The sequence below is a fragment of the Ancylobacter oerskovii genome (assembly GCF_018390555.1).
Taxonomy (GTDB): Bacteria; Pseudomonadota; Alphaproteobacteria; order Rhizobiales; family Xanthobacteraceae; genus Ancylobacter; species Ancylobacter oerskovii.
Window position 1 is genome coordinate 280,786 of sequence record NZ_JAHBGB010000037.1, and the last position, 55,227, is coordinate 336,012.

At 68.7% G+C, this 55,227-nt stretch carries 56 protein-coding genes and 1 tRNA gene (2 of these 57 cut by a window edge); 29 read left to right on the forward strand and 28 right to left on the reverse strand.

The window, feature by feature from the left end:
• The 7 genes from KHC19_RS17900 to KHC19_RS17930 all read right to left on the reverse strand — a co-directional run.
• On the reverse strand, positions 1–1,207 hold the 5' portion of the coding sequence (locus KHC19_RS17900; RefSeq protein ID WP_213353897.1) for a UxaA family hydrolase. It extends 317 nt beyond the left edge of the window; the window shows 1,207 of its 1,524 coding nt (coding positions 1–1,207); the start codon lies at positions 1,205–1,207; the stop codon falls past the left edge of the window.
• 45 nt (positions 1,208–1,252) lie between these two features.
• Positions 1,253–2,263, reverse strand: coding sequence for a zinc-binding alcohol dehydrogenase family protein (locus KHC19_RS17905; protein ID WP_213353899.1), 1,011 nt, complete (start codon positions 2,261–2,263; stop codon positions 1,253–1,255).
• Positions 2,264–2,355: 92 nt separating this feature from the next.
• Entirely contained in the window at positions 2,356–3,156 is an 801-nt protein-coding gene (locus KHC19_RS17910; RefSeq protein WP_213353901.1) for a transporter substrate-binding domain-containing protein, read from the reverse strand.
• A gap of 50 nt (positions 3,157–3,206) precedes the next feature.
• Positions 3,207–3,935, reverse strand: coding sequence for an amino acid ABC transporter ATP-binding protein (locus tag KHC19_RS17915; RefSeq protein WP_213353903.1), 729 nt, complete (start codon positions 3,933–3,935; stop codon positions 3,207–3,209).
• Positions 3,919–4,572 carry an amino acid ABC transporter permease gene (locus KHC19_RS17920; RefSeq protein WP_213353905.1) on the reverse strand — a complete coding sequence of 218 codons (654 nt, stop codon included), beginning with the start codon at positions 4,570–4,572 and terminating at the stop codon, positions 3,919–3,921. The genes KHC19_RS17915 and KHC19_RS17920 overlap by 17 nt, the downstream gene beginning before the upstream one ends.
• Positions 4,573–4,582: 10 nt before the next feature.
• Positions 4,583–5,266 carry an amino acid ABC transporter permease gene (locus tag KHC19_RS17925; RefSeq protein WP_213353907.1) on the reverse strand — a complete coding sequence of 228 codons (684 nt, stop codon included), beginning with the start codon at positions 5,264–5,266 and terminating at the stop codon, positions 4,583–4,585.
• Positions 5,263–6,399, reverse strand: a complete 1,137-nt coding sequence (locus KHC19_RS17930) for a mannitol dehydrogenase family protein (RefSeq protein WP_213353909.1) — start codon at positions 6,397–6,399, stop codon at positions 5,263–5,265. Before KHC19_RS17930 ends, KHC19_RS17925 begins: the two co-directional genes overlap by 4 nt.
• Before the next feature lie 267 nt (positions 6,400–6,666).
• Between KHC19_RS17930 and KHC19_RS17935 the strand changes: the two genes are divergently transcribed.
• The gene (locus KHC19_RS17935; protein ID WP_213353911.1) at positions 6,667–7,596 is read left to right on the forward strand and encodes a GntR family transcriptional regulator; all 930 of its coding nucleotides are present in this window, start codon (positions 6,667–6,669) and stop codon (positions 7,594–7,596) included.
• Positions 7,593–8,522: a sugar kinase gene (locus tag KHC19_RS17940; protein WP_213353913.1), complete on the forward strand. Its 930-nt coding sequence runs from the start codon at positions 7,593–7,595 to the stop codon at positions 8,520–8,522. Before KHC19_RS17935 ends, KHC19_RS17940 begins: the two co-directional genes overlap by 4 nt.
• A 21-nt stretch (positions 8,523–8,543) precedes the next feature.
• On the opposite strand, the gene KHC19_RS17945 is transcribed toward KHC19_RS17940, so the two are convergent.
• The 7 genes from KHC19_RS17945 to KHC19_RS17975 form a co-directional block, all read right to left on the reverse strand.
• Positions 8,544–12,287, reverse strand: coding sequence for an error-prone DNA polymerase (locus KHC19_RS17945; RefSeq protein WP_417281961.1), 3,744 nt, complete (start codon positions 12,285–12,287; stop codon positions 8,544–8,546).
• A 52-nt stretch (positions 12,288–12,339) separates the two neighbouring features.
• Positions 12,340–13,794, reverse strand: a complete 1,455-nt coding sequence (locus KHC19_RS17950) for a Y-family DNA polymerase (RefSeq protein WP_213353915.1) — start codon at positions 13,792–13,794, stop codon at positions 12,340–12,342.
• 40 nt (positions 13,795–13,834) lie between these two features.
• Complete coding sequence (locus KHC19_RS17955) at positions 13,835–14,632, reverse strand: ImuA family protein (protein WP_246549078.1); 798 nt, start codon at positions 14,630–14,632, stop codon at positions 13,835–13,837.
• Between the two features lie 188 nt (positions 14,633–14,820).
• Entirely contained in the window at positions 14,821–15,375 is a 555-nt protein-coding gene (locus tag KHC19_RS17960) for a DUF924 family protein (RefSeq protein ID WP_213353919.1), read from the reverse strand.
• Entirely contained in the window at positions 15,372–17,213 is a 1,842-nt protein-coding gene (locus tag KHC19_RS17965; RefSeq protein ID WP_213353920.1) for a monovalent cation:proton antiporter-2 (CPA2) family protein, read from the reverse strand. The genes KHC19_RS17960 and KHC19_RS17965 overlap by 4 nt, the downstream gene beginning before the upstream one ends.
• 224 nt (positions 17,214–17,437) lie before the next feature.
• The gene (locus tag KHC19_RS17970) at positions 17,438–17,719 is read right to left on the reverse strand and encodes a hypothetical protein (protein WP_213353922.1); all 282 of its coding nucleotides are present in this window, start codon (positions 17,717–17,719) and stop codon (positions 17,438–17,440) included.
• 468 nt (positions 17,720–18,187) lie between these two features.
• Positions 18,188–18,272, reverse strand: a tRNA-Leu gene (locus KHC19_RS17975).
• A 164-nt stretch (positions 18,273–18,436) separates the two neighbouring features.
• On the opposite strand from KHC19_RS17975, the gene lipB reads away from it, so the two are divergent.
• Positions 18,437–19,162, forward strand: coding sequence for a lipoyl(octanoyl) transferase LipB (gene lipB, locus KHC19_RS17980; protein ID WP_246549080.1), 726 nt, complete (start codon positions 18,437–18,439; stop codon positions 19,160–19,162).
• A gap of 6 nt (positions 19,163–19,168) precedes the next feature.
• Here the strand turns inward: lipB and KHC19_RS17985 are convergent, their stop codons facing one another.
• A complete protein-coding gene (locus tag KHC19_RS17985; protein ID WP_246549082.1) occupies positions 19,169–19,474 on the reverse strand; it encodes an acylphosphatase in 306 nt (101 codons plus the stop codon).
• A gap of 157 nt (positions 19,475–19,631) precedes the next feature.
• Between KHC19_RS17985 and mgtE the strand changes: the two genes are divergently transcribed.
• The 3 genes from mgtE (at position 19,632) to KHC19_RS18000 (ending at position 24,227) form a co-directional block, all read left to right on the forward strand.
• Complete coding sequence (gene mgtE, locus KHC19_RS17990) at positions 19,632–21,032, forward strand: magnesium transporter (protein ID WP_213353924.1); 1,401 nt, start codon at positions 19,632–19,634, stop codon at positions 21,030–21,032.
• A gap of 118 nt (positions 21,033–21,150) precedes the next feature.
• Positions 21,151–23,409 carry a putative bifunctional diguanylate cyclase/phosphodiesterase gene (locus KHC19_RS17995; RefSeq protein ID WP_213353926.1) on the forward strand — a complete coding sequence of 753 codons (2,259 nt, stop codon included), beginning with the start codon at positions 21,151–21,153 and terminating at the stop codon, positions 23,407–23,409.
• Positions 23,409–24,227, forward strand: coding sequence for a YdcF family protein (locus KHC19_RS18000; protein ID WP_213353928.1), 819 nt, complete (start codon positions 23,409–23,411; stop codon positions 24,225–24,227). Before KHC19_RS17995 ends, KHC19_RS18000 begins: the two co-directional genes overlap by 1 nt.
• Here the strand turns inward: KHC19_RS18000 and KHC19_RS18005 are convergent.
• Together KHC19_RS18005 and KHC19_RS18010 are read right to left on the reverse strand one after the other, a co-directional pair.
• Positions 24,224–24,517: a DUF3253 domain-containing protein gene (locus tag KHC19_RS18005; protein ID WP_213353930.1), complete on the reverse strand. Its 294-nt coding sequence runs from the start codon at positions 24,515–24,517 to the stop codon at positions 24,224–24,226. The genes KHC19_RS18000 and KHC19_RS18005 overlap by 4 nt on opposite strands.
• Positions 24,514–25,212, reverse strand: a complete 699-nt coding sequence (locus KHC19_RS18010; protein WP_213354249.1) for a DUF599 domain-containing protein — start codon at positions 25,210–25,212, stop codon at positions 24,514–24,516. Before KHC19_RS18010 ends, KHC19_RS18005 begins: the two co-directional genes overlap by 4 nt.
• Positions 25,213–25,496: 284 nt before the next feature.
• On the opposite strand from KHC19_RS18010, the gene KHC19_RS26240 reads away from it, so the two are divergent.
• From KHC19_RS26240 to KHC19_RS18025, 4 genes are all read left to right on the forward strand, one after another.
• Entirely contained in the window at positions 25,497–25,622 is a 126-nt protein-coding gene (locus KHC19_RS26240; RefSeq protein ID WP_281418577.1) for a hypothetical protein, read from the forward strand.
• 169 nt (positions 25,623–25,791) lie between these two features.
• A complete protein-coding gene (locus KHC19_RS18015; protein WP_213353932.1) occupies positions 25,792–26,466 on the forward strand; it encodes a glutathione S-transferase family protein in 675 nt (224 codons plus the stop codon).
• 54 nt (positions 26,467–26,520) lie between these two features.
• Complete coding sequence (locus KHC19_RS18020; protein ID WP_213353934.1) at positions 26,521–26,952, forward strand: DUF1489 family protein; 432 nt, start codon at positions 26,521–26,523, stop codon at positions 26,950–26,952.
• Positions 26,953–27,019: 67 nt separating this feature from the next.
• Positions 27,020–27,223 (forward strand): hypothetical protein, encoded by a 204-nt coding sequence (locus KHC19_RS18025; RefSeq protein ID WP_213353936.1) that lies wholly within the window; start codon positions 27,020–27,022, stop codon positions 27,221–27,223.
• On the opposite strand, the gene panC is transcribed toward KHC19_RS18025, so the two are convergent.
• Positions 27,220–28,068: a pantoate--beta-alanine ligase gene (gene panC / locus KHC19_RS18030; protein ID WP_213353938.1), complete on the reverse strand. Its 849-nt coding sequence runs from the start codon at positions 28,066–28,068 to the stop codon at positions 27,220–27,222. The genes KHC19_RS18025 and panC overlap by 4 nt on opposite strands.
• A gap of 150 nt (positions 28,069–28,218) precedes the next feature.
• Here panC and KHC19_RS18035 point away from each other — a divergent pair, with 150 nt between their 5' ends.
• On the forward strand, positions 28,219–28,977 hold the full coding sequence (locus KHC19_RS18035; RefSeq protein WP_213353939.1) for a VWA domain-containing protein: 759 nt from the start codon (positions 28,219–28,221) through the stop codon (positions 28,975–28,977).
• Positions 28,974–29,675 (forward strand): DnaJ domain-containing protein, encoded by a 702-nt coding sequence (locus tag KHC19_RS26020; protein ID WP_246549084.1) that lies wholly within the window; start codon positions 28,974–28,976, stop codon positions 29,673–29,675. Before KHC19_RS18035 ends, KHC19_RS26020 begins: the two co-directional genes overlap by 4 nt.
• A gap of 14 nt (positions 29,676–29,689) precedes the next feature.
• Here KHC19_RS26020 and KHC19_RS18045 read toward each other — a convergent pair whose 3' ends face one another.
• Positions 29,690–31,438, reverse strand: a complete 1,749-nt coding sequence (locus KHC19_RS18045; protein ID WP_213353941.1) for a D-alanyl-D-alanine carboxypeptidase family protein — start codon at positions 31,436–31,438, stop codon at positions 29,690–29,692.
• A 336-nt stretch (positions 31,439–31,774) separates the two neighbouring features.
• Between KHC19_RS18045 and KHC19_RS18050 the strand changes: the two genes are divergently transcribed.
• The 5 genes from KHC19_RS18050 (at position 31,775) to KHC19_RS18070 (ending at position 36,503) form a co-directional block, all read left to right on the forward strand.
• Positions 31,775–32,113: a phasin family protein gene (locus tag KHC19_RS18050; RefSeq protein ID WP_213353943.1), complete on the forward strand. Its 339-nt coding sequence runs from the start codon at positions 31,775–31,777 to the stop codon at positions 32,111–32,113.
• 283 nt (positions 32,114–32,396) lie between these two features.
• On the forward strand, positions 32,397–32,768 hold the full coding sequence (gene clpS / locus KHC19_RS18055; protein WP_378296725.1) for an ATP-dependent Clp protease adapter ClpS: 372 nt from the start codon (positions 32,397–32,399) through the stop codon (positions 32,766–32,768).
• Positions 32,769–32,799: 31 nt separating this feature from the next.
• The gene (gene clpA / locus KHC19_RS18060; protein ID WP_213353945.1) at positions 32,800–35,241 is read left to right on the forward strand and encodes an ATP-dependent Clp protease ATP-binding subunit ClpA; all 2,442 of its coding nucleotides are present in this window, start codon (positions 32,800–32,802) and stop codon (positions 35,239–35,241) included.
• A 168-nt stretch (positions 35,242–35,409) separates the two neighbouring features.
• Positions 35,410–36,153 carry an AzlC family ABC transporter permease gene (locus KHC19_RS18065; RefSeq protein WP_246549085.1) on the forward strand — a complete coding sequence of 248 codons (744 nt, stop codon included), beginning with the start codon at positions 35,410–35,412 and terminating at the stop codon, positions 36,151–36,153.
• Positions 36,150–36,503 carry an AzlD domain-containing protein gene (locus tag KHC19_RS18070; RefSeq protein WP_213353946.1) on the forward strand — a complete coding sequence of 118 codons (354 nt, stop codon included), beginning with the start codon at positions 36,150–36,152 and terminating at the stop codon, positions 36,501–36,503. Before KHC19_RS18065 ends, KHC19_RS18070 begins: the two co-directional genes overlap by 4 nt.
• A gap of 11 nt (positions 36,504–36,514) precedes the next feature.
• Here the strand turns inward: KHC19_RS18070 and KHC19_RS18075 are convergent, their stop codons facing one another.
• The 4 genes from KHC19_RS18075 to KHC19_RS18090 all read right to left on the reverse strand — a co-directional run bounded on the left by KHC19_RS18075 (position 36,515) and on the right by KHC19_RS18090 (position 39,523).
• Positions 36,515–36,937 (reverse strand): HIT family protein, encoded by a 423-nt coding sequence (locus tag KHC19_RS18075; RefSeq protein ID WP_213353948.1) that lies wholly within the window; start codon positions 36,935–36,937, stop codon positions 36,515–36,517.
• Between the two features lie 47 nt (positions 36,938–36,984).
• Positions 36,985–38,196 carry a GNAT family N-acetyltransferase gene (locus KHC19_RS18080; RefSeq protein WP_213353950.1) on the reverse strand — a complete coding sequence of 404 codons (1,212 nt, stop codon included), beginning with the start codon at positions 38,194–38,196 and terminating at the stop codon, positions 36,985–36,987.
• Between the two features lie 84 nt (positions 38,197–38,280).
• Complete coding sequence (locus KHC19_RS18085) at positions 38,281–39,042, reverse strand: glycerophosphodiester phosphodiesterase family protein (RefSeq protein WP_213353951.1); 762 nt, start codon at positions 39,040–39,042, stop codon at positions 38,281–38,283.
• Between the two features lie 19 nt (positions 39,043–39,061).
• A complete protein-coding gene (locus KHC19_RS18090) occupies positions 39,062–39,523 on the reverse strand; it encodes a RidA family protein (protein WP_213353953.1) in 462 nt (153 codons plus the stop codon).
• A gap of 142 nt (positions 39,524–39,665) precedes the next feature.
• Between KHC19_RS18090 and KHC19_RS18095 the strand changes: the two genes are divergently transcribed.
• Positions 39,666–40,490 (forward strand): cell envelope integrity EipB family protein, encoded by an 825-nt coding sequence (locus KHC19_RS18095; protein WP_213353955.1) that lies wholly within the window; start codon positions 39,666–39,668, stop codon positions 40,488–40,490.
• On the opposite strand, the gene KHC19_RS18100 is transcribed toward KHC19_RS18095, so the two are convergent.
• The gene (locus KHC19_RS18100; protein ID WP_213353957.1) at positions 40,447–41,784 is read right to left on the reverse strand and encodes a DNA polymerase IV; all 1,338 of its coding nucleotides are present in this window, start codon (positions 41,782–41,784) and stop codon (positions 40,447–40,449) included. The genes KHC19_RS18095 and KHC19_RS18100 overlap by 44 nt on opposite strands.
• A 30-nt stretch (positions 41,785–41,814) precedes the next feature.
• Entirely contained in the window at positions 41,815–42,114 is a 300-nt protein-coding gene (locus KHC19_RS18105) for a DUF3572 domain-containing protein (RefSeq protein WP_213353959.1), read from the reverse strand.
• A gap of 135 nt (positions 42,115–42,249) precedes the next feature.
• Here KHC19_RS18105 and KHC19_RS18110 point away from each other — a divergent pair, with 135 nt between their 5' ends.
• The 5 genes from KHC19_RS18110 (at position 42,250) to KHC19_RS18130 (ending at position 48,215) form a co-directional block, all read left to right on the forward strand.
• A complete protein-coding gene (locus KHC19_RS18110; protein ID WP_213353961.1) occupies positions 42,250–42,621 on the forward strand; it encodes a response regulator in 372 nt (123 codons plus the stop codon).
• 313 nt (positions 42,622–42,934) lie between these two features.
• Complete coding sequence (locus KHC19_RS18115) at positions 42,935–45,700, forward strand: xanthine dehydrogenase family protein molybdopterin-binding subunit (protein WP_213353963.1); 2,766 nt, start codon at positions 42,935–42,937, stop codon at positions 45,698–45,700.
• Entirely contained in the window at positions 45,697–46,209 is a 513-nt protein-coding gene (locus KHC19_RS18120) for a (2Fe-2S)-binding protein (RefSeq protein WP_213353964.1), read from the forward strand. Before KHC19_RS18115 ends, KHC19_RS18120 begins: the two co-directional genes overlap by 4 nt.
• A gap of 199 nt (positions 46,210–46,408) precedes the next feature.
• Complete coding sequence (locus KHC19_RS18125) at positions 46,409–47,044, forward strand: Isoquinoline 1-oxidoreductase subunit (RefSeq protein WP_213353966.1); 636 nt, start codon at positions 46,409–46,411, stop codon at positions 47,042–47,044.
• Between the two features lie 247 nt (positions 47,045–47,291).
• Positions 47,292–48,215, forward strand: a complete 924-nt coding sequence (locus tag KHC19_RS18130) for a ribokinase (RefSeq protein WP_213353968.1) — start codon at positions 47,292–47,294, stop codon at positions 48,213–48,215.
• A 48-nt stretch (positions 48,216–48,263) separates the two neighbouring features.
• On the opposite strand, the gene rocF is transcribed toward KHC19_RS18130, so the two are convergent.
• Entirely contained in the window at positions 48,264–49,187 is a 924-nt protein-coding gene (gene rocF / locus KHC19_RS18135) for an arginase (RefSeq protein ID WP_213353969.1), read from the reverse strand.
• A 190-nt stretch (positions 49,188–49,377) separates the two neighbouring features.
• Between rocF and KHC19_RS18140 the strand changes: the two genes are divergently transcribed.
• From KHC19_RS18140 to KHC19_RS18150, 3 genes are read left to right on the forward strand one after another with little or no spacing between them, the layout of a single operon-like run.
• The gene (locus KHC19_RS18140; RefSeq protein WP_213353971.1) at positions 49,378–49,608 is read left to right on the forward strand and encodes a hypothetical protein; all 231 of its coding nucleotides are present in this window, start codon (positions 49,378–49,380) and stop codon (positions 49,606–49,608) included.
• 13 nt (positions 49,609–49,621) lie between these two features.
• Positions 49,622–50,521 carry a dihydrodipicolinate synthase family protein gene (locus KHC19_RS18145; protein ID WP_213353973.1) on the forward strand — a complete coding sequence of 300 codons (900 nt, stop codon included), beginning with the start codon at positions 49,622–49,624 and terminating at the stop codon, positions 50,519–50,521.
• On the forward strand, positions 50,521–50,658 hold the full coding sequence (locus KHC19_RS18150) for a hypothetical protein (protein WP_213353975.1): 138 nt from the start codon (positions 50,521–50,523) through the stop codon (positions 50,656–50,658). The genes KHC19_RS18145 and KHC19_RS18150 overlap by 1 nt, the downstream gene beginning before the upstream one ends.
• Here KHC19_RS18150 and KHC19_RS18155 read toward each other — a convergent pair.
• Both KHC19_RS18155 and KHC19_RS18160 read right to left on the reverse strand, forming a co-directional pair.
• The gene (locus KHC19_RS18155; protein ID WP_213353977.1) at positions 50,649–51,587 is read right to left on the reverse strand and encodes a LysR family transcriptional regulator; all 939 of its coding nucleotides are present in this window, start codon (positions 51,585–51,587) and stop codon (positions 50,649–50,651) included. The two genes, KHC19_RS18150 and KHC19_RS18155, sit on opposite strands and share 10 nt — an antisense overlap.
• An 83-nt stretch (positions 51,588–51,670) precedes the next feature.
• Complete coding sequence (locus KHC19_RS18160; protein ID WP_213353979.1) at positions 51,671–52,591, reverse strand: LysR family transcriptional regulator; 921 nt, start codon at positions 52,589–52,591, stop codon at positions 51,671–51,673.
• A gap of 173 nt (positions 52,592–52,764) precedes the next feature.
• Here KHC19_RS18160 and KHC19_RS18165 point away from each other — a divergent pair, with 173 nt between their 5' ends.
• The 3 genes in view from KHC19_RS18165 to KHC19_RS18175 are tightly spaced (at most 55 nt apart) and all read left to right on the forward strand, a layout consistent with a single transcriptional unit that may run on beyond the window.
• Positions 52,765–53,586: an alpha/beta hydrolase gene (locus KHC19_RS18165; protein ID WP_213353981.1), complete on the forward strand. Its 822-nt coding sequence runs from the start codon at positions 52,765–52,767 to the stop codon at positions 53,584–53,586.
• Positions 53,587–53,604: 18 nt separating this feature from the next.
• The gene (locus tag KHC19_RS18170; protein ID WP_213353983.1) at positions 53,605–54,909 is read left to right on the forward strand and encodes an efflux RND transporter periplasmic adaptor subunit; all 1,305 of its coding nucleotides are present in this window, start codon (positions 53,605–53,607) and stop codon (positions 54,907–54,909) included.
• A gap of 55 nt (positions 54,910–54,964) precedes the next feature.
• Positions 54,965–55,227: the start of an efflux RND transporter permease subunit gene (locus KHC19_RS18175; RefSeq protein ID WP_213353985.1), read on the forward strand. 2,920 nt of this gene lie beyond the right edge of the window; only the first 263 of its 3,183 coding nucleotides appear in the window; the start codon lies at positions 54,965–54,967; the stop codon falls past the right edge of the window.

Genomic DNA, 55,227 nt, shown 5'->3' on the forward strand with positions numbered 1-55,227 from the left:
AGCCGGGGGTGTCCATGTAGACGAAACCCCGGCGGTCGATCTTCTCGGCATAGCGGTAGACCCCACGCAAGGTCGAGGTGCCGCCCTTGGCCACCGCGCCCAGCGACTTCTCCAGGATGGTGGTGAGCCCGCCCGCCTTGTTGCCGGGAGACGGGTTGTTGTTCAGCTCGCCGCCGGTGCGGGCGGCATATTCGGTCCACCAATCAATGAGATCGACGATCTTGCGCCCCACTTCCTCGCTCTCGGCGCGGCGGGTGAGCAGATGCTCGGCGCCGAAGATCTCCGGCGTCTCGGAGAGGATGGCGGTGCCGCCGTGGCGTACCAAAAGGTCGACCGCCGCGCCCAGCGCCGGGTTGGCGGTGAGGCCGGAATAGCCGTCCGAGCCGCCGCATTGCAGCGCCAGCACCAGCTCGGAGGCCGGCACGGTCTCGCGAACCGAATCATTAGCGTGCGCCAGCATCTCCTTGATTTTGCTGACGCCGGCCTCGATCGACTTGCGGGTGCCGCCGCTCTCCTGAATGGTCAGGGTCTGGAAATGCGGCCCCTCGACGATGCCGTATTCCTTCATCATCCGCGGGATCTGGAACACCTCGCAGCCGAGGCCCACCACCAGGATCGACGCGAAGTTCGGGTGGCTGGCATAGCCCCACTGGGTGCGGGCGAGGATGTCGAATTCCTCGCCCTTGGAGGCCATGCCGCAGCCGGTGCCGTGGGTGAAGGCGACGACGCCGTCGATGTTTGGGTAGTCGGCGAGCACGCCGGAGCGGGTGACGGCGTCGGCGATGAAGTCCGCCACCGTCGCCGAGCAGTTCACCGAGGACAGGATGCCGATATAGTTGCGGGTGCCCACCCGCCCGTCGGCGCGGCGGAAGCCCTGGAAGGTGGCGGGCTCTTCGCCCGGCCGCAGGCCGGTATCGGCCTTCGCCTCGGTGGCGAAGGCGTAGTCGCGCTCGAAATCGTGCAGCACCACATTGTGCTCGTGCACCCATTCGCCGGCGGGGATGTCGTCCTTGGCGAAGCCGATGACCTGGCCGAACTTGCGGATCGCCTCGCCCTTGGGAATGGAGCGCGAGGCGACCTTGTGGCCCTTGGGGATCATCCGGCCGGCCGCGATGCCGTCGGGCAGTTCCGCGCCCGCGGCGATCTTGTCGACCGCGATGATGACGTTGTCGGCGTCGTTGAGACGCAGGATGCGCGGGGCGCTCATGGCTTCAGACTTCCAAAGGCTTCAGGCGTTCAGGCTTCGCGAGGTTCAGACTTCGAGGATCGCCTTGATCACGCCGGCTTCCGGCTTCAGCCAGGCGTCGAACAGCTTCGGGCCTTCGCTCAGCGGACCGCGATGGGTGTTCAGCGCCTTGGTTGGCACCTTGCCGGCCTCCATCTGCCGGACCACTTCGGCGAAGTCGTCGGCCTGGGCGTTGCGGCTGGCGAACAGCGTCGCCTCGCGCTTGTGGAATTCCGGGTCGGAGAAGGTGATGTCGGTACGCACCACGCTCACCAGCACGTAGCGGCCGGCATGGGCGAGGAAGCCGAAGCCGCGCTGCATCGCCGCCGCATTGCCGGTGGCGTCGATGACGACGTCGTAGAAATCGCCGCTGGTCAGGCGCTTGGCCGTCTCTTCCGCCTGCGCGTCGGCGATCAGCATCTGGTCGGCGCCGAGCTCGTTGATGGTGAAGGCGATGCGGTCCTCGCGCAGGTCCATCACCGTGACGTGAGCGCCGCGCGCCTTGGCGAAGATGATGGCGGACATGCCGATCGGACCAGAGCCGACCACCAGCACCCGGTCTTCAGCCGTGATGCCGCCGCGCTTCACGCCATGGGCGCCGATGGCGAGGAACTCGATCATCGCCGCCTCGTCGATGGAGGCGGAGCCCGCCGGCACCACATTGCCGACCGGCACGCAGAGATATTCCGCCATGCCGCCGTCGCGATGCACGCCGAGCACGTTGATGTTCATGCAGGCATTGTTCACGCCCTTGCGGCAGGCGTGGCAGGTGCCGCAGGACAGGTACGGCACGATGTAGACGTTCTGGCCCTTGGCAAGGCCGCTCCCCTCGGGCGCGCTCTCCACCGTGCCGGAGAGCTCGTGGCCCATCACCCGCGGATATTCGAGGAAGGGATGCTTGCCCTGATAGATGTGGAAATCCGTGCCGCAGATGCCGACGCGGCGGATGCGGATGAGCGCCTCGCCCGGGCCCGGGACCGGATCGGGACGGCTGATGACCGACAGGCGGCCGGGTTCATCGCAGATCAGGGCTTTCATCGCAGCAGGCTTTCCACAGCAAGGGCTTCGAGAAGAAGGTGCGGCCCGGCCGGCATTTCGTCCGGGTGGCCGGGCCGCAGTCGGGAGGTTCGTCAGTTGGTCGCCGGCAGGGTCTGCGGCAGCGGCACGCCATTGTACTTGAGGTAGATCTCGCGGAGCTTGCCGCTGGCGAGGTCCTTGGCGATCCACTCGTTGAGGCGGGTGCGCAGCGCATTCTCGCCCTTGCGCAGGCCGATGGCGTAGGGATTGGTCTTCAGGACGATCCGGGTTTCCAGTGGGTCGTTCGGACGGCGCTGGTTCACGGCGGCCATCACCTGCGGCGAGGAACCCATGATGTCCACCTGGCCGGACACCAGAGCGGTGATCAGCGTGGCGTCGTCGTCATAGCGCACGATCTCGGCGTTCTTGATCTGGCTGGTGACTTCCTTGTCGTTGGTCGAGCCGCGCGTGGTGCCGATGCGCTTGCCGGCGAGATCCTCGATCGACTTGATCTCGGTGCCCTTGGGCGAGGCGACGACCACCTGGATCACGCCATAGGCGTCGGAAAAGTCGATGACCTTCTTGCGCTCCTCGTTGACCGAGAAGGAGGCCATGACGATGTCGGCCTTGCCGGTGAGCAGGAAGGGCACGCGGTTCGGGCTGGTGACCTGCACGATCTCCAGCGGCACACCGAGATCGGCGGCGAGCAGGCGGGCGCTTTCGACGTCGGAGCCGGTCGGCTGCATCTGGGCATCGGTCATGCCGAAGGGCGGCGAGCCGAGGTCGATGGCGACGAGCAGCTTGCCGCGCTTCTTGATCTCGTCGAGCGTGTCGGCGCTCGCCGGGGCGGCAAGGCCGAAGGCGCCGGCGAGGCCGGCCAGCGCCGAGGCGGCAAGGAATAGACGGCGGTTCATGGTTTCTCTCCCTGGGATCTAGGCGGCTATGGCGTTTGTCGCGATGTTTCTCACAGCCCGCTGCCGACGAAGCTGGCGAGCTCGGGGGTTCGGGGGCTGTCCAGCATGGCGCCGGGGCCGGTCTCCCAGACCTTGCCCTTGTGCATGTAGACGACCTGGCTGGCGACCTTGCGGGCGAAGGCCATCTCATGGGTGACGAGGATCATCGTCATGCCGCCGCGCGCGAGGTCTTCCATCACCTTCAGCACCTCGCCGGTGAGCTGCGGGTCGAGGGCGGACGTGACCTCGTCGAACAGCATCAGCTTGGGCTGCATGGCGAGCGAGCGGGCGATGGCGACGCGCTGCTGCTGGCCGCCGGAGAGCTGCTCGGGATAGTGCCCGGCCTTCTCGGCGAGGCCGACGCGGGCGAGCACGTCCTTGGCGAGGTCGCGGGCCTCGGCCTTCGACACCTTCTTCACGCAGCTCGGCGCCAGCATGATGTTCTGCTCGGCGGTGAGGTGCGGGAACAAATTGTAGCTCTGGAACACGATGCCGACGTCGCGGCGCAGCGAGCGGCGGTCGAGCTTCTCGTCATGCACGGCGTGGCCGCACACGTCGATGGTGCCGCCGTCGATGGTCTCCAGCGCGTTGATGCAGCGCAGCGCCGTCGACTTGCCCGAGCCCGACTGGCCGATGACGGCGGCAACCTCGCCGCGGCCGACCTCGAAGGAGACGCCGTCCAGCACCTTGTTGGTGCCGAAGCTCTTGTAAACGTTGGACAGTTTAACGACGGCTGACATTGAGCTTCCTTTCCAGCCGCCGGCTCCAGGTCGAGAGCGGGAAGCAGATCGCGAAATAGATCGCCGCCACGACCATGAAGACGGTGAAGGGCTCGAAGATCGAGTTGTTGATGAGCTTGCCGGCCTGGGCGAGCTCGACGAAGCCGACCACCGAGGCCAGCGAGGTGTTCTTGACGATCTGGACCAGGAACCCGACCGTCGGCGGGGTGGCGATGCGCATCGCCTGCGGCAGGATCACCCGCGTCATGCGCTGCCAGGGGGTGAGGGCGAGGCACTCGGCCGCCTCCCACTGCGTCTTCGGCACCGATTGCAGGCAGCCGCGCCAGATCTCGGCGAGGAAGCCGGAGGAATAGATCGTCAGGCCGACGCCGGCGGCGAGCAGGGCCGGCACTTCCTGGAAGCCGGCGATGGCGATGCCGAAATAGATGAGGAACAGCAGGATCAGCAGCGGCGTGCCCTGCACGATCTGGATGTAGCCGATGGCGGCGTAGCGCAGCCAGCGGATCGGCGAGATGCGCATCAGCGCCACGGCGAAGCCGACGAGGCCGCCGCCGATGAAGGCAATGGCGGACAGGCCGAGCGTCCACAGGGCCGCCCAGCCGAGGAATTCGAGGTGAACGAGGCTGAAACTCGGCATGATCAGGACCTCACAGCGCCGTGCCGAGCTTGCGCTTGCGCACGAAGACGGCGAGGCCGAACAGCCACAGGCCGATGCGCACCACGAAGGACAGGGCGAGATAGATGATGCCGACGACGATGTAGGTCTCGAAGGAGCGGAAGGTGTCGGACTGGATGCGGTTGGCCACCGCCGTCAGCTCCTCCGCCGAGATCTGTGAGGTGATCGATGAGGCCAGCATCAGCAGCACATACTGGCTGGTGAGCGCCGGATAGACCCGCTCGATGGCCGGGCGGATGATGACGTGCCAGTAGATCTGCGGCTTGGACAGGCCGAGGCAGTCGGCGGCCTCCAACTGCGACTTGTGCACGGATTCGAGCCCGGCGCGCACGATCTCGCAGGTATAGGCGCCGACATTCACCACCAGCGCGATCACCGCCGCCGCGTTGGCAGACACCTTTATGCCCAGCGTGGCGATGCCGAAATAGACGATGAACACCTGTACCAGCAGCGGGGTGTTGCGGATCACCTCGACATAGCTGGCGACCAGGAACTTCACCCAGGGCGGGCCGTCGGCGCGGCCGATGGCGCACAGCGTGCCGAGCACGAAGCCGAGCACGGTGGAGACCGCCGACAGCTGCAGCGTCAGCCAGGCGCCCTGCAGGAATTCCGGCCAGTAGGCCCAGAGCGAGGAGAAGTCGAACTGATAGGTCATGCCGGCACCCCGTTCGCCTGCCGGGCGACGAGCGCGTCCAGCACCGGGGTGACGGGGGCGCCGGGGAGGCCGGCGATCCAGTCGAGGAACGCCTTGATCCGCCGCTCGACCTTCACCGCATGGTTCTGCGCGATGTCGGCGATGCGGTGATCGAGGAAGGGATTGCGGAAACGGTCGAGCGTCACCGCCACATAGGCCTCGGCGTCCTCGCCCATGCCGCGTGCGCGGAAGCCGGGAACGACCTCCTGTGCATAGAGCGCGTCGAGCCGGGCGCGGATGGCGTCATCAGCCAGGATGGCGCGCACGGTCTCGCCGGCCGGGCGGCCTTCGCGCGACCAGATATCGGCGAGGAAGGTGTGGCCGAGATTGAGGATGTGCAGCTTCAGCCGCTCGAAGGGCTCGAGATCCTCGGCGAGCACCACGTCGGGATGCGAGAAGGGCAGGGCGAAGCCCGGCTGCGCCTCGATTGCCCACAGGGCATAGGGTTCGGCGACGGCGCCGACCGGCTCGATGGGCTCGGAGACGATGCGGTCGACCAGCGTGTTGGCGAAGATCACCTCGGCGTCGAGCCAGTTCGCGAAGGCCGCCGGCGCGCCGCTCGCGGCGGCGAGCTGCATCACCGCCGCCTTCAGCACCTCGCCATTGCGATTGACGAGCTCGCAGGGCAGCGCGGTGATCGGTGCGCCGCCGGTGCTCCAGCGATGGTGGAGCAGGGCGGTCAGCTTGCCGGGGAAGGAGGCCGGGACGCCGCCGGCGAGCAGCGCCGGGCCGAGGTCTTCGTCGGCGACCGCGTAGCCGGCATCGCCCATATTGGAGACGACCAGCCCGGCGTCACCGGCGAACAGCGCCTTCAGCGCCTCCCAATCGGCCAGCGCCGACAGGCCGCGCTCGACGGCGCGGACCGTGACCTCGCGCTCGACAGGGGCGCCGTCGACCATGCCGCGAATGAGGACGGGGTAGCCTTCCGGCCGGCCGAAGGCGGCGACGCGGCCGGCGCGGGCGGCCGAGCCGGAGGCCTGGACGACGGTGATCGGACCGATGTCCTCGCCGGCCTCGCGGGCCTCATGGACGAAAAGATCGACATGCGCCTGGAGAAAGCGGCTGGTGCCGAACTGGACGATGCGCCTGCTCACGAGCGGCGGACTCCCAACAGGCCGCCGATCGGGGGCGCCAGGAAGGCGCGGGCCCCATCACGCGGTGCAATGTGCTGAAAACAAATGAAATTTTTGCAGCCGCTTGCGCGCCACATGCTGTGCTTCCTCGCCTGCATCGATTTTTGTTTTTGTTTCTTATGTATAAAAATCCACGCTGGACGCGGCGTGTCAATCTGTTTTTAATGTAAAAAAAACGGAGCTGTCGTCACAAAGGCTCCCGGGAGAGAACGTTCAGCCGAGGGCCGTATGAAGGGTAATGCCGTCTTCAAGCGCAGCTACAACCAGTGTTTGCGGCAATTGGCCGGGCAGGCGATCGGTGCGTCCTTGCCGTCGGAAAGCGAGCTGGCGCAGTCGCTGGAGGTGAGCCGCACGACCGTGCGCAGCGTCTTCGCCTCACTGATCGATGCCGGCATCGTGACTGTCGCGGCCGGCGGGCGGCGGCTGGTCCGCCATCCGGGCGAGGCCGACTATTTTCCCGACCTGCAGACTCTCTCGGCCGGCGCGGCGGTGGCGCGGCGCTTCATGGAGTGGATCCTGCAAGGCGATTTCCGCGCCGGGCAATTGCTGAACGCCGCCGAACTCGCCCGCCAGTTCGGAACCTCCACCACCACCATCCGCGAACATCTGGCGCAGTTCCAGCATGTCGGCCTGCTGGAGCGGCGGCCCAACAGCTCCTGGCTCTACAAGGGCGTGACCCCGGCCTTCGCGACCGAAATCTACGATGTGCGCGAGATGTTCGAGCTGCGCTCGACCCGCAGCTTCATCGAGCTGCCGGACGATTCACCGCCCTGGCGGGAGCTGGATGTCATCGAGGCCGAGCATCGCGCGCTCCTCGCCAATATCGACGAGGATTACCGTACGTTCCCGCAGCTCGACGAGCGCCTGCACCGGGTCATCCACGAGACGTCGAACAACCGATTCATCATCGATTTCTACGACGTCATCTCGACGCTGTTCCATTACACCTATCGCTGGAACCGCTCGGATGAAAAGCAGCGCAACACGGTCGCGCTGCTCGAACATCTCGATTACATCGAAGCACTGCGCAGCCGCGATCCGCGGGCCATCGACGCGCGCTGCCGCAAGCACCTGCGCACCGCCCGCGCCACGCTGGCCCGCTCGATCGAATTCGGCCCGTTCCGCTCTCCTTCCAGCCCCGCCGGAGTTTCCGCGTGACCAAGGTCTTTGCCAGCATCGGCGAATGCATGATCGAACTGGCCGATGCCGGCGGCGGCCTCTACCGTCGCGGCTTCGCCGGCGACACGCTGAACACCGCCTGGGGCGTGCGCGGTCTCGCCGCTCCCGCCGAGCTGGCGGTGCGCTATGTCACCAAGGTCGGGGACGACGCGGCATCGGAGGAGATGCTGCGCTTCTTCGAGGGAGCGGGGATCGACACGAGCCATGTCGGCCGGGTGCCGGGGCGGCCGGTGGGGCTCTACATGATCGCGCTGCAGGGGTTCGAGCGGAGCTTCACCTATTGGCGCGACACCTCCGCCGCCAAGCTGCTCGCCGCCGATATCGGCGCGCTGCGGGCGGCGCTGGCGGATGCGGACTGCATCTATTTCTCCGGCATCACCCTGGCCATCCTGTCGCCGGAGCATCGCGGCAACCTGTTCGCCGTGCTCGACGAGGCGCGGGCACGGGGAGCCATGGTGGCTTTCGATGCCAATGTACGGTTGCGGCTGTGGCCGAGCGTCGAGGCGCTGCGTGCAGGCATCGAGGAAGGGTATCGCGCCGCGACGATTGCTTTGCCGACTTTCCCCGACGAAGCCGAGCTGTTCGGCGATGTTTCCCCGCAAGAGGCAGCTTTTCGCATAGCCGGCTATGGAGTGTCGGAGGTCGTGGTGAAGAACGGTGCCGAGCCCTGCACGCTGCATGCCGGCGGCGCCATCGAGACCATTCCGGCCGTTCGGGTTGCCGAGCCGCTGGATACCACCGGCGCCGGCGACAGCTTCAATGCCGGCTATCTTGCGGCGCGCCTCGCCGGCCGCACCCCGGCGGAAGCGGTGCGGCTGGCGCACCGTGTGGCCGCTCGGGTGATCTGCAGCCGGGGAGCGCTGGTCGACATGGCGGTGCTGCGGGAAGTGGCGCAGCCGGCCTGACCTCCGGCCGCCGCCTCCGCTTCAGTGGAAATCGCGCGACTTCGGCAGCAGGCGCACATTGCGCGGGTGTCCCCGGGTGGAATTGCGGCCGGCAAGAAGCGGCCCGGCCGGTTGGCCGGCTCCATTGCCGGTGTCGGCGGAGGGCCGCTGCGGCGTATCGAACAGGCGGCTTAGCTCGCCGGTGCGGTCATATATCCGCTCGCCCATCAGATGCACCACGCCTTCCTTGCTCTTCTGCACCCGCCCTTCCGCCACCACCAGGCGCGCGCCCATCACCTCGGCGCGGTAGCGCTCGAACTGCCGTGTCCAGAGCAGCACGTTGACGATGCCGGTCTCGTCCTCCAGCGTCATGAAGATGGCGTTGCCCTTGCCGGGCCGCTGGCGCACCAGCACGATGCCGGCGGTGCGCAGGAAGGCGCCGTCGCGGCTCGCCGCCACCTCGGCGCTGGACACTATCCGCTCGGCGGCGAAGACCTCCCGCAGCATGCCCATGGGATGGCCCTTCAGCGACAGCCGCGTGGTCTGGTAATCGATGGCGATCTGCTCGGGGAGCGGCATCAGCGGCAGCGGCGCATCCGCCTCCTCGCCCAGCTCGCGGGCATCGGCGGCGGCGAAGAGCGGCAGCGGCGCGTCGTCCGGCAGGCGGCGAACCGCCCAGGCGGCCTCGCGGCGGGACAGCCCCATGGAGCCGAAGGCATCGGCCTCGGCGAGCTTCGTCAGCGTGGCGACCGGCAGGCGAGTGCGGCGCGCGAGGGTCTCGATATCGCCGTAGCCGGCGCCGCGGGCCTTCTCGATCCGTTCGCCGTCCTTCTCACCGATGCCCTCGACCTGACGGAAGCCGAGCCGCAGCGCCAGCGTGCCGTCGCGGCGCCTTTCCAGCGTGTTGTCGTGAAGGCTGTGATTGACGTCGACCGGGCGGATCTCGACGCCGTGCTCGCGGGCGTCGCGGACGATCTGCGCCGGGGCGTAGAAGCCCATGGGCTGGGAGTTGAGCAGCGCGCAGGCGAAGGCGGCCGGGTGCCGGCACTTTATAAAGGCGGAGATGTAGACCAGCTTGGCGAAGGAGGCGGCGTGGCTCTCGGGAAAGCCATATTCGCCGAAACCCTGGATCTGGTTGAAGCAACGCTCGGCGAAGGCACGCTCGTAGCCGCGTGCCGTCATGCCCAGGATCAGCTTGTCGCGGAACGCGCCGATGGTGCCGAGGTTGCGGAAGGTCGCCATGGCGCGGCGCAGCTGGTTGGCCTCCACGTCGGTGAAGCGGGCGGCGACCATGGCGAGCTGCATCGCCTGCTCCTGGAACAGCGGCACGCCGAGGGTGCGGGAGAGTACCTCGTGCAACTCGTCGGGGTCATTCGGCGGGGCGGGGGAGGGATAGGCGACGGGTTCCAGTTTCTCGCGGCGGCGCAGATAGGGGTGCACCATATTGCCCTGGATCGGCCCCGGCCGGACGATCGCCACCTGGATGACGAGGTCGTAGAGGTTTTCCGGCCTGAGGCGGGGCAGCATGTTGATCTGCGCCCGGCTCTCCACCTGGAACACGCCGATGGAATCGCCGCGCTGTAGCATGGCGTAGACGTCGGCCTGGTCCTTCGGCACTTCGGCGAGGCCGTAATCAAGGTGCTCATGCTCCCGCATCAGGTCGAGGGCCTTGCGGATGCAGGTGAGCATGCCGAGCGCCAGCACGTCGACCTTCATCAGGCCGAGCTCGTCGATATCGTCCTTGTCCCATTCGATGAAGGTGCGGTCCTTCATCGCCGCGAGGCCGATCGGCACCGTCTCGTCGAGCCGGTGGCGGGCCAGCACGAAGCCGCCGACATGCTGGGAGAGGTGGCGCGGAAAGCCGATGAGCCGCCCGGCGAGGTCGACGACCCGGGCGATGGTCGGGTTGTCGGGATCGAGGCCGGCCTCGCGGGTGCGCCTCGCCTCGACCTTGTCGCCATGGCTGCCCCAGACGGTGCCGGCGAGCCTTGCGGTGACGTCCTCGGTGAGGCCGAGCGCCTTGCCGACATCGCGGAAGGCGCTGCGCGGGCGATAGGAGATCACCGTGGCGACGATGCCGGCGCGGTCCCGCCCGTAGCGTTCGTAGACATACTGGATCACCTCCTCGCGCCGCTCATGCTCGAAGTCGACGTCGATGTCGGGCGGCTCGCGGCGCTCGCGGGAGATGAAGCGGGCGAAGAGCAGATCGCTTTCCACCGGATCGACGGCGGTGATGCCGAGCACGTAGCAGACGGCGGAATTGGCCGCCGAGCCGCGGCCCTGGCACAGGATCCGCTTCTTCTCGGCGAAGTCGACAATGTCGCGGATGGTGAGGAAATAAGGGGCGTAGCCGAGCTCCTCGATCAGCTCGAGCTCCGTCCTGAGCTGTCTCTCGACCTTTTCCGGCACGCCCTGCGGGTAGCGGATGGCGGCGCGGCGCCAGGTGAGTTCCACCAGCCACGCCTGGGGCGTGTAGCCGATCGGCACCGGCTCCTCGGGATATTCATATTTCAGTTCGCCGAGCGAGAAATCGATACGGGCGAGGAAATTGCCAATCTCGGCAAGGGCTTCCGGCGCGTCGCGGAACAGGCGGGCCATCTCGGCGGGCGATTTGAGGTGACGCTCGGCATTCACCTCGAGCCGCCGCCCGGCGGCATCGATGGTGGTGCCGTGGCGGATGCAGGTGAGCACGTCCTGCAGGTCGCGTTGGTCGGGGTGGTGGTAGAGCACATCGTTGACGGCGAGGAGCGGCACGTCGGCGCGGGTGGCGCACTCCTTCAGTTCGGCCAGGCGCCGGCGGTCGTCGCCACGGCGCGGCATGTCGGCGGCGAGCCATAGCGAGCCGGGGGCCGCCTCGTCGAGGCGCGCGAGGAGATCGTCCAGCCCGGCGAGCCGGCGCGGCGGCATCAGGATGAGCGACAGGCCGCCGGCATCGGCGAGAAGATCGTCGAGGAGGAGCCGGCATTCGCCCTTGACGCCCGAACGCAAATTGCCGGCGGTGAGCAGGCGGCAGAGCCGTCCCCAGCCGACGCGGGTCTGGGCATAGGCGAGGATGTCCGGCGTGCCGTCGGCAAAGGCGAGCCGGGCACCGACGGCGAGCCTGAAGGGCAGGGGCGGCGGTTCAGGCTCGTTGGTGTCGGTGTCGGGGGCGCTGTCGGGGCTTTTCTCGCCGGAAGCAGAGACGCCCGCTGCGGTCGGCGACGTATCGTCGGGCATTCGGGAATGAACGAGGCGCAGCCGACCGGCCTCTGCCTCCTGCGCGGATGCCGCAGCCTGGAACGGCGGGGAGGGCGCTTGCCGGCATTCCATCTCCCCAGCCCCGGCGGTGCATGCCGGGGCAATGGAAGCTTCCGGGATGCCGTGATCGACGAGGCGGGCCTCGTCCCGATGCGCGGCCGGATCGCGATCCGTCTCCTCACCGATCGCTTCAGCGCATGCGTCGGAACCAGGTGCAAGATGAGGTGGCGCGGCCGATCCGGGCATCGGCTGCGTGGCATCTTCCGTGGCCGGGCCCTCCTCCGGCAATGCGGAATTCTCGGACGCCGCCTTCCTGTCGGCGGCGCGCTCGAGCTTCCACGCCTCCTTCCATCGCTCTTGCGCCTCCTTCACCGCCGCATAGGCGCGCACCACGCCGGCCACGGTGTTGCGATCGGCTATGCCGATGCCGGCATAGCCGAGGGCGAGCGCGGTGCCCACCAGATCCGCCGCGCTCGAGGCGCCGCGCAGGAAGGAGAAGTTCGTGGTGACCGCCAGCTCCGCATAGAAGGGAGACGGGACCTCGGGCATGGAGAGATCCGTCTCCATGGGCATGCCGTCGCGGGTGCTCATGCCGGCCTCCTCACGGGAAGAGCCCATGCAGGAACCAGCGCGGCGAGCCGCCGCCGCGCTCATAGAGCCCGGCGCGAAACAGCCAGAAGCGCCGGCCCTCGCGGTTTTCCACCCGGTAATAGTCGCGCGTGCGCTCCCCCTCCTGCGCGGCCTGCGCCTTGTGCGCGGCAAGCCGGCGCCACCATTCCGGGGCGATGCGTTCCGGCCCCTCGGCGCGCGCCACCTCATGCGTGACGCGCCGCCAGCGGAAGCGCAAGGGCGGGCCGTCCGGCACCTCGGCCAGCGCCTCGATCGGCTGCGGGGGATCGAACAAAGTGAGCGGACGGGGCAAGCTCTCCTCCGGTGGCGCGATCGGTTGGGGATCGGCACGCCCGATCGCCGGCACCAGCGCGCCGGCCCGCGCCGGATCATGAGTGTCGCGCGGCACGAAGCGCAGCACGCAATCGCGCCCCAGCCGGGTGCTGAGCCGATCGACGAGGGCGGCGACTTCCTCATCCTCGTTGGCGCGACCGTCGAGGCCGATCTGCAGGGCGGCGAGCGGCTCGGCGCGCAAGACGGCGAGGCGGAGCAGATCGAAACCGAAGCCGGGGTCGAGCGGATCGGCAAGGTTGTCCAGCCGCTCACGGAACAACCGGGCGAGGGCCGGGCCGTCGCGCAGGGGGCGGGCGGTCTCCACCGCCAGCCGGCGCACGACGCCGTCGGTGCGGAAGAACGACGCCTCGAAGGCGCGTCCGCCCTCGCCGCGTGCCTCCAGCATCCGCCCGACATCCTCGACCAGCAGAGCGAGCGCGGCCTCGATATCGGACGTACGGGCGATGGGCTCGGCGAAGCGGCGCTCGGCGAGGCAATCCGGCAGCGGCCGGCGCGGCACGATGCGCGCATCCTCGAAGCCGAGCGTGCGCCGCAGCTTGTCCAGCAAGGCCTCGCCGAAGCGCGCCGCGAGCGGGGTGGCGGGACGAGAGGCGAGGTCGCCGAGCGTCTTCAGCCCGGCGCGGGAGAGTCCGCTCGCGGTCGCCGCCGGCAGGCCGAGCGCCGCGACCGGCAGCCGGGCGAGCCGGCGGGCTTCCTCGCCGGACGGTATGAGGCCGCCGAGCCCGCAGCGGGCCGGGGCGCTGGCCGCTTCCGGCGTGCCGGCCACCACGGCGAAGGCGGTGAGGCCATGCGCCTGCAGATGGGCGAGGAGGCGCATGCGCATCGCCGCCTCGCCGCCGAACAGATGCGCGCAACCGGTGATGTCCAGTATGAGGCCGTCCGGCGGATCGAGCGCCACCAGCGGCGTCCAGCGGTCGCAATCATCCGCGACCTGGTTGAGGAAGGCCGCATCGGCCACCGGATCGAAGGCAACCACCTGCAAATCGGGGCGGCGCGCCCGGGCGTCGGCGAGGGTGATGCCGGTTTCCAGCCCCGCGGCCCGCGCCACCTGCGACAGGGCCGCAAGCCGCAGGCCGCCTGTCGTGCGCTCCACGAAGACGAGCGGACCGGGAGGGGGCGCCGATGGTGCGGTCTCAGCCGGCCCGCCGGAAGGCAAGCGGCGCAGCCCCTCCGGCCGCCGGATGGCCAGCCTTTCGGCGCACAGGAACGGAAACCACAGGGCGAGGTAGCGCGACGACGTCGCGGAAGGAACAGGTCTCACGATCCCACTCCAGATGCCAGGAAGCGCCGGCATGGCCGGCCCGATGACGCAAAAGATCGACAAGGAAGGCGGGAGCGCCCGGCGCATCGCCGGGCAAAGGCCTCGACGAGGCGGAACGCACCTGCCAGCGGGTCGCTCCGGCGCTGGGGAGCGGCCGGCCGGTCGGGCGCAGCAGCAACAGGGCCACGCCGGACGCCGCGGCCCGCAGTGACAGGCGGCGCGTGGCGGTGAGATCGAGCGCCTTCGACTCTCCCCACGGCTCCAGGATCACGGTGCCAAGCCCGGGACAGCGCGCGGCATCGTCCGCCGCCCGCAGCGCGGCCTCGGCGCTGGAGGCGCGCACCAGCAGCAGCCGTGCCGGGTCGATGCCCAGCGTGCGCAGCCCTTCCGCCGCGAGCTGGCCGGCCTCGGCCTCGACGCTTGCCTGCCGCACCCATAGTAGCGGGCGCGATCCTCCTGCCGGATGCGCGGAGGCGGCGCGCTGCGCCAGCGCCAGGGCGAAGCCGGCGGCGGCGGCCATGTCGCCGGCCTCGGCCGCGAACACCTCGTGCAGGGCGCCGCAGGCGAGCGGCCCCCCGAGCGCGCCATCCGCTCCCGGCGCGCCAAGGTGAAAGAACCGGGCATTGCCGGGAAGCCGCTCGGCCTCAAGGCCGGCAAGCAGGCCCCGCAAGGCGGAAACAGCCGGTGTCATGCTCATTTCGTTCCTCTTTTGTTCTCTATAACCGACTCGTTCCGGCCGATGAGTCAAGAGGAAGAGGAGGACGGCAGGCGGAGAGTGCGATTCGCCAGGCCGCCGCACCCACGGGAGGGCGTGCCGCCGGCACGCATGCATCGGAGAGGCGAAGACCGGGGGAAGCCTCAGCCGGCAAAGCCGCCGGCGGCGAGGAAGGCGGCTTCCTCGGGCGTGGTCTCGCGGCCGAGCATGAAATTGCGGTGAGGGAAGCGGCCGAAGCGGCGGATGATGGCGCGATGGTCCTCGGCATGGAGGATCCAGGGCTCGCCGAGCGGCCGGGTGAGCGCCACGGAGAGGTCCTGGTCGGCGATGTCCTCCGAATGCGCGAAGGGCAGCAGGAAGAACAGCCGGATGTCCGGCTCCACCTTCTGCATGTGGCCGGCGGCCTGCGCCTGCCGCGCATAATGCCGCGCCAGCGGGTCGGTGGCGTACATGTGGCCGGTGCCGCGAAAGGCGTTGCGCGGGAACTGGTCGGTGAGGACCAGCAGCGCCAGCGCCCCCTCCGGGGTCGCCATCCAGCCATCATGGAGGCGGGCGGCGGCCTGCAGGTGCAGTTCGAGGAAGCGGGTGCGGAAATCGGCGTCGAACGCCGCATCCTTCTCGAACCACAGGTCGCGGGTGCCCGCCTGCCGCCAGAAGCCGCAGACGGACGCGATCTGCGCCGCGGTGGCGGCTGTCATCCCGCGGCCTCGCCCGCGGCGGCCGTCGGCAGCTGGGGTGTCGCGTCGACGATGGCCGGCTTCAAGGGCAGGTTGCCGAGGATGAGGCTGCGCGCGGAGGTGTCGTAGAGACCGCCGGTGAGCTCGATATCCAGCCGCTCGGCATCGCGGCGACGCACATCGGCGATGATCCGGGCGCGTTCGGTTTCCTCCACATCCATCATGGCGAGCGCCTGCCCGCCCATGACCAGGGCGGATTCGAAGGTCTCGCGGATCTGGAAGTCGGCGCCGACATGGATGAGTTCGGCGGCGTTCTCGCGGTCGATGGCGCGCGCGAGCACCGGCACCAGCGGGAACTCGGCCTTGATCAGCTCGGTGATCTTCACCGCGGTCGCGCCATCGTTCACCGCCACGATGATCAGGCGGGCGTCGTGCGCGCCGGCCGCGTGCAGGATGTCGAGGCGCGTGCCGTCGCCGTAATAGACCTTGAAGCCGAAGTCCCGCGAGTCGCGGATGAGCTCCGGGTCGGCCTCGATGAGCGAGACCGAGCAGCCGGCCGCCAGCAAGGGCTGGCTGACGATCTGGCCGAAGCGGCCGAAGCCGATCATCAGCACCGAGGCGGAAAGATTCTCCGCCATCTCGACCCCGTCCATGGAAGGCTGCGGCTTGGGCAGCAGCCGGTCATGGGCGATGATCATCAGCGGCGTCAGCGCCATGGAGACGATGATGGTGGCGGTGAGGATCGCGTTCTCCTCGATGGTGAGGATGCCGACCGTGGTGGCCGCCGCATAGAGAACGAAGGCGAACTCGCCGCCCTGCGCCATCAGTACCGCGCGTTCGAACGCCTCGCGGTTGTTGGCGCCGAACAGCCGTGCCACCGCGTAGATGGCCAGCGTCTTCAGGATCATGTAGCCGATGACGCAGATCGCGATCAGCTGCCAGTTGGCGACGATCACCGCGAGGTCGAGCGCCATGCCCACCCCGAGGAAGAACAGGCCGAGCAGCACGCCGCGGAACGGCTCGATATCGGCCTCCAGCTGGTGGCGGAACGAAGACTCGGACAGCAGCACGCCGGCGAGGAAGGCGCCCATCGCCATGGACAGCCCGCCGAACTGCATGGCGAGCGCGGCGCCCAGCACCACGAACAGCGCCGCCGCCGTCATCACCTCGCGCGCCTTGGCCTTGCCGAGGATGCGGAACATCGGGTCGAGCAGATAGCGGCCGGCCAGCACGAGGGCGAGGATGGAGCCGAGGCCGATGGCGATGCCGGTGAATCGCTCGGCGAGCGTCACCTCGTTGCCGCCCGGGGCGAGGAAGGCCACCAGTGCCAGCAGCGGCACGATGGCGAGGTCTTCCAGCAGCAGGATGGCGACGATGCGCCGCCCCTTGGGCAAGGCGAGCGACCGGCGCTCCTCCAGCACCTGCATGACGATGGCGGTGGAGGTGAGCACGAAGCCGGTGCCGGAGACGAAGCTCGGCACCAGAGGATAGCCGAGCGCGAGGCCGACGCAGGTCAGCAACGCGGCGCAGGCGCCGACCTGGGCGAGGCCGAGGCCGAAGATCTCGCCGCGCATGGCCCACAGGCGCGAGGGCTGCATCTCCAGGCCGATGATGAACAGGAACATGACGACGCCGAGCTCGGCGACGTGCAGGATCGATTGCGGATCGGAGAAGACGCCGAAGCCGAACGGACCGATGACGAGGCCGGCGGCGAGATATCCCAGCACCGAGCCGAGGCCCAGGCGCTTGAACAGCGGGACGGCGACCACCGCCGCGCCGAGCAGGACCACGACCGGCAGCAGGTTGAAACCATGGGCGGCGGCGTGGGATGCAGCTTCGGCAGTGGCTTCGGCGGCCATCAGGTCGTCCTCTTCTCGCAGCGCCGAGATTCCGGCGCTAGCTTCCGCGGGGAAGGTAAAGCTGCACGGCAGCAAGGACAATCGGCGGAGCCGCCGCCTGCCTGCCGTGGTCGGCTTCGGACACTAACAAGAGGCTGCGTTTTCGATATGACCCGTCATTTCGGGTCCGATCACGCCTCAACCGTGCCGATGAAACGGCTTGCGCCGCGCTTTTCGAGGCCGACTCATCGCCGATGCGTGCGAATGGCCTTGGTCAGCCGGAAAGCGGCAAAGCCGGCCGACAGGACATACAAGGCGCCGCCGATGAACATGATGCCGTATATGCCGGCAAACAGCTCGCGGTCGAGCCGATAAGTGTCCGGTTCCAGCGATGCGGAAAACATGAACATCGCAATCAAATAGCCGATGGCATAGCCCGCGAGTATGCAAACCGGTAACAGGATGACCAGGCTGACAACAAAAATCAGCACGGCGATCAGAACATCCCGCTTTCGCTGGGAGGGCATTTGCCAATCCTCGTCGCGTATTGCTTCGATCCGGCGTCCATGACCCGTCTCAACCGGAGGTGCTGGCCGACCTCCATTGGAGACTGGGTCTCAAATCCTAGTGGATGACCGGCTTTTGTGCCAAATCCAGATTCGGAAGGAAGCCTCTCGGGATATGCATGCCGCATTCCGCTGCGAAGCGGCAACGGGGCTTTCCACCCACGACAGGCAGGCGGGCGGCAGGCAAATGGGCCGGGAGCCATTCGAGGCGAGGAGCGAGGTTGCGGTCGCGGGCAGCGACCGCCCTGGCGCCGAACCGACGGGGTATCGCGCCCCGGTGCATCCGTTCCCTGGGTTTCCCGGGAACGGCCGTCATCTACGATGCCGGATCACGCTTAAGGGGAGGTCATCTGCATCCGGGCCGCCTCGCTGAAGGCGGCGGGAAATCTTCGATAACCGACAAGGTACTGAGGATGCACCAAGAAAGAATGGTGCGGTCGAGAGGACTCGAACCTCCACGGTGTTACCCACTGCCACCTCAAGGCAGCGCGTCTACCAATTCCGCCACGACCGCAACCAAAGCGCCGGGAACCGAACCATCGGCTGGCCCCGCGGCGCGGCATCGTCTAACAGATCGGTTCCGGCTTCACAAGAGCCGCGCGCGGCTGTGGACAGGCTCATTCGCCGGGTCGGCCAAACCAGGAGACAGACGTGCTCCCGATGACTATCTGATCGCCCATGGAACACACCGCGTCTCCCGCCCGCGACGATCTGACCGCCACCATGCTGCCGGAGCCCGGGGCGCCGCCGGTGCGCTGGCGCATCGCTTCCGCGCCGGTCGCCTATCCCGACGCCCTCGCGGAAATGGATACGCTTGCCCAGGCGATCGCCGCCGGCACCGCGCCGGAGACGGTCTGGCTGCTGGAGCATCCCGCGCTCTACACCGCCGGCACCAGCGCGCGGCCGGAGGACCTTGTGCAGCCCGACCGATTCCCGATCTTCCAGACCGGGCGCGGCGGCCAGTTCACCTATCACGGCCCCGGCCAGCGGGTCGCCTATGCCATGCTCGATCTCAAGCGGCGATCCCCCGACGTGCGGCGCTATGTGGCGACGCTGGAGGAATGGCTGATCCGCACGCTCTGGTCGTTCCATGTCCGCGGCGAGCGGCGCGAGGACCGAGTCGGCGTCTGGGTGAGGCGGCCCAATCGCGCCGGCTCGGGCGAGGACAAGATCGCCGCCCTCGGCATCCGGGTGCGGCGCTGGGTGACGATGCATGGCATCGCGCTGAACGTCGATCCGGCCCTCGACCATTTCGACGGCATCATACCCTGCGGCGTACGCGAGCATGGCGTCACCAGCCTCGTCGACCTCGGCCTGCCGGTGACGATGGAAGACGTCGACCTCGCGCTACGGCGCGAATTCGAGGTGCTGTTCGGCCCCACCGTCGACGACACGACCGCCTGACATTGGTCAGGCGGTCGGCCTGACCTCGAAGTCCTCCGGCGGCGTCCCGGCGGCCTCGAAACGTTCGATATCCCGGACGAGCGCGGCGGGCGGGCCGCGCCGGCAGGCATCGATCAACGTCTCCAGCGTGGCCTCGTCGGCGTGGAGCAGCGCTTCGACCGTGCCGTCGCGGCGGTTGCGGACCCAGCCTCTCAGGCCGAGCCGTCCGGCGGCGTCCGCGAGCCAGGCCCGATAGCCGACGCCCTGGACCCTGCCATGGACGACGATGCGCAGGCTGCGCGCGGCCTTCATGAGGTCACCGCGCAGCGACATGTTCCCCGGGGCGACGGCCCCCGGAATGCCCGGGGCCGACGGGGGGCGGGGAACGTTTCATCGGCTATTTGCGTTCGGCGGCGATGCTTCATAAAGAACAGCTCCATTCCACGAATCCGCAATTCGGACCTCGATCCGCAACCTCCTGGAGGTCGGCATGAACGACGATACCGATCTCGCCGTTCGTTCGGATGAGCGTGGCCCCGAGGACGAACTCGCCCTCATCGACGATCCCGCCTTCATCGAGCGGGTCGAGGATGCGATCGAGGCGGGCCGCGGCGACGACCTGCGCGACCTCGTCGCCGATTTCCACGAGACCGACCTTGCCCGCCTGCTGGAAGCGCTGCCGGCGCCGGCGCGGCCGAAGCTCATCGAGCTGCTGGGCACCGATTTCGACTTCACCGCGCTGACCGAGCTCGACGAGACCGTCCGCGTCCAGATCCTGGAGGAACTCGAAACCGAGACCGTGGTCGAGGGCGTGCGCGACCTCGATTCCGACGACGCGGTCTATATTCTCGAAGATCTCGACGATGCCGACAAGCAGGAGATCCTCGGCCACCTGCCGCTCACCGAGCGTGCGGCGCTGCAGCGCAGCCTCGACTACCCGGAAGAAAGCGCCGGCCGGCGCATGCAGACCGAGTTCATCGCGCTGCCGCCGTTCTGGACCGTCGGCCAGACGCTCGACTATATCGGCGAGACGGAAGGGCTGCCGGAAACCTTCTTCGAGGTCTTCGTCGTCGACCCCACCTACCGCCTCGACGGCTCGGTGCCGCTCGACCGGCTGCTGCGCACCAAGCGCGGCCTGAAGCTCGGCGACGTGGTGACGCCCGACCGCCATGTGGTGCAGGCCGTCGACGACCAGGAGGACGTGGCGCGGGTGTTCGAGCGCTATAACCTCATCTCCACCCCGGTGGTGGACGGGGCGGGCCGGCTGGTCGGCGTGCTGACCGTCGACGACATCGTCGACGTCATCCAGGAGGAGGCCGACGAGGACGTGAAGGCGCTCGGCGGCGTCGCCGCCGACGAAGAGCTGTCCGACAGCTTCTGGTACATCGCCAAGAGCCGCTTTTCCTGGCTGCTTCTCAACCTCATCGCCGCCAATCTCGCCTCCTTCGTCATCTCGCTCTTCGAGGACGAATTGCAGAAGCTCGTCGCGCTGGCGGTTCTCATGCCGATCGTCGCCAGCCAGGGCGGCAATGCCGCGACCCAGACGATGACGGTCGCGGTGCGCGCGATCGCCACGCGCGAGCTGCGCGCGAGCAATGCCCGCCGGGTGATCGCCCGCGAATTGCTGGTCGGGCTGTTCAACGGCGTGGTCTTCGCGGTGATCATGGCGGCCGTCGTCTTCGCCCGATTCGAGATCGCCGACCTCGGCATCATCATCGCGCTGGCGATGATCATCAATCTCGTCGCCGCCGCGCTCGGCGGCATATTGGTGCCGCTCGCCCTCAACAGGATCGGCGTCGATCCGGCGGTGTCGTCCGGGCCCTTCGTGACCACCATCACCGACGTGATCGGCTTCTTCGCTTTTCTGGGTATCGCGGCGCTCTGGTTCTGATCCGCATTTGCGCGGAATGCGGCGATGATGTCTCATGACCGGGATCGGCAGGGCCGGCGATCCGTCAGCGCTTTCTAACCAGCTTCAGTGTCGCCCGTGCGCGGCGAGTAAGGCGGCAATGCGCATTCCGATCCACAGCGGGGCCGGCATGGCGTCGGCAAAGGCGAGCGACCGCACGATCGTGGCGGTGGCGCTGGTGGTGTGCGCGGCGATTCTCGCCATGGGAACCTTCGCCTTGCTGGCCGCCGACCGCGTCGATACCGCGGCGCGGCAGCGATGGGCCGAGCTGGTCGCCCATGCGCTGGACAGCCGGATCGGCCTGCTGCAACGCGATCTCGCCAGCTTCGCGCATTGGGACGAGTCGGTGCTGCGCACTGCTTATTTCCTGGATGTCGACTGGGTCCATCGCAATTTCGGCAAGTGGCTGCACAACCAGGCCAATCACGACCGTTCCTACATCATGCTGGACACGGCGGTCGCCTATGCCGCGATCGACGGCGAGCCGGTTTCCGCCGAGCGGGCCACCTTCGACCGGCGCGCCATCCTTCCGTTCATCCTCGACGTCCAGAAGGTGCTTGCGGAGCGGACCGAGCGGGACAAGGCGCAGGCCGGCGCGGAGATCGCCGGCGTGGCCGCACCGGCCTTTCGCGCCGGATACGTCCGTATCGAGGGCCGGCCGGCGCTCATCGGGGCCATCGGCATCACACCGGATTATGGCCGTGTGATCGAGCCGGAGCAGATGGCGCCGGTGGCGGTGAGCGTGCAGTTCCTCGACGAACGGTTCCTCGAGGACCTCGCGCATGAGACGCGGATCGCCGAGCCGGCGCTCAGTCCCACGCCGCCGACTTCCAGCCGCAACGGCGTTCCGATTCCGTTCGCCAGCAAGGAGACCGAACCCGCCTGGCTGGTGTGGAGGCCGGATACGCCCGGTACCGCCCTGCTGCGTGCCCTGCTGCCGGCGCTGATCGCCACGACGGTGCTGCTGCTGACCGCCGCCACCGCCGTGCTGTGGTACGCGCGCCGGGCGACGCAGAACCTCGCGGCGAGCGAGGCCTATGCCTCGCGGCTCGCCTATGTCGACCCGCTTTGCGGGCTTCCCAATCGCGCAATGCTGATGCGGGTGCTCGGCGACCGCCTCGAACGCCTGGAGGCGGAGGGGCGCAAGCTGGCGGTCTTCTTTCTCGATCTCGATGGCTTCAAGGACATCAACGACACGCTCGGCCACCATGTCGGCGACGTGCTGCTGGCGGAAATCGGGACGCGGCTGAAGGACCTGTCGATACCGGGGCTGCTGGCCTCGCGATTCGGCGGCGACGAATTCGTCATTCTCGTGCCGCTCGACGACGTGCCGGGGGAGGTCGAGGCGATCGGCACCCTCATCCTGGAAGCGGTGCGCCGGCCCATGGCGATCGGGGGGCATGCGCTGGTGGTCAGCGGGTCGATCGGCGCGACGATCGCCCCGACCCACAGCAGCGAGGCCAGCGAGCTGATCCGGCTCGCCGATATCGCGGTGTATCGTGCCAAGGCCGAAGGGCGCGGCATGCTCCGCGCGTTCGAGCCGCGCATGGAGCAGGAGGTCCGCCAGCGGCGGGAGATCGAGGTCGACCTGCAACGGGCGCTGAGAGACAACGAACTGACGCTGTTCTACCAGCCGCAATTCTCCACCGACGGTCACACCGTGGTGGGCTTCGAGGCGCTGCTGCGCTGGCTGCACCCTTCGCGCGGGCTCATCTCGCCCGCAGAGTTCGTGCCGGTGGCCGAGCAGTCCGGCCTGATCAGCGAGCTCGATCTCTGGGCGGTGCGCCGGGCCTGCGAGCAGGCCATCGGCTGGGGGGCGGGCCGCGTGGCGGTCAACCTCTCGCCGATCGATTTCCGCATGCCCGATCTGGCCGACGCGATCTGGCGGATCCTCGAGGAGACCGGCTTCCCGGCCGAGCGGCTGGAAATCGAGATCACCGAGAACCTGCTGCTGGGCAACCAGCCCGAGGCCTTCGCCTCGCTGACGGCGCTGCGCAACATGGGGGTTCGGATCGCCCTCGACGATTTCGGCTCCGGCTATTCCTCGCTCGGCTATCTCCGGCGTTTCCGCGTCGACACGATCAAGATCGACCGCAGCTTCATCCAGAACATCGGCAAGACCGACGATGCCGCAGCGATCATCGACTGCGTGGTGCGCCTCGCCCGTGCGCTCGCGATCACCGTCACCGCCGAGGGCGTGGAGACCCGCGAGCAACTGCGCTATCTCCAGTCGGTCGGTTGCCATCATGTCCAGGGCTACCTCCTGGCCAGCCCCATGCCGGTGAGCAGCCTCGGGCGCTATCTCGACCAGCTGCGGCATGCCCGGGATCATGCCGTCGACCGCCAACCGGGGAAGTGATGGAGGGCGCATCGGCATCCGCCTTCTTCTATGCGGCCAAGTTCCTGTGGATGCTGGCGGTGCCGTCGACCGCGCTGACCCTGCTCGCGGGGATAGGATTGCTGGTCGCGTGGCACCATCCGCGGGCCGGCTGGTGGATGACGGCGCTCGGCGTGCTCGGCCTCGTGGGCTTCGGGCTCGGTCCCTTCGGGCGCGTGCTGGCGGTACCGCTGGAGAATCGCTTCCCCGCCTTCGTCGACGACGGGCGGCCCGTCGCCGGCGTGGTGGTGCTGGGCGGCAGCGAGCGGCCGGACATCGCGGCGGCGCGCGGTCAGCCGGCCCTGACCCAGGCCGGCGAGCGACTGATGGCGCTTGCCGATCTCTCGCGGCGCTATCCCGAGGCGCGGATCCTGTTTTCCGGCGGCAGCGGCGACATCGGGCGGCCGCCGCTTTCGGAGGCCGACGTCGTGCGCATGGCGTTGCCGCAGCTCGGCGTCGACCCGGCGCGGGTCAGCTTCGAAGCCGCCTCGCGCAACACCGCCGAGAATGCCGCCCTGTCGCGGGAACTGGCGCGGCCGGCACCGGGAGAGCGCTGGCTGCTCGTCACCTCCGCCCTGCACATGCCGCGCGCCATGGGGTGCTTCGAAGCCGCCGGCTTCCCTGTCATCGCCTATCCGGTGGATTACCGCACCACCGGCGCGCCGCAATGGACCCGGCCCTTCGCGCGCGTGAGCGAGGGCCTGGAAATGACCGACGCCGCCCTGCGCGAATGGATCGGGCTGGTCGCCTACCGGCTCACCGGGCGCATCGACCGGCTGCTTCCCGGTCCCGGCGCCTAGTCCGCCGCCGGCGCGGCATGTGCCGGCGGGCCCAGCCGGTAGACACCGCGAAAATCGGACGGGTCGACAAGCTTGCCCTTGCGGTAGATGCCGAGCGTGCCGTCCAGGGCCAGCCGCACGGCCACCCGCTTCACCAGCGGCAGCACGGCCTGCCATTTCCCCTCCGGCATCAGCGCGCGAGCGGGGGTCTCCGGGCCGATCGTGCGGGAAGCGCCTGCAAGCGCGGCGCGGATCGCCGCCTCGACGTCGCTGTCGGAGGGCAGGGCGGGGTGCGAGGCGCTTTCGGTCATGAGTTTTCCAAGGTGGTGGTCTCGTCAAGTATCCAGTGCGAATCCCGCCCGAACTGGCGGTTCAGCATCACCACGAAGATGGCGACGGTGCCGATGATGAGCACCCATCCGTTGATGTACCAGCCGAGATAGGCAATGGCGAAGAAGAAGGCGCGCTGGCCGCGATTGAAGTGCCGGCCGGCGAGGGTGGCCATGCGCGACAGCTTGGCGACATGCGCCTGTGCCTGGGGGGTCGCGGCCTCCGAGGGGGGCGGCGTCGAGCCGAGCAGGATCGCGGTGTAGTTGAACAGCCGATAGGCCCAGGCGAATTTGAAGAACACATGGGCGAAGATGAGGGTGATGCCCAGCGTCTTCATCTCCCAGCCGGCCCGGTCGATCTGCACCATGGGAAGGTGGGAGAAGATGGCGAGCACCTCCTCGGTCGAGCGCAGAATCGCCAGCGAGGCGCCGATGGCGAGCAGCGAGGTGGAGGCGAAGAAGGCCGTGCCATTTTGCAGCGCGGCGATGATCTGGGTGTCGACGATGCGGTTCTCGCGCGTCAGCATCCGCTGCATCCATTCGTGACGGAACGCGTCCATCCGCTGGTTCAGCGTGCGGCCCTCCGCCCAATGGCCTTCCATCAGCTGGTGATAGGCGAACCAGGCGAGCGCGAAGACCGCGAGGGCTCCATAGTCGAGATAGGAAAAGCCGATCATGGACTTGGCCTCCATTTCCGGCTCCGTTCCGATTCGGGTTGGCTGCCAGGCTGGCCGCCGCATGGTGGTGGGGTGAGCGGAGCCTTTCAAGGCGGCGGAAAACGACCGTTGTGCAAAAGTCGGGCATGCGTCATTTGCGCACCAGATCTGTGGATTTTGCGGTGCAGCCCTTCCCTAACGCGATTGCAGCAGTGGTAACGATTCATTAAATATCGTAACAATTCGCCTGTGACCGACGTGCATTCCGGTCATGGCGGTGAATGTGAATGATTCGGAGCTCACGAATGAATTCCCTTACCGAGCGCTCCTGCTGGGGAGTTGCACGCTGGGCTGTCGTCGCCTTCCTTGCGGGCGTCGCGCTCGTCTATCTTTTCGGCGGCTTCAACGGCGCGAGCGCCGTCGTCGGCTGATCGCCAAACACGGAACAGCCCCTGCCGACATTGCGGTCGATGCCTCCCGTGTGACCTTCGCCTGACGCATCACCGACGCTGATGGGCGCCATGACGGCTCTCCGCTTGTCCGCGCGGCCCTGCCGGATCACTCTGGCATGAGGCGCGACGCAAAGGCGAAGAGGGGCCCATGACACTGAAGCTGCTGATCGGCAACAAGAACTATTCCTCCTGGTCGCTGCGGCCCTGGCTGCTGCTCAAGGCCTTCGGCATCGCCTTCGACGAGGAGGTGGTGCTGCTGGGGGATGCGGACTTCAAGGCGCGGATCGCGGCGCATTCGCCGGCGCGCCAGGTTCCGGTGCTGATCGACGGCGAGGTGGCGGTGTGGGAGACGCTGGCCATCATCGAGCACATCGCCGAACGCTTTCCCGACACGCCGATCTGGCCCGCCGCACCGGCGGCACGGGCCTATGCGCGTTCCATCGCCACCGAGATGCATGGCGGCTTCGGCGCCTTGCGCTCGGCCGTGCCGATGAATCTGTGGCGCCCCGTGGAGTTGCGCGAGCTGCCGGCGAAGGCCGTCGCCGACCTTGACGGCATCACCGCCCGCTGGCGGTCGGCACGCCAGCGTTTCGGCGCGGGCGGCGATTTCCTGTTCGGCGGCTTCAGCGCGGCCGACGCCATGTATGCGCCGGTCGCCACTCGCATCCGCACCTATGGGCTGCCCGTCGACGCGGTGTCCGCCGCCTATGTCGAGGCGATCCACGCGCACCCCGCCTTTGCCGAATGGAAGGCGGCGGCGCTGAAGGAGGAGCAGGTCCTGCCGGTCGACGAGGTCGACTGGCCGGAGGTGAAGCGCGTATAGGACATCCCCGCGCGGCCCGTCGCCGCGCGACGTTTCCCTTCAGGCTGACTCTGAATGCCGTTGCACCTTCTCAAGCTTTGCGTCGGGGCCGAATCGATCAAGGATCTCGAGGACTGGATCGTCGAGACGCTGGCGGCGCGCGACGCGCAGGGGCGCCCCGCGGAACAGACCCACACCACCCGCATGGTGCCGACCCGGATCGACGAGATACTCGACGGCGGTTCGCTCTATTGGGTGATCAAGGGCGAGGTGGCGTGCCGTCAGAGGCTGGCCGCCATCCGTCCCTTCGTCGATTCCGAGGGCATACGTCGCTGCCATCTGGTGCTGGAACCGAAAGTGCACCGGGTGGAGCCGCGGCCCAGTCGGCCGTTCCAGGGCTGGCGCTATCTCGCGGCCAAGGATGCGCCGGGCGATCTTGCCGGCGAGCGGGGCTCGACCTTGCCCGACGAACTGCGCCGCGAGTTGAGGTCGCTCGGCCTGCTGTGACGCGGGATGGAACCGAATCGGTGCGTGCCGGCGTTGTCCTTGCGGAAAACGTCGACAGGAGGGACCGATGGCAAAGGACATCGACGACACCGGCCTGAAGGAAGGGCAGGCCGTCACCGAAGAGCGCCAGGTGGTGGAGAGCGGAAACGTCGTGGTTCAGGCCGACCCGATGGAGCGGCAGGCGACCGAGGTGCGGCCGATGCGCTATGTGCTCGGCATCGGCCTGCTGCTCGTCGTCATCGGCATGGCCGTGACCTATATGAGCGTCTAGCCGACGGGAATGTTGTCGATCAGGCGCGTGGCGCCGAGCCGCGCCGCGACCAGAAGACGGATGGGGCCGTCGTGCCGACCTGAGACCGGCGCCAGCGTCGCCGCGTGGCGGGCGTCGAGGTAATCCAGCACAAAGCCCGCCGCCCGAACCTTCTCGCGGGCGATCTCGACCGCCTCGGCGACGGGCGTGCCCGACCGTATCGCCTGCGCCGCATCCGTCAGTGCCCGGAACAGCATCGGCGCGGTGCGCCGCTCCTCGGCCGCCAGATAGACATTGCGGGAGGAGAGGGCGAGGCCGTCGGGCTCGCGCACCGTAGCGACGCCGATCACCTCCACCGGGAGATCGAGATCGCGCGCCATGCGGGTGACAACGGCGAGCTGCTGGTAGTCCTTTTCGCCGAACAGGGCCACGTCCGGGGCCACCTGGCTAAACAGCTTGGCGACCACGGTCGCCACGCCGGCGAAATGGGTGGGACGGAAATCGGTCTCCAGCCCCAGCGCGGGGCCGGCGAGCGAGATCGTGGTGGCGAAGCCGTCCGGGTACATCTCCGTTACGTCCGGCACGAAGGCGACGGCGACGCCGGCGGCGGCGGCCTTCTGCCGGTCCGCATCGAGGGTGCGCGGATAGCGGGCGAGATCCTCGGTGGGGGCGAACTGGGTCGGGTTGACGAAGATCGACACCACGATCCGCTCGGCATGCCGGCGCGCAGCTTCCATCAGCGCGACATGCCCGGCATGCAGCGCGCCCATGGTCGGCACGAGCGCGACGTGCTCGCCGGCGGCGCGCCAGCCCCGGACACGCGCGCGCAGATCGGCGACGGTATGGATGGTTTCGATATCGGTCACGGCGGCCCGTCCTGAAGAATGCGGGCGGGGAACCTAGCAGCGGCACCCGGGCGGTCAACTGCTCGTCAGGGGCGGCTTGCCCGCACGGCGCCGGCACTCCACCTAACCCGATGGCCGGCATAGTATCGGCGCCGAATCGCGATGGGACCCATGGCAGCCGACCGATCTTCGAGTTCGAAACCGCCGGCCGCCGGGCCGAAGCCATCCTCGCCGGCGACAACGGCGCCCGCGGAGATCGCGGCCTTCCTCGCGGAGGTGACGGCCCGCGCACCGGTGCCGGCCGACGGGCGGGGAAGGCTGATCTTCGCGCTCGACGCGACGATGAGCCGCCAGCCGACCTGGGACCTCGCCTGCACCCTGCAGGCCGGCATGTTCGAGGAGGTCGCCGCCATTGGCGGGCTCGACATGCAGCTGGTCTATTACCGCGGCATCGGGGAATGCCGGGCCTCCGGCTGGGTCGGCGACGGCCGCCGCCTCGGCGAGCTGATGGCGAAGATCGATTGCCGCGGCGGACGCACGCAGATCGGTCGCGTGCTCGCCCATGCCGGCAAGGAGGCCGGACGCGCGCGGGTCGGTGCCCTGGTCTTCGTCGGCGACGCCATGGAGGAGACGCTCGACGCTCTCTGCGCCGAGGCGGGGCCCCTCGCCCTGCGCGGCGTGCCGGTCTTCCTGTTCCAGGAGGGGCGGGATCCCGTCGCCGAGCGCGGCTTCCGGGAGATCGCACGGCTCACCGGCGGCGCGTGGTGCCGCTTCGATGCCGGCGCGGCCGAGCAACTCGCAATGCTGCTGCGGGCGGCGGCGCGCTATGCCGCCGGCGGGCGGCAGGCGCTGACGGCCCTGGCGGACTCGTCGCCGGGAGCCCGGCAACTTCTGGCGGCGATGACCGGGGCGCAATCGGGGACGCGATGATCAATCTTCTGGCCGGCGCGGCGATCGTCGCGCTGCTCTATTACGGGCTGAAATTCTTCGCGCGCACCGATCCGAAGCGCCTCGCCCGCCTGGCGCGCAGCGTCGGCGGATGGGTGGCGGTGGCGCTGGCCGCCTTCCTGGGCGCACGCGGCCATATCGAAACGGCCCTGCCGCTCGGCATCTTCGGGCTGTCGCTGCTCGGCTGGAACCTTGGTACCGGCGGCGCGCCATGGTCGCGCCTGCGCCGCAGCGCCGGCCGCAGCTCGACGGTGCGCACGGCCAGTCTCGAAATGATGCTGGATCACGACAGCGGGCGGCTTGCCGGGCGCGTCCTCGTCGGGCCGTTCGCCGGCCAGGAGCTGGATACCCTGCCGATCGATGCGGTGGCCCGGCTGGCCCTCACGCTGGATGCCGAGAGCCGGCCGCTACTCGAAGCTTATCTGGACCGCCGGTCGCCCGGCTGGCGTGAACACCCGGAGCGCGAAGCGGGCAGGGGGCGCGCTGTGCCGCCGCAGGGCGGCGCGATGACGGAACAGCAAGCCTACGAAGTGCTGGGGCTTCAGCCGGGGGCGGGGGCGGACGAGATCCGAAAGGCTCACCGCACCCTTATGAAGAAACTCCATCCCGACCAGGGCGGGTCGAACTATCTCGCCGCCCGGGTGAACGAAGCCAAGGACATCCTGCTCCGCAGCCATTGATCCCCCCGTTCCGCTCAGTTGCGGAAGACCATGCAGCCGAACTGCCCCTTGAGCGCCTTGCAGGCCTTCTGCGCCGCCGCCTGCTCGTCGAAGCCGGCGAAGCGGGCCCGCACGATGGTCGACGAACCCTTGGTCGCCGACTCGGTATAGGGATCGACCTTGGCGAGCGCCGAGCCGGCCTTGGCCTTGGCCTTGGCGAGCTGGGCGCGGGCATCCGCCTCGCTGCCGAAGGCGCCGATCTGGATCGCCCAGCCCGAACGGGGCGCCGCGGTGGCGCGGGAGGTGGTCTCGGCGATCTGGCGCGGAATTTCAGCCGGATCGGCACTGGCGAGACGCACAGGCTTGGCGGCGGGAGCCGGCTTGGGCCCCTGAGCGATCGCCGCCGGCAGGGCCTGGCCGGTCGAGCTGGCCTGCGTGAAGGACAGCGTGCCGAGAATGCCGGGCTGGTTCGCGAAGCCGGCGACGGGGGCCGAAGGTTTCGCCACGGCCACGGTCTTCACCGAGGTCGGCACGATCGGCGCGGCCGATCCGACCGGCGGAGCCACCGGCGGCAGCGGTGCGGTGCGGGCAGGGGCGAGCTCCGGCCTGGCCGGCGCGACCATGGCGATGCGCTGGGGCGGAACGGCACCGGTGGTGACCGGATCGGCCTGGCTGGCTTCCTCGGCGGTTTCCTCGTCGACCTCGTCGGCTGCCGGGGCATCGACGACCGACGCCATGGCGAGGTTCGGACGGCCGGCGGGGACCGGCACCACCGCGGGCGCCGGCGCGGCCATCGGGGTCGGCACCGGAGCCGACGCCTGCGCGACCGCGACTTCCTCGACATTGCCGCTGCCGCTGGGAGGCGACGACATGCGGGCCACCATCTGCCGGCCGGCATAGGCGCGATCAAAGCTGGCGGTGACCAGCTGCGCCATGCGGGTGTCGCGCGAGGCGGCGCTGCCGCCGCCGAGCACCACGCCGATGACGTAGCGGCCATCGCGCTTGACGCTGGTGAGCAGGTTGAAGCCGGAGGCGTTGGTGTAGCCGGTCTTGATGCCGTCCACGCCCTCGAGCCGCCCGAACATGCGGTTGTGGTTGCGGATCGCCACGCCCTTGTAGTTGAACGAGCGGATCGAGAAATACTCGTAATAGCGCGGGAAGCGCTCCTGGATCGCCCGGCCCAGCACGGCGAGATCACGCGCCGTGGTGACCTGCTGCGGGTCGGGCAGGCCGTTCGGATTCTTGAAGGTGGTGCGGGACATACCGAGCTGGCGGGCGCGGCGGGTCATCAGCGCGGCGAAGGTATCGGCATCGCCGGCGACCGCCTCGGCGATCACCACGGCGGCATCGTTGGCCGAACGGGTGATCAGGCCCTGGAGCGCGTCCTCGACGGAAATGGTGGAGCCCGCCTTCAGGCCGAGCTTGGTGGGCGACTGGCGGGAGGCAAGGGACGAGACGGGAAGCTGGGAATCGAGGCGAAGCCGGCCGGCCTGCAGCTGCTCGAACAGCAGATAGAGCGTCATGACCTTGGTCAGCGAGGCCGGGTGACGCAGCGAGTCGGCATTCTCCTCGTGGAGCACGCGGCCGGTATTGGCATCGATCACGATGTCGGCATAACCGCGCTGCCATCGGGTATCGACCACGCGGGCCGCCGCCGGCTTCTTCTGACTGACCTTCTTCTTCCGCGCCGCCGCGTCGGCGATGCCGGTGCCTGCGACGGAAAGCACCAGAAGGGCCACCCCAGCGCGCAGCAGCTGCGTGCTCACAAATCCCGGAAGCCGCATGAAACCGTCCCGTTACTCAATTTGCCGGCCCGCGCCGGTCGTTGGCGTGATGCCGGCACCGGGTGGCTCGATGCCCTGAGGCGAGCCAATCTGAATGCACCGTTGCCGTACGATCACTCCCGCAATCTTAAGGGGGGCGCGGTTACGAACTCGTAAATCCCGGCGTAAACGAGGCAATCCCCGCCGGCGCGCGAAACTGGGTAAGGGATGCTGTCTTGTTGCGTTGCACAATATTTGTTGACGTCGATGGTGCGCTGCATTATCAGTGACCGGACAGCGTTCATGCTGGCGGCGCGCGGTTCACGTTGGCGCATGGGAAGTGCGAGGAGCGACCAGATGATTCAGAACATCGACGAGATCCAGAAGCTGGGCAAAGACAATCTCGATCTCGCCATGAAGAGCTTCGGCACCGTGTCGAAGGGCGTGCAGGCCATCGCCGTCGAGGTCGCCGACTATTCGAAGAAGTCCTTCGAGGAAGGCACCGCCGCCGCCGAGAAGCTTTTCGGCGCCAAGACCCTCGACAAGGCCGTCGAGATCCAGTCGGATTATTTCAAGAACGCCTATGAGGGGTTCGTCGCCCAGGCGACCAAGATCGGCGAGCTCTATGCCGATCTCGCCAAGGAGACCTACAAGCCCTACGAAGGCATCCTCGGCAAGCTGCCCGCCGGCAAGTGATGCCGTGCTTGTGACCGTTCGCTGATCCCCGGCCCGTCGGACGACGGGCCACAGGATTTCATGCGCCCGAAAGGCCCGGCCATGCCGGGCCTTTTGCATTTCCGGCGCCCTCGCCGAGGTGCGGTTTTTCGTTTCGCACGGCGTCGGGGCGGGGATGTCGCAGGGGATGCGCCGGTCAACTCATTGCGACCGGCGCACGCTGTCGCTACTCTGGCAGAGTGAGCCAGGCGTACCTATTATATCGTGCAGCCCGGCGAGCTTAGCCGAGCGAGGTGAGCCTTTCATGTCAGTGACGACGCCTTCCCGAACTGCCGATACCACCATGGGCGATGACGAGCGTCGTCGTCGCGGAGACGGCATGCCCGGAACGGCGGTGATCACGCGCACCAAGCCGCAGGTCAAGCGGCCCAGTCTGTACCGAGTGCTGCTCCTGAACGACGACTACACGCCAATGGAGTTCGTCGTTCACGTGCTGGAGCAGTTCTTCAACAAGAACCGGGAGGAGGCCACCCACATCATGCTGCATGTGCATCAGCACGGCGTGGGGGAGTGCGGCGTCTTCACCTATGAGGTGGCCGAAACAAAGGTCACTCAGGTGATGGACTTCGCACGAAAGCACCAGCATCCTTTGCAGTGCGTCATGGAGAAGAAGTGACGCTCCGCAGCGGCTAAACGAAGAGGTCCTCATGCCCACCTTCTCCCGCAGCCTCGAGCAATCGCTTCACCGGGCCCTGGCGCTCGCCAACGAACGTCACCACGAATACGCGACCCTCGAGCACCTGCTGCTGTCCCTCGTCGACGACCAGGATGCCGCGGCCGTGATGCGGGCCTGCAACGTCGATCTCGAGAAGCTCCGCCGCAATCTCGTCGAATATATCGACACCGAGCTCGACAACCTCGTGCAGGACGGCGGCGAGGATTCCAAGCCGACCGCCGGCTTCCAGCGCGTGATCCAGCGCGCGGTGATCCATGTCCAGTCGTCCGGACGCGAGGAAGTGACCGGCGCCAACGTGCTCGTGGCGGTGTTCGCCGAGCGCGAGAGCCATGCAGCCTATTTCCTGCAAGAGCAGGACATGACCCGCTACGACGCGGTGAACTACATCAGCCACGGCATCGCCAAGCGCGCGGGCATGTCGGAGAGCCGGCCGGTGCGCGGCGCCGAAGAGGAGACGGAGACGAAGACCGGGGAAGAGACCAAGAAGAAGGCCGATGCGCTCGATGCCTATTGCGTGAACCTCAACAAGAAGGCGCGCGACGGCAAGATCGACCCGCTCATCGGCCGCGACAGCGAGATTCAGCGGACCATCCAGGTGCTCTGCCGCCGGTCCAAGAACAACCCGCTTTTCGTTGGTGACCCCGGCGTTGGCAAGACCGCCATCGCCGAGGGGCTGGCCCGTCGCATCGTCGACGGCGAAGTGCCCGAGGTTCTGCGTACCGCCACCGTCTTCTCGCTCGACATGGGCTCGCTGCTCGCCGGCACCCGCTACCGCGGCGATTTCGAGGAGCGCCTCAAGCAGGTCGTCAAGGAGATCGAAGCCTATCCCAACGCCATCATGTTCATCGACGAGATCCACACCGTCATCGGTGCGGGTGCGACGTCGGGCGGCGCCATGGATGCCTCGAACCTCCTGAAGCCCGCGCTCGCTTCCGGCGCGCTGCGCTGCATCGGCTCGACCACCTACAAGGAGTACCGCCAGTACTTCGAGAAGGACCGGGCCCTGGTGCGCCGCTTCCAGAAGATCGACGTCGCCGAGCCGACCGTCCCGGACGCCATCGAGATCCTCAAGGGCCTCAAGCCCTATTTCGAGGACTATCACCGGCTGCGCTACACCAACGAGGCCATCAAGGCGGCGGTGGAGCTCTCGGCGCGCTACATCCACGACCGCAAGCTGCCCGACAAGGCGATCGACATCATCGACGAGTCGGGCGCGGCGCAGATGCTGCTGCCGGAAGCCAAGCGCAAGAAGACCATCGGCGTGAAGGAGATCGAGGCGACCGTCGCCACCATCGCCCGCATCCCGCCCAAGACGGTCTCCAAGGACGATGCCGAGGTGCTGGCGACCATGGAGACGACGCTGAAGCGCGTCGTCTACGGGCAGGACAAGGCCATCGAGGCGCTTTCCTCGGCGATCAAGCTCGCCCGCGCGGGCCTGCGCGAGCCGGAGAAGCCGATCGGCTCCTACCTGTTCTCCGGCCCGACCGGCGTCGGCAAGACCGAGGTCGCCAAGCAGCTCGCCTCCACGCTCGGCGTCGAACTGCTGCGCTTCGACATGTCGGAATATATGGAACGCCATACCGTCTCGCGGCTGATCGGCGCGCCTCCCGGCTATGTCGGCTTCGACCAGGGTGGCCTGCTCACCGACGGTGTCGACCAGCATCCGCACTGCGTGCTGCTGCTCGACGAGATCGAGAAGGCGCATCCCGACCTGTTCAACATCCTGCTGCAGGTGATGGACCATGGCCAGCTGACCGACCATAACGGCAAGCAGGTGAGCTTCCGCAACGTCATTCTGATCATGACGACCAATGCGGGCGCCGCCGACCTGTCGAAGTCGGCCTTCGGCTTCACGCGCTCCAAGCGCGAGGGTGACGATGTGGAGGCGATCAACCGGCTGTTCGCGCCGGAATTCCGCAACCGCCTCGACGCCATCATCGGCTTCGCCCACCTCACCAGCGACGTCATCGGGCTGGTGGTGGAGAAGTTCGTGCTGCAGCTGGAAGCCCAGCTCGCCGACCGTAACGTCACCATCGAGCTCTCCGACGAGGCGACGGCGTGGCTGGTGGAGCGCGGCTACGACCAGCAGATGGGCGCGCGGCCGATGGGTCGGGTGATCCAGGAGCACATCAAGAAGCCGCTCGCCGACGAGGTGCTGTTCGGCAAGCTGAAGAATGGCGGCCATGTCCGCGTCGTCGTCGCCACCGACGAGGCGGGCGACAGCACGCTCGGCTTCGAGTTCCCGGAAGGGCCGGTCACGCCCAAGCCGGAGAAGATCGAGCCGCCCAAGGCCAAGCGCGCCTCCCGCCGCAAGCCGGCCGCCAAGGCCGGGAAGGCGGGGCCGGAAGGCGGCCGCGGGGGGCGCCCCTCCGGCGGCTCCCGGGTGCCGAAGGTGCCGCTGGTCAAGGCTTGACCGCGGCCGACGACCTCAGCCGACAACGACCCGCCGCCATGCATCATGGCGGCGGGTTTTTCATGTCCGGCGGTCGCGCCTTCCAGGCCTCCGCGATGTGCGCCTTTCTAAGGTTGAGCTTGACCGCGGCGACGCACCGTTCGATCAACGGTCGACATGAGTGCGCCAATGCAGCCTTCCGATCCCACCGCCGAGCCCGGCTCCGCCTTCCGATTGAGTTATTTCCTGCAGGGCGCCATCGGGTCCTTCTCGGTGCCCGGCTGCGTGCTGATGGCGACCTTCCTCGGCTTTGGCGGCCTGCTGCATGATGTCGGCTTTCCGATCGGGGCCGGCCTTTTGTCAACGCTGCTGATATGGGCGCTGCCGGCACAGGTGATCATGGTCGGGGGCATTGCCTCGGGGGCCTCCCTGCCGGCGCTGGCGGTCGCGGTGTGCCTGTCCGGCGTGCGGCTGATGCCGATGGTGGTGGCGCTGATGCCGCTGATGCGCGGCAGGCGCCCGAATCTGTGGCTCGAGCTGATCGCCGCGCATTTCGTCGCCGTCACCATGTGGGTGGAGGGATTCCGGCTGCTGCCCAAGGTGGCGGTGGAAGGGCGCCCGTCCTATGCGATCGGGCTCGGCGCCGGCCTGGCCATCGTCAGCATGGTCGCGACCTGGGTCGGCTTCCATCTCAGCGGCTCGCTGCCTGGCCCGCTTGCGGTGGCGCTGCTGCTGCTCACCCCGATCTCCTTTGCCATCATGCTCGTGCGCAATGCGCGCGAGGGGGTGGACTGGCTAGCCATTGGGCTGGGCGCGGCATTGTCGCCGCTGGTCGCCAACACACCGGGCGGCCTCGATCTGTTCTGGAGCGGGGTGGGCGGCGGCACGCTCGCCTTCTTCATCGCCCGGCTATGGAAGGCGCGGCAGGCATGACGCTGTTGCAGAGCGAGATGGCCGCCATTCTGGTGGTGATCGTCGTCGGCTTCCTGCCGAACGAGATCTGGCGCGTGCTGGGCGTCCTGTTCGGGCGTGGCCTCGACGAGAACAGCGCCTGGATGCAGTGGGTGCGGGCGGTGGCGACGGCGTTGCTCGCCGCCGTGGTGGCACGCCTCCTCCTCGTCCCGAGCGGGGCGCTGGTGGCGCTGCCCTTCCTGCTGCGGGTCGGCGCGGTGGTCGCCGGCGTCGCCGGCTTCCTGCTGGTGCGCCGCTCGGTGCTGGCCGGCGTGCTCACCGCCGAGGCGGTGCTCATCGCCGGCGCCTGGTGGCTCGGCGTCGGCAACTGACGCCGGCGCGCTCAGCCCTGCAGCGCGGCCTTCAGCTTGGCGGCCTGCTCGGCGAGCACCTCGGGAGCTTCCTTGTAGGACAGGGGCGGCCGGAGCTCGACGCCGAGCCGGCGGGGAATCACATGCACATGCAGGTGGAACACCTCCTGTCCGCCGGCATGCTCGTTATGCTGCGTCACGGTGATGCCTTCCGCCTCGAACACGCCGAGCTGCGCGCGGGCGATGCGCTGGGCGACGGCCATCACGGCGTCGAGATCCTCCGGCGCGACATCCAGCAGGTTGCGGGACGGTGCCTTGGGAATCACCAGCGTGTGGCCGGTCGCGCGCGGCATGATGTCGAGGAAGGCGAGCACCTTGTCGTCTTCATAAACCCGGTGCGACGGGATCTCGCCGCGCAGGATCTTCGCGAAGATGTTGTTCGGATCGTAGGTCATCTCACCCTCCATCTGCGGGGCTTGGATCGCAAGCCCGACGGCGCGGGTCAAGGCTCGTCATTCTCGTGGCGAAAGGGGGCGTGCGCGGCGAGTTCCGCCTGCGCATCCTGCGAATAGGCGCGCTCCCGTTCCAGATAGGCGGCCACCGCCTCGCGAAAGCCGGGATCGGCGATGAAATGCGCCGAACGGGTGGTAACGGGAAGATAGCCTCGCGCCAGCTTGTGCTCGCCCTGCGCGCCGGCCTCCACGGTGGCGAGCCCGCGGGAAATGGCGAAGTCGATGGCCTGATGGTAGCAGACCTCGAAATGCAGGAAGGGGTGCTCCTCGATGCAGCCCCAATGCCGGCCATAAAGCGTGTCGGAGCCGATGAAATTGATCGCCCCGGCGATCCAGCGGCCGGCCCGGCGCGCCATGACCAGCAGGATGCGGTCGGCCATGCGCTCGCCGATCAGCGAATAGAAGCGGCGGTTGAGATAGGGACGCCCCCATTTGCGCGAGCCGGTCTCCATGTAGAAGGCGTAGAAGGCATCCCAGTCCGCCTCCGTGATCTCCTTGCCGGTCAGCCAGCGGATCTCGATGCCATCGGCCAGTGCGTCGCGGCGCTCCCGGCGGATCGCCTTGCGCTTGCGGGAGGCGAGATCGGCGAGGAACTCCTCGAAGCTGCCATAGCCGCGGTTGTTCCAGTGAAACTGCTGGTCGATACGCGCGAGCCACCCCTCCGCCTCGAAGACGGCGGCATCAGTTTCGGTGAGAAAGGTCGCGTGCACGGAGGAGGCGCCGCGCATGTCGCACAGCGTGGCGAGGCCCTGTGCCAGCGCCCGCCGCGCCGCCGGGGCGTGGGCGCCGGGGCTCACCAGCAATCGAGGGCCGGTCGCCGGCGTGAACGGCACGCTGACCTGGAGCTTCGGGTAGTACTGGCCGCCAGCCCTTTCATAGGCGTCCGCCCAGCCGTGATCGAAGACATATTCGCCCTGGGAATGCGATTTCAGATAAGCGGGGCAGACGGCGAGGGGCGTTCCGTCCTCGCCCTCGAGGACCAGATGCTGCGGGTGCCAGCCGGAACGGGCGGACACGGAGCCGGAAAGCTCCAGCGCGGAAAGAAATTCGTGTGAAACAAACGGGTTATATGATGTTTCCTGAGAAGCATCTTTAGAAGAAACGTTCAGTGGATTGAGCGGATTGGCGCATGCGTTCCACTGTGCGGCGGGGAGGGCGGCGATCTCGCTCTCGACGCGCAGGCGGATGGTCTCGGCAGTCATGAGCGTCGCGGAACCTCGGGCGAAGCGCGGCGGAGGCGCCGCAACGCCCAATGTGCGCCTCCGGCCCGCTCCCGGAAAGGGGGCTCACGCCGATTCGATATCGGGCACAAAGCCTTCGAAGATGATCTGGTCGGCATGGCGCGCGGCCACCGCCCGATCTTCCGGCGTGCGGACCGTCCAGGTCAGCACCGGCAGGCCGGTGGCGCGCCGCGCCAGCGACACCGCCGGCGAGGGCAGGTCCTTCACGTAATGGGCGAGGAAGTCCGGGCGCATGCGGGGGAAATTGAGCAGATTGCCCCAGGCGAATTTGCGGGCCGGGCTGACGAAGTCCCATTCCGGGTCATCATAGTGCCGCTCCATGGTGAAGCCGCGCAGCGTATCGGGGGCAAGCGCGTACACCGCGGCCACCAGCTCGGGATCGAACGACATCAGCGCCGCCGGGCCGGCATAGGCGCCCAGCACCTCGACGGCGCGGATCGCCACTGCGGTATTGCCGTCGAAGCGGCTCTTCAGCTCGACGACCAGCGGCACCCGGCCGCCGACGCGCTCGAGCAGTTCCGCGAAGGTCATGATCCGGTCGGCGGTGCCGCGCATCGCGACCTGCCGGAGCTGGGCCAGGGTAAGGGCCTGCGTCGGCCCGGCCGCCTCCGTCAACCGGTCGAGATCGTCGTCGTGGAACACCACCGCCTCGCCATCGGCGGAGAGCTGAATGTCCACCTCGATGGCGAAGCCGTGCGCGAGCGCGGCATCCACGGCCGAGCGCGTGTTCTCGATCACGCCGCGCGATGCGTCATGCAGCGCGCGGTGGGCGACGGGACGGGCGGTCAGCCATGCGGGGGCGGTCATGGATCGATCAGGCCGTGGATCAGGCGAATTCGACCACCGCGTCGATCTCGACGGCGACGCCGAGCGGCAGCCCGGCCACGCCCACCGCCGAGCGCGCATGCCGGCCGACGTCGCCGAACGCCTCGACGAACAGGTCGGAGGCGCCGTTCACCACCTTGGGCTGATCGGTGAAGTCCGGTGCCGAGTTCACGAAGGCGTTCAGCTTCACCACCCGCGTCACCCGGTCGAGGTCGCCGAGGGCGGCCTTGATCTGGGCGATGATGTTGATCGCGCACTGGCGCGCCGCCGTCCTGCCGAGTTCGACATCGGCATCGGCGCCGAGCTTGCCGGTGATCGGCTTGCCGTCGGCTGCCGACACCTGGCCGGAAATCCAGAGCTGGTTGCCGCTGATCACCGTCGGCACATAATTGGCGACCGGCGCGGCAGCGGCCGGCACCACGATACCGAGGGACGCGAGCTTGGATTCGACGGTGCCGGACATCTGTGTCTCCATTGGCAGCGGATGCGGGACGACGAGGCGGCGCTCCAAATTTCGCCCATCTTGTCGCCTTCGTTGGGGAGCGATGTTTGGCCTATCGATCCGATGCGCGCAAGCCGCGCCCTCCCGGAAGGAGCTGGAACCGATGACTCTGCCTGCGACCCTGAGGATCTGCTCGTTCGCCGGCGTTTCGCTTCTCGCGCTCGCCCTGCCGGCCTCGGCGACGATCCGCCTGGAGCCGCATCGCGCGACCTATCAATTGTCGCTCGATGCCGGCAAGCCGGCCAAGAACGTCAATGCCGCCGAGGGCACCATCGTCTATGAGCTGCGGGGCAATGCCTGCGACGGCTATTCGGTCCAGCTGCGTCAGAGCACCGACCTGGAGACCGAGGGCGGGCGCATGAGCAGCGCCATCACCACCGCCACCTGGGAGGACGGCGAAGGCAATGCCTATCGCTTCCGCGTGGAGAACACGGTGAACGACGACCGGCCGGAAGAGGCCGACGGGGTCGCCGAGCGCAAGGACGGGCGGCTGATCGTCAAGGCGACCAAGCCGGAGGCCGGGACGATCGAACTCGCCAAGGGCGTGCTGCTGCCGACCCAGCACATGATCCGGGTGCTCGACGCCGCCGCGCAGGGCGATTCCGTGCTGGAGGCGCCGGTCTATGACGGTTCGCCGGATGCGCGGAAGATCTACGACACGCTGTCGGTCATCGGCCGGCCGCTGACCGGGGGCACCGGGCTGGAAAAGTCGGCGAGCGACGGCGACCTGGCCGCGCGTCCCCGTTACCCGGTGGTGATCAGCTATTACGAGCGCGGATCTGGGGACCAGACGCCGGACTACACGATCAGCTTCGATCTCTACGACAACGGCGTCAGCCGGGCGCTGAAGCTGGACTATGGCGACTTCGCCCTGCGCGGCACGCTCACTTCCTACGAGGCGTTGCCGCAGGAGAATTGCTCGAAGTAGCCGGCTTCTCCTCGCGTCTTCCCGGCCGGCCGGCGTCGATGAGGATGCCGCGCTCGATGATCTCGCGCCCGAAGCGCTCGCGCAGCCGGTCGGCGGCGATCTCGGCGCGGCCGGCCTTGGTGCCGCGGGTGTCGACGAGATCGTCGGGATCGGCGGTGGCGGGATCGGCGAGATCGGAGACGCCGATGCCGATCAGCCGGAAGCGCCGCCCATCGGCTTCGACGCGCAGAAGGTCGCGCCCGTGGTCGAACAGCCGATTGGCGAGACGGGTCGGATCGTCGAGCGAGCGGGCGCGGGTGATCAGCCGGAAATCCGCGGTCTTCAGCTTCAGCGTGATGGTGCGCCCGGCATGGCCGCCGGCCTTCAGCCGGTCGGAGAGCTTGCGGCACAGCGCGTAGAGCGCCTGCTCCAATTCGCGGAAATCGGCGATATCGACATCGAAGGTAGTCTCGGTCGACACGCTCTTGGTCTCGCGCTCGGGGTTCACCTTGCGCTCGTCGCGGCCGAAGGCGAGGCGGGCCAGCCGCAGCCCCTCATTGCCGAAGCGGCGGGCGAGGGTGCTTTCCCCCGCGGCCTGCAGATCGGCGATGGTGCGGAATCCCTCTCTGGCGAGACGCTCCTGCGTCACCTTGCCGACCCCCCAGATGGTGCCGACCGGCTTTGGCGCGAGAAAGGCCGCCGCCTCCTCGCGGCCGATCACCGCGAATCCGCGGGGCTTGTCGAGTTCGGAGGCGATCTTGGCGAGGAACTTGTTGGGCGCGAGGCCGATGGACAGCGTGATGCCGATCTCCGCCTCGACGTCGCGTGCCAGCCGGGCGAGGCTGCGCGACGGGCTTTCGCCATGCAGCCTCTCGGTGCCTGAAAGGTCGAGGAACGCCTCGTCGATGGAGAGCGGCTCGACCAGCGGGGTCAGCGCGCGCATGCGCTCGCGCACCTCGCGCCCCACCGCGACATATTTCGCCATGTTCGGCTTCACCACCACGGCCTGCGGACAGAGCGCCAGCGCCTTGAACATCGGCATCGCCGAGCGCACGCCGGTGACCCGGGCGAGATAGCAGGCGGTGGAGACGACGCCGCGCTTGCCGCCGCCGACGATCACCGGCACGTCGCGCAGGCTCGGGTCGTCGCGCTTCTCGACCGCGGCATAGAAGGCGTCGCAGTCGATGTGGCCGATGGCGAGGGTGTCGAGCTCGGCATGGCGGACGATCCGCGGACTGCCGCAATGCGCGCAGCGCAACCCGATCGATGCGCTGGGGCGCGCATCGCTCAGGCAGTCGCGGCAGAAGGCGGACATGGCCGTGATTCCCTCCGGGCCGGCGCCGACTCAGTCCTCGCTGCCGGCATGGGCGAGGATATCGCGCGCGGCCACCACATGGCCGGGATCGATCTTCGCCGCCCCGGCATAGTCGAGCAGCAGGTCCTGCCGGTTGATCAGGTGGTCGAGCAGCGCGACGTGGAAAGCCGGCGAACCGGCCACCTGGCGCAGATCGGCCGGGGAAAGGCCGCTCTCGGCGAGGAAGGAGCCGATCCGCTCGGGATCGCCGGCCATGAAGCCGAGAACGCCGATGGCGACCTCCTGGGCGGCCCGCTGGGTGGAGAGTGGCTTGGATTTGAAGCTTCGCATTTGTGGTTCCGTAAGGAATGGCGGGCTAGGCTCGCGACGGTCGGAGATTCCCGGCCGGGAGCCTCCCGACATCTCGCAGCCGCATCGTCGAACTGCCCGGGCGTCGGTCACCGAAAATCGCATATCGAGCGTCATATGCCCAAGACCGTTTTGATCGTGGAAGACAACGAGCTCAACATGAAGCTCTTTCGCGATCTGCTGGAAGCGCATGGCTACACGACGTTCGGCACGCGCCACGGGGTGGAGGCGATGGAGCTGGCGCGCCGGCACAAGCCGGATCTCATCCTCATGGATATCCAGCTGCCGGAGGTCTCCGGCCTGCAGGTGACGGCCTGGCTGAAGGCCGACCCGGAGCTGAAGGGAATCCCGGTGGTCGCGGTGACGGCCTTCGCGATGAAGGGCGACGAGGAACGCATCCGCCAGGGCGGCTGCGAAGCCTATCTCTCCAAGCCGATCTCGGTGGCCAAGTTCCTTGAAACCGTGCGCCATTTCGTGCCGCAGGATTGAGCCCGCCCGCCTGCCGTTGCCGGCGCTTTTCGGCATTAGCTGCGAACCAAGAATAATTTTGTAATAACGCAGCTTCGGGGACTGGTGCGTATTCAAGAACTCATCTAACTTTCCGCGCATAGCTGCCTTGCCGGGCAGTACGCTTGGCGACAAGCGGCGGCGGGGGCCTCGGTACATCTTCTTTTCGCATATGCGACGCGTGTAGTGACGCGCGGCGGCAGACGCTGCGCGTGCCGAATACTGTCTTGCGTGCCTGTGATCCGATGCGTAACGGAGTGGGTGCGAGGGCCGGACTCCGTCATGGAATGGTGTGATGTTGCCGTCGCGGCGAGAATTCATGAAATGGAGCGCGGCCGGTGGCATCGCGCTCAGCCTGTCGCGCTTTGCCGGCGCGCAGACGCCAAGCTTTCTGGATCGGGAAACGCTGCCGGGCCAAGGGGTTGCCCATCCATCCGCGGGACGGGTGGATGGTGTCGCCAAGGTGACGGGCGCCAAGCTCTACGCGTCCGATTTCCGTGCCGTGGATCTGCCCGGCTGGCCTTCCGATACCCATCACGCCCTGCTGCTGCGCGCTCCCGACGCCACTCATGTCTATGAAGGGCTGGCGCTGGACGGGCTTGCCGCCGATGCCCGGCCGCAGGTCGTCGTCACGGCCGAGGAGGTGGCGCGGATCGGCGTGCGGGTGCCGGCCTTCTATGAGGGCGACCTGTTCTGCCCGATCGGCAAGACGCCGCTCTATCTCGGCCAGCCGGTGGCGCTGTTGCTGTTCGCGACGTTCGACGCCTATGACCGCGCCCGCGTCTTCCTGCGCGACAATGCCCATTTGAGGTTCGGCGCCGAGACCGGTCCGGTGGCCGGTGGGAACTACGGCGCCTTTCGCTTCACCCGCGTCGCCGGCGCGAGCCCGGAGGCGCCGGATGTCTATTCCCCCATCCAGGAGGGCTGGATCCGTCCCGGCTTCTTCGAGGGCTCCGGCCGGCCGGTGTGGGAGCCGCTGCCGGTGGCCGAGGGCGGCGACTATGTGAAGGGGGCTCGGTTCGGCGAGCAGATCCGCGCCGAGCTCGACAAGCCCGGCGCCGGGACGCTGGTGCTGGACCGCCGCTTCGAAACCCAGTCGATCGACCCCATGTTCCTCGAGCCGGAGACGGGGCTGGCCTGGTACGAGCCGGGGGCGAAGAAGCTGGAGATCCTGCTCGGCGTGCAGTCGCCCTTCGAGGCGGCCGAGGCGCTGGCGCATCTGCTCGGCGAGGCCGCTGCCGATTTCCGCCCGGCGCGGATCGACGCGCAGTTCTGCTATGTCGGCGGCGGCTTCGGCGGGCGCGACCACACGCCGTTCCCGCTCTACATGGCGCTGGCGGCGCTGTTCTTCCCCGGCAAGCCGGTGCGGCTCGCCCATGACCGCTTCCAGCAGTTCCAGGGCGGCATCAAGCGCCACGCCTTCAAGATGCGCTCGCGTATCGGCATCGACCGTGCCTCGGGGCTGATGACCGCCTTCGCCGCCGATCACGAGCTCGACGGCGGCGGCCTCGCCAATTACTCGCCGAGCGTCGCGGTGGTCGGCGCCACCGCCGCCATCGGCATGTATGACGTGCCGAAGGTCGACGTGACCACGGTGGCGCTGCATTCGCGCGGCGTCACCGCCGGCTCGATGCGCGGCTACGGCACGCTGCAGACCATGACGGCGCTGGAGGTGCTGGTCGACGAGGCGGCGGCCGCCCTGCCGATCGACCCGATCGAGCTGCGCCGGCGCAACGCGCTGAAGGTCGGCGGTCGCACCATGACCGGCAATCCCTATTCGGTGTCGGTGCGTGCGCCGGAGATCCTCGACAAGCTCGACGCCCACGCCATCTGGCGGGACCGTGCCGCGCAGAAGGCGAGGGCGAGGCCCGGCGTGCTGGTCGGCACCGGGGTCGCCTGCGCCTCGAAGGATTACGGTACCGGCGCCGACTGCTCGCTCGGCTCGGTGAGCATCGATGCCGAAGGCCGCATAGCCATCCATTCCGACGCGGTGGAGATGGGCAACGGCATCGGCACCGCGCTCGCCAATCGTGTCGCCGGCCATCTCGGCGGGCGCGCCGACGCGGTGACGGTGGCGCAGGTCGACGTGTTCGACGAGCTGGAGCTCATCAAGTCCGGCGATCCCTATTCGATCACCCAGGAAGAACAGGACAAGGCGGCGGCCAATCCGCGCTGGGTGCCGGAAATCTCCTCGGCGACCAGCGCCTCGATCGGTGCCCATGTCGGCACCCATGCGGCGGCGGAGGCGGCACGGGTGCTGTTCCGCTTCGGCCTGTGGCCGGCGGCGCTGGCGATCTGGGGGATCGCGGCGCACGATCCCCGCGCGAAGCAGCACGCCGAAGCCTATTGGCAGGGCGAGACGCTGGTGATGTCCGGCCTCTCCCCGCTGCCGCTCAAGGCCATCGCCGCGAAGTTGCACGCCATGGGCGGCGTCACCGGCGCGATGGCACATGCCTTCTCGCGCTGGGCCTGGGCGCAGGCGACCTTCGACATCGGTGGCGACGAATGGACCGCCGACATCGACGCGCTGGCGCTGAGGCGTGGCGCCGGCGGCTTCGAGCGGCTCGACCGCAGGGCGGTGGCGTTTCCGCCCGCCGACTACAACCGCATCGGCACCTCCTTCTCCTCCATGTGCGGCACGGTGGTGCGCATCGAGATCGAGCGCGCGACCGGCAAGCTGACCATCGCCAAGGCCTATAGCGTGCTGGAATGCGGCCAGGCGCTGGTGCCGGAGATCGTGCTCGGCCAATCGCAGGGCGGCTTCGCCATGGGGGTGGGCTACGCGCTCCTGGAGAACTTGCCGCTCTACGAGGACGGGCCGGGCAACGGCCAGTGGAATCTCGGCCGCTACGTGGTGGCCCGCGCCTCCGACCTGCCGCTGCACGACCTCGAGGTCGAGATCCTGCCGCCGCTGTCGCCGCGCGAACCGCCCAAGGGCATGGCCGAGGTGGTGATGATCCCGGTGGTGCCGGCGCTGATCAATGCCATTTGCGACGCCACCGGCCACCGTTTCCAGTCGCTGCCGGTGACGCCGGAGATGATCAAGGGAGTTCTCGCGTGACCGCGCTCAGCCTCACCATCAACGGGCGCGCCATCGGCCCGATCGAGGTGCGCGACGACCTGTCGATGAACGACTTCCTGCGCGAGGTGCTGGGCATGACCGGCACCAAGTTCGGCTGCGGCGCCGCCCAGTGCCTCTCCTGCGCGGTGATCGTCGACGAGGACGGCGTCTCCTCCACCCGCCCGACCTGCATCGCTCCGGCGGTCGATTTCGACGGCCTGAGCATCCGCACCGTCGAGGGACATGCGGCCGGCGGCGCGCTCACCCCGCTTCAGGTGAGCTTCATCGAGCATTTCGCCTTCCAGTGCGGCTATTGCACGCCGGGCTTCCTCAATGAGGGGCAGGTGCTGCTGGAGCGGCTGGCGCGCGACCCCATTCCGCGCGCCGAGCTGGAGCGCACCATCACCGAGGCGCTGGACGGGCATCTGTGCCGCTGCTCCGGCTATGTGAAGTACCACGAGGCGGTGCGGGCGGTGGTTCTGGCCGATGCCGGCCGGTATCTCACATGAGCGCGGCGCACATGGCACGGCACGACAGGACCCTCTCTCCCCGCATCGAACGCGACGGTCGCCGCTCCCCCTCTCCCCATTGGGGAGAGGGATGGGGTGAGGGGTCTTCTCGGCTTCCCAATCGCGTTTCCCCTCACCGACCCGCTTCGCGGGCCACCTCTCCCCAATGGGGAGAGGTTAAGAAGGGCAGGGTGCCGGCATGATCCGCGACTGGCACCTTCCCGCCCTGATGGCGGCAGCCGTGCTGGCGAGCGCGCTGGCCACCGGCTTCAGCCAGCCCAGCGTGTCCGCCACCGGCCAACCGGCGACGAGTGTCCGCTCGCTGGCCGCCCCCGCCGATTTCGCCCATATCGCCGATCCCAAGGCACGCTCGGCGGCCTATTTCACCGAGCTCGGCAAGGTGCTGACCAATCCGCGCTGCACCAATTGCCACCCGGCCACCGACCGCCCGCGCCAGGGCGACGAGGCGCGGCTGCACCAGCCGCCGGTGTTCCGCGGCGTCGACGGCTTCGGGCTGGAGACCCTGCGCTGCAATGCCTGCCACGGCAAAGCCAATTTCGACCCCGCCCGCATGCCGGGTCATGAGGCGTGGCACCTCGCGCCGGCGGAAATGGCCTGGGAAGGCAAGACCGTTTCGCAGATCTGCGAGCAGATCAAGGACCCCAAGCGTAATGGCAACCGCACGCTGGCGGACCTCGTCGAACATATCGGCAAGGACACGCTGGTCGGCTGGGCGTGGCATCCGGGGCCGGGTCGCACGCCCTTGCCGGGCACGCAGGAGGAGGCCGGCGCGCTGGTGGAGGCCTGGGCGGAATCCGGCGCCTATTGCCCGTGACGGCATAGGCCGGCGCCGGGCCCTGTTTTGCCCGGCGGGGCCGGACCGCACCGGCAGCACCGTCCCTCCGCGACGGCCGGCTTGCCGGACGCGCGGGCAAAGGCCGGCTGCGGGTCCTGCCGGCATGGCAGCCGGCGCGCCCGGAAGCGCTGCGGAGTGCCTTTCCTCGAACCGGCCGGGCATGCGACACCAGCGCGAGATGGCAGGCCGACTCGGGAAGGCTCCGGTGCGGCGGAGGAGGGCGGCGATGATCGTCATATTCGGCTCGATCAACATGGATCTCGTCGCTACCGTTCCCGCCATCGCGCGGCCGGGCGAGACGGTGCTGTCGCCGGGCTATCGCACGCTGTTCGGCGGCAAGGGGGCGAACCAGGCGGTGGCGGCCGCCCGCGTGCATGACGGCACGGTGGCGATGGTCGGACGGATCGGCCGCGACGGCTTCGGGGAGGCCTGCCGCGCCAATCTCGCCGCGAACGGGGTGACGACCGAACCAGTCGCCATCGGCGAGGCGGTGACGGGCTGCGCCTTCATCGCCGTCGACGCGCGCGGCGAGAACGCCATCACCGTCGCCTCGGGCGCCAATGGCGAGGTCGCGGCGGCGGACCTGCCGGAGGCCTTGCTGGGGCCGGCCACCCTCGCGGTGATGCAGATGGAGGTGCCGCTCGCCGCCAGCCTCGACGCCGCCCGGCGGGTGAAGGCGGCCGGCGGACGGGTGATCTGGAACGTCGCGCCGTTCCCGCCCGCGCTGGCCGAGGCGGAGCTGGCGGCGGTGCTGGCGGCGACCGACATCCTCGTCGCCAACGAGCTGGAGGCCTGCGCGGCGGGGGCGCTGCTCGGCGCGCCGGCCGACGACTGGGAAGCGGCCGCGCGGCTAGTCGCCCAGAAGGGCCAGACGATCTGCGTCGTCACCGCCGGGGCGGCGGGCGCCGTCGCCTACGCGCCGGACGGCAGCCGCCTGCATGCGCCGGCGCTGAAGGTGACGCCGGTGGACACCACCGGTGCCGGGGACACCTTTGTCGGCCTGTTGGCGGCGGAGATGGCAGCGCATGGGCATCTCGCCGATGCGCTGCGGCTTGCCTGCCTCGGTGCCTCGCTGGCCTGCCTCGCCGAGGGGGCGCAGACGGCCATGCCGACGCGCGCCGCGCTGCTCGCGGCCGCCGGCAAGGCGTAGCTGCGGGTCCGGTGATATCGGGCCGGCGATGCCGAATTAGCGGTTTGATCAGTGGCTTCGGGTCGGCCGGTCGAGCACCCGCCGGCCCATCAGGCTGGCGACCAGATCCACCATCAGCCGGGCGGTGCGGCCGCGCTCGTCCAGGAACGGGTTGAGCTCGACGAGGTCGAGGCTGGTGACGAGGCCGCTGTCGCACAGCATCTCCATCACCAGATGCGCCTCGCGGAAGGTCGCTCCGCCCGGCACGGTGGTGCCGACGCCGGGGGCGATGTCGGGATCGAGGAAATCGACGTCGAGGCTCACATGCAGCAGGCCGCCGGCGTCGGCGACCTGCGCGATGAACCCGCGCAGCAGGGCGGCGACGCCGTGCTCGTCGATGGCGCGCATGTCGTGCACGGCGATGTCGCTGGCGGCCAGCCGCGCCCGCTCGGCGGGATCGACGCTGCGTATGCCCATCATGCAGATGCGGGCCGGATCGAGCGGCGCGGCGAGAGGCGGGAAGATGCCGTCGAAGCCCGGCTGGCCGGTGGCATAGGCCATCGGCACGCCGTGGAGATTGCCGCTCTCGGTGCTGTCGAGGGTGTGCAGGTCGGGATGCGCATCGAGCCAGAGCACGAAGAGCGGGCGCCCGAGCTCGGCAGCGCGGCGGCTGATGCCGGAGAGCGTACCGGCAGCGAGGCTGTGGTCGCCGCCGAGGGTGATCGGCATGCCCTCGGCGCTCGCCTCATAGGTCGCCGCGGCCAAGAGCTCGGTCCAGGCGACGATGTCGGCCAGCGACTTGATGGCGGGATTGCCGTGCCGGATCTCGGACCGGCCGGCCGGCGCCAGATTGCCGCGGTCGAGAACCGTGTGCCCGAGTTCGCTCAGGGCACCGGCCAGGCCGGCGGCCCGGAAGGCGCTGGGGCCCATGTCGCAGCCGAGCCGACCGGTGCCCTCCTGTACCGGGGCTCCCAGCAAGATGCACGTCGTCATTCCCGTCTCCCCCATGGAACGGGGGCAGCCTACCCAACTCGGCCGGCCGGCGCACCCTCCGCGGAGGGAAGAACGGCTCTTTACGCCGGCCTTATGCGAGGCCGCGCAGATCGCAATCGCATCCTGAGGCGCGGCTTCCTAGCTTTCCCCTGCGGCGCACGATCCCGCGCCGAAAGCTTCCTGGAACACCATGAAACGTCTCAGGCACATTGTGACGGCCCGCATCGTCCCCATCGCCAACACGCTGCGCTTCGCGGTCGGCAAGGACCGCCTCGGGCGCTGGATCGCCCTCGAGCTGCACGGCCGCGGCGGCGGCTTCTTCCGCAGCCGCGAGGATGCGGTTCATTACGCCATGGCCGAATGCGGCGGACGGCGCAGCGCGGTGCGTCTCGCCCGGCGCCCGCTGGCGCCGCCGTTCTGAGTGGGGGCGCGCCATGCTGCGTGGAATCCTGGTGCCGCTCGTCACGCCGTTCCTCGGCGCCGCCGTCGACGAGGATGCCTATGCCGGCCATATCGAGCGGTTGCTCGCCGCAGGGGTGGGCGGTCTGGTCGTCGGCGGCATCATCGGCGAGGGGCCGACCCTCGCGCCGGCGGAGCTGGAGCGGCTGACCCGCGTCGCGGTCGCCACCGCCAATGGCCGGGCGCCGGTGATCGTCGCGACCGGCACCAATGGCACGGCATCGACCATCCGGGCGACGCTGGCGGCAGGGGAGGCCGGCGCGGCGGCGGCGCTGCTGGTGGTGCCTTATTACAACAAGCCGTCGCAGGAAGGCCTCTTCCGCCATGTCGAGGCGGTGGCGGCGGCCTGCCCGCTGCCGCTGGTGCTGCACAATGTGCCGCAGCGCACCCAGATCGGGCTGGCGCCGGAAACGCTGAAGCGGCTGACCGGGCTGCCCCGGATCTTCGCCTTGCTCGACGAGGACGACAGCCCGAGCCGGAGCAACGCCCTGGCGCAGGCTTGTGCCGGGCTGCGGCGGATCGCGCCGAGTGGGCAGACGGCCTGGCCGCCCGGGTTGCCGGCGCCGCATGCCTGCCTCGCCCCGCTGGCCAATATCGATCCGCAGCTCTGCGCGCATCAATGGGAACGCCGCTGCGCCGGCCGGATCGAGGAGGAGGCGCGGCTGGCGGTGCCACTGATCCGGCTTCAGGCGGCGCTCGACCTCGCGCCCGAGCCGGTGGGTCTGAAATATGCGGTGTCGCTGATGAACCCGGCCTTCTCCCACTTGCCGCGGCTGCCGCTCACCGAGCCGGAGCCGGCGGCGACCGCCGGCATGCGCGTGGCGCTGGCCGGGCTGGCGAGCGCCCATGAAAGCCGGCATTGCGAGTTCATGTGATGAAGACCGACCTTCGCCTGCGCCGCCGACACCAGGACCACCGGCTCCGGGGCCACGCGCTCATCACCCATATGGCGTTGATCTTCAGCGCGGTGTTCGCGGTCGCCATGCTGCTGAGCCGGCTGGCTCATCCCTGAGACGCCGTCGCCGCGCCGTCCATGCGCCGCTGCCAGCCGGCGCGGATGATCTCGACCAGATGGCGCAGCGCGGCGTGGTTCTGGCGCCGGCTCGGGTAATAGATGGCGAAGCCGGCGCCGGTGGAGGCCCAGTCCGGCAGCACGAGCTCCAGCCGGCCGTCGGCGAGATGCGCGCGGACCCGTTCCTCCAGCACATAGCCGATGCCCAGCCCCTGGATGGCGGCATCGATGGTAGTGGCGGTGTCGTTGAAGGTGAGCGTGCCCGGCAAATCGAGCCGGACCAGCCGCTCGCCATCGCCGAGCTCCCAGCGAAAGACGGCATTGTTGCCGAGCATCAGCCGCAGGCAGCGATGCTGGGCGAGGTCCCCCGGCGAGGCGGGACGGCCGAAGCGCGCCACATAGGCGGGGGAGGCGACCGTCACCCAGCGCAGCGGCGGGGTGAGGGACATCGCCACCATGTCCTCCGGCACGGTGTCGCCATAGCGGATGCCGGCGTCGAATCCTTCCGCGACGATGTCGACCGGACGGTCCTCGACGGCGAGGGAAAGCCGGGTGCGGGGAAAGCGCTCGACGAACTCCGCCAGTGCCGGGCGCAGCAGCAGCATGGCGGCATCCGAGGGCACGTTGAGGCGGATCTCGCCGAAGGCGGCGGCGCGCTCGCCGGCTGCCTCGTCCAGCGCGGCGGCGATGGTGTCGAAGCCCTCGGCCAGCCGCTCGGCGAGAGTGAGCCCGAGCGAGGTCGGCGCCACCGAGCGGCTGGTGCGGTTGAGCAGCCGGGCGCCGAGCCGGGTTTCCAGACGCCGCACCGCGTGGCTGAGCGCCGAGGTGGTGACGCCGATCTCGATCGCGGCGCCGGTAAAGCTGCGATGCCGGACGATGGCGGCGAAGGTGTTGAGATCGGCGAGGTCGGAGCGCGAGAAGGCAGCCATGCGTGAACGGAAATCCGCGTCGGGTTGAAGGACATTCATCAAATCTGCCTGCGCCCGACGAGGCAACCCGTCCGGGCGGCAGGCTAGCGGGGCCGGCGCCTCAGCGTGTTCGAGGTGGCGAGCAGTTCCGCGACCCAGTCGACGAACACGCGCAGCCGGCTGCTCAGGTGGCGGTTGGGCGAATATACCACATGCAGGATGATGGGTTCGGAGTGCCATTCCGGCAGCACCCGCACGAGCCGGCCCGCCTCCAGATGCGGCTCGATGAGCGAATAGATGGATTGGGCGATGCCGAGGCCGGTGAGGCAGGCGGCGAGATAGGCGGTCGAATCGTTGACCGCCAGCACATAGGGCGGGTCGAGCTCGTAGACCTCGTTGCCGCGCACCACGTCGAACGACATGCGCCGGCCGGTGCGGGGGCTGAAATAGGCGATGGTCTGGTGCCCGGTCTCCAGGTCCCGCGGGTGCTGCGGCATGCCGTGGCGCTGGATGTAGTCCGGCGTGGCGCACAGCACGAGCTCGATCTCGCCCACCCGGCGGGCGATCAGGCCGGGATCGAGCACGTCGCCGCCGCGTATGGCGCAGTCGATGTTCTCCGCCACCAGATCGGCCGGCCGGTCGGACACGCCGAGATCGAGCTGGATGTCCGGGTAGCGGGCGTGGAAATCGGGCAGGGCGGGAATGAGCACATGCAGCGCCAGCGAGGTGCTGGTGTCCACCCGCAGCCGGCCGGCCGGGCGGGCCTGCGAGCGGATCATCGACCCGTCGAGCTCCTCGAGGTCGGAAAGCAGCGTCACCGCGCGCTCGTAATAGGCGGCGCCATCCGGTGTCACGCCGACGCGGCGGGTGGTGCGGTTGAGCAGCTTGGTGCGCAGATGCGCCTCGAGCTGCTGGATCAGCTTGGTCACGGTCGGCTTGGGCATTTCCAGGAGGTCGGCGGCGCGGGTGAAGGTGCCCGCCTCGACCACGCGGACGAAGGCCCGCATTGCCGCGATCTGATCCATGCCCCGCTCCCTCAAGCCCGTGACGTATGAAACCCGATATTGTTTCCCTGTATGAATAATGAAATCCCGATTCCGATATTTTTTCCTCTTCAGTGCGGGACTACATCTCGCTGCATCGCAACAGGAGTGAAAGCGGGTGGCCGTTCCGGCCCGCGCTTTCCAAGATGATTCCCATGACGCTTCCGTGGACAGAGGACAAGCTGGAGCTCGATGGAACGGCCTTGCCGGTCCGGGTCTATCGTGCGTCCGGCGCCGCGCGCCCGGCACCGCTGGTGCTGCATCTCCACGGCGGCACCTTCACCTGCGGCGACCTCGATTGCAGCGCCATGATCTGCCGCACGATGGCCCAGGCCGGCGCGGTGGTGGTGTCCGCCGACTACCCGCTGGCGCCGGAGCATCCGTTTCCGGCGGCGCTGAACGTCAGCTTCGCGGCCCTCGGCCTCCTGCATCGCCAGCGCGCCCGCTGGGCCGGCCGCGGTGCCCGCCTGTTCGTGGCCGGCGAGGAGGCGGGGGCCAACATCGCCACCGCCCTCACGCTCATGGCGCGCGACCAGCATCACCCGCCGGTCGCCGGCCAGATCCTGATCTCGCCCATGCTCGATCCGTGCCTCGCCTCGGGCTCGATCCATGCGGCGGAGGCCGGGGCCGTCGGCTGCAAATGGGCGGATGGCTGGCATTCCTATCTCGGCTCGGCGGACAAGGGGGCCCATCCCTATGCCGCGCCGCTCGGCTCGCGCCGGCTCGGCGGGGTGGCGCCGGCGCTGATCATCACTTCCGACGACTGCCCGATGCGGGACGAGAGCCTCGATTATGTCCGGCGCCTGCAATGCTGCGGGGTTCCGGTCGAGAGCCATGTCGTCGCCGACGCCTCCGACTGGCCGGGGGACGATCCCGATTCCGCGGGCCTGCCGCCCTGGGCGCAGGACCTGCAACCCTTGTTCGCTTCCTTTCTGGCAGGGCGCTCCGTCGCCCTCGCCGAACCCGTTCAGGCCTGAGGGCCGGGAGATCGCCGCATGAGCACGGAACACGTTCGCAGCCATTCCGCCGTTCCCGAAATCGTCCGCGCCGAACTTGCGCGCCTCGACGGCGCGGCGCCACGCCACCGCTGGCGCGATGCCGGCGTCGCCTTCGGCCTCGCCGGGCTGGCAACCGCCGCGGCGGTGTGGTTCGCCTGGCCGATCACCGAGGCCCTCGCCACCGATCCGCCGCCGGCGCAGGCGCAACAGCCGCAGGCCACCCCGGTCTCGGTCGCGGTGCTCAAGACGCGCGACACCATGGAGTGGGACGAGTTCTCCGGCCGCCTGCAGGCGGTGGAGCGCGTCGAGGTGCGCCCGCGCGTCGCCGGCGCGGTGAAGACGGTGCATTTCCGCGAGGGCGCGCTGGTGAAGCAGGGCGACCTGCTGGTCACCATCGACCCCGATCCGTTCCAGGCGGCGCTGGACCGCGCCGAGGCCCTGCGCCAGGCCTCGCAGGCGCAGGTGGAGTTCACCCGCAGCGAGCTCGAGCGCGGCAAGCAGCTGGTCGACAACAAGGTGGTCTCGGTTCGTGACCTCGACCAGCGCACCAACAGCTTCCGCGAGGCCGAGGCCAATCTGAAGGCGGCCGAGGCGGCGGTGCAGACCGCCAAGCTCGATCTCGACTACACCGAGGTGCGCGCGCCGGTGGACGGCCGCGTCGGCCGGCTGAACGTCACCGTCGGCAATCTCGTCGCCGCCGGCCCCACCTCGCCGGTGCTGACGACGCTGGTCTCGGTCGATCCGATCTACGTGGTGTTCGACGCCGACGAGAACGTGGTCAGCGAGGCGCTGTCCTCGATCGGCGACGGCGACGTGCTCGGCCAGATCGACCGCATTCCGGTGGAGATCTCCACCGCCACCACCGGCAACGAGCCGATGCGCGGCCATCTCCAGCTGGTCGACAACCAGGTGGACGCGGCGACCGGCACCTTCCGGCTGCGGGCGACATTCGACAATCCGCAGGGCCGGCTGGTGCCGGGCCAGTTCGCCCGCGTGCGGATGGGCCGCGCCAAGACCGAGCCGGCGCTGGTGATCAACGAGCGCGCGGTGGGTACCGACCAGGACAAGAAGTTCGTCTTCGTGGTCGATGCCGACAGCAAGGCCACCTATCGCGAAGTGAAGCTGGGCCCGCCGACCGCGGGGCTGCGCGTCGTCACCAGCGGCCTGAAGGACGGCGAGCGCATCGTCGTCAACGGCCTGCAGCGGGTGCGCCCCGGCGCGCTGCTGGCGCCGGAAATCGTGCCCATGGAAACCGCCTCCGCCGCCAAGGCGACGGACTCCGCCACCGTCGCCGCGCAGTAAGCCGCGCCGCATCTCCGTTGGCTTTCCTTTTGGCCTCCTTCGGGGGGAGGACGCTATGAATCTGTCCAAATTCTTCATCGACCGGCCGATCTTCGCCGGCGTCATTTCCGTGTTGATCTTCGTCGCCGGCCTGCTGGCGCTGAGGGTGATGCCGATCTCGGAATATCCCGAGGTGGTGCCGCCCCAGGTCATCGTGCGCGCCACCTATCCCGGCGCCAGCCCCAAGGTGATCGCCGCCACGGTGGCGACGCCGATCGAGGAGCAGATCAACGGCGTCGAGGACATGCTCTACATGTCCTCGCAGGCGACGACCGACGG

Coding starts and splice junctions, on each gene's coding strand:
- KHC19_RS18000 (WP_213353928.1), top strand. CDS start 23,409: ATGGAGGGCGCATCGGCATCCGCCTTCTTCTATGCGGCCAAGTTCCTG.
- KHC19_RS26240 (WP_281418577.1), top strand. CDS start 25,497: ATGAATTCCCTTACCGAGCGCTCCTGCTGGGGAGTTGCACGCTGGGCT.
- KHC19_RS18085 (WP_213353951.1), bottom strand. CDS start 39,042: ATGACCGCCCCCGCATGGCTGACCGCCCGTCCCGTCGCCCACCGCGCG.
- KHC19_RS18115 (WP_213353963.1), top strand. CDS start 42,935: ATGTTGCCGTCGCGGCGAGAATTCATGAAATGGAGCGCGGCCGGTGGC.
- KHC19_RS18090 (WP_213353953.1), bottom strand. CDS start 39,523: ATGTCCGGCACCGTCGAATCCAAGCTCGCGTCCCTCGGTATCGTGGTG.
- KHC19_RS17910 (WP_213353901.1), bottom strand. CDS start 3,156: ATGAACCGCCGTCTATTCCTTGCCGCCTCGGCGCTGGCCGGCCTCGCC.
- lipB (WP_246549080.1), top strand. CDS start 18,437: ATGGAACACACCGCGTCTCCCGCCCGCGACGATCTGACCGCCACCATG.
- KHC19_RS17920 (WP_213353905.1), bottom strand. CDS start 4,572: ATGCCGAGTTTCAGCCTCGTTCACCTCGAATTCCTCGGCTGGGCGGCC.
- KHC19_RS18050 (WP_213353943.1), top strand. CDS start 31,775: ATGATTCAGAACATCGACGAGATCCAGAAGCTGGGCAAAGACAATCTC.
- KHC19_RS18110 (WP_213353961.1), top strand. CDS start 42,250: ATGCCCAAGACCGTTTTGATCGTGGAAGACAACGAGCTCAACATGAAG.
- mgtE (WP_213353924.1), top strand. CDS start 19,632: ATGAACGACGATACCGATCTCGCCGTTCGTTCGGATGAGCGTGGCCCC.
- KHC19_RS18065 (WP_246549085.1), top strand. CDS start 35,410: ATGCAGCCTTCCGATCCCACCGCCGAGCCCGGCTCCGCCTTCCGATTG.
- KHC19_RS18105 (WP_213353959.1), bottom strand. CDS start 42,114: ATGCGAAGCTTCAAATCCAAGCCACTCTCCACCCAGCGGGCCGCCCAG.
- rocF (WP_213353969.1), bottom strand. CDS start 49,187: ATGACGACGTGCATCTTGCTGGGAGCCCCGGTACAGGAGGGCACCGGT.
- KHC19_RS18095 (WP_213353955.1), top strand. CDS start 39,666: ATGACTCTGCCTGCGACCCTGAGGATCTGCTCGTTCGCCGGCGTTTCG.
- KHC19_RS18070 (WP_213353946.1), top strand. CDS start 36,150: ATGACGCTGTTGCAGAGCGAGATGGCCGCCATTCTGGTGGTGATCGTC.
- KHC19_RS18005 (WP_213353930.1), bottom strand. CDS start 24,517: ATGACCGAAAGCGCCTCGCACCCCGCCCTGCCCTCCGACAGCGACGTC.
- KHC19_RS18100 (WP_213353957.1), bottom strand. CDS start 41,784: ATGTCCGCCTTCTGCCGCGACTGCCTGAGCGATGCGCGCCCCAGCGCA.
- KHC19_RS17960 (WP_213353919.1), bottom strand. CDS start 15,375: ATGACAGCCGCCACCGCGGCGCAGATCGCGTCCGTCTGCGGCTTCTGG.
- KHC19_RS18025 (WP_213353936.1), top strand. CDS start 27,020: ATGGCAAAGGACATCGACGACACCGGCCTGAAGGAAGGGCAGGCCGTC.
- KHC19_RS18155 (WP_213353977.1), bottom strand. CDS start 51,587: ATGGCTGCCTTCTCGCGCTCCGACCTCGCCGATCTCAACACCTTCGCC.
- clpS (WP_378296725.1), top strand. CDS start 32,397: ATGTCAGTGACGACGCCTTCCCGAACTGCCGATACCACCATGGGCGAT.
- KHC19_RS26020 (WP_246549084.1), top strand. CDS start 28,974: ATGATCAATCTTCTGGCCGGCGCGGCGATCGTCGCGCTGCTCTATTAC.
- KHC19_RS17905 (WP_213353899.1), bottom strand. CDS start 2,263: ATGAAAGCCCTGATCTGCGATGAACCCGGCCGCCTGTCGGTCATCAGC.
- KHC19_RS17945 (WP_417281961.1), bottom strand. CDS start 12,287: ATGCCCGAGGTCCCGTCTCCCTTCTATGCGGAGCTGGCGGTCACCACG.
- KHC19_RS18045 (WP_213353941.1), bottom strand. CDS start 31,438: ATGCGGCTTCCGGGATTTGTGAGCACGCAGCTGCTGCGCGCTGGGGTG.
- KHC19_RS18145 (WP_213353973.1), top strand. CDS start 49,622: ATGCTGCGTGGAATCCTGGTGCCGCTCGTCACGCCGTTCCTCGGCGCC.
- KHC19_RS17965 (WP_213353920.1), bottom strand. CDS start 17,213: ATGGCCGCCGAAGCCACTGCCGAAGCTGCATCCCACGCCGCCGCCCAT.
- clpA (WP_213353945.1), top strand. CDS start 32,800: ATGCCCACCTTCTCCCGCAGCCTCGAGCAATCGCTTCACCGGGCCCTG.
- KHC19_RS17935 (WP_213353911.1), top strand. CDS start 6,667: ATGAAGGGTAATGCCGTCTTCAAGCGCAGCTACAACCAGTGTTTGCGG.
- KHC19_RS18035 (WP_213353939.1), top strand. CDS start 28,219: ATGGCAGCCGACCGATCTTCGAGTTCGAAACCGCCGGCCGCCGGGCCG.
- KHC19_RS17925 (WP_213353907.1), bottom strand. CDS start 5,266: ATGACCTATCAGTTCGACTTCTCCTCGCTCTGGGCCTACTGGCCGGAA.
- KHC19_RS18130 (WP_213353968.1), top strand. CDS start 47,292: ATGATCGTCATATTCGGCTCGATCAACATGGATCTCGTCGCTACCGTT.
- KHC19_RS18165 (WP_213353981.1), top strand. CDS start 52,765: ATGACGCTTCCGTGGACAGAGGACAAGCTGGAGCTCGATGGAACGGCC.
- KHC19_RS18140 (WP_213353971.1), top strand. CDS start 49,378: ATGAAACGTCTCAGGCACATTGTGACGGCCCGCATCGTCCCCATCGCC.
- KHC19_RS18075 (WP_213353948.1), bottom strand. CDS start 36,937: ATGACCTACGATCCGAACAACATCTTCGCGAAGATCCTGCGCGGCGAG.
- KHC19_RS18020 (WP_213353934.1), top strand. CDS start 26,521: ATGCCGTTGCACCTTCTCAAGCTTTGCGTCGGGGCCGAATCGATCAAG.
- KHC19_RS18150 (WP_213353975.1), top strand. CDS start 50,521: ATGAAGACCGACCTTCGCCTGCGCCGCCGACACCAGGACCACCGGCTC.
- KHC19_RS18160 (WP_213353979.1), bottom strand. CDS start 52,591: ATGGATCAGATCGCGGCAATGCGGGCCTTCGTCCGCGTGGTCGAGGCG.
- KHC19_RS18170 (WP_213353983.1), top strand. CDS start 53,605: ATGAGCACGGAACACGTTCGCAGCCATTCCGCCGTTCCCGAAATCGTC.
- KHC19_RS18015 (WP_213353932.1), top strand. CDS start 25,792: ATGACACTGAAGCTGCTGATCGGCAACAAGAACTATTCCTCCTGGTCG.
- KHC19_RS18010 (WP_213354249.1), bottom strand. CDS start 25,212: ATGATCGGCTTTTCCTATCTCGACTATGGAGCCCTCGCGGTCTTCGCG.
- KHC19_RS17995 (WP_213353926.1), top strand. CDS start 21,151: ATGCGCATTCCGATCCACAGCGGGGCCGGCATGGCGTCGGCAAAGGCG.
- KHC19_RS17970 (WP_213353922.1), bottom strand. CDS start 17,719: ATGCCCTCCCAGCGAAAGCGGGATGTTCTGATCGCCGTGCTGATTTTT.
- KHC19_RS18080 (WP_213353950.1), bottom strand. CDS start 38,196: ATGACTGCCGAGACCATCCGCCTGCGCGTCGAGAGCGAGATCGCCGCC.
- KHC19_RS17915 (WP_213353903.1), bottom strand. CDS start 3,935: ATGTCAGCCGTCGTTAAACTGTCCAACGTTTACAAGAGCTTCGGCACC.
- KHC19_RS17985 (WP_246549082.1), bottom strand. CDS start 19,474: ATGTCGCTGCGCGGTGACCTCATGAAGGCCGCGCGCAGCCTGCGCATC.
- KHC19_RS18125 (WP_213353966.1), top strand. CDS start 46,409: ATGATCCGCGACTGGCACCTTCCCGCCCTGATGGCGGCAGCCGTGCTG.